A 56950-nucleotide genomic window follows, 5' to 3' on the forward strand; every position below is an offset into this window, starting at 1 on the left:
CTTATACGGAATCATTATGAACAAAACACTTACTCTGCCAGATGTGGTTCTGACAGATACCGCCAGCCATCCTGCAGCCATTGAATGGGTGGGAATGTCCGGCATTGCGGTGCCTTTCTATCTACCAATAAGCTCAGTAGACTCGACGTTAGTCACCGCTAAGGCAGATCTTTATGTGAGTCTAGATAAAGCAGAAGCGAAAGGCATTCATATGTCGCGACTTTATCTAGGTTTATACAACCAGTTAGCTCAGGCGCATCTCTCTTCCAGCTTAATCAGTCAGTTTCTCTCTGAGATGGTGGAATCGCAAAATGATATCAGTCAAAACGCCACTCTTACGCTCAGTTTCGAGCTGCCATTGCATAAGAAGGCACTACTTAGCCATCGCTCTGGTTATCAGTCGTACCAAATCCATTTGACCTTTACGAAATTGGGCGATCGCACCTTTTCTGAAGTCCATATTTCGATCCCCTATTCCAGTACCTGTCCATGTTCGGCATCCTTGTCTCGCCAATTATTGGCAAAGGCGATTGACCGTCAGTTTGACGCTGCAAGCATAGATAAAGAGCAGTTGCTTGAATGGATTGAGTCTGCTCAAGGCAGCATTGCCACACCGCATAGCCAACGCTCGTTTGCGGATATCAAAATGAAGTGGGCAGGCTGTCACTACTCAGATATTGCAGCACTAATTCAACACTTTGAAGCAGTGCTTGCGACGCCAGTACAAACCTCAGTGAAGCGTGAGGATGAACAGGAATTTGCACGCTTAAACGCGGAAAACCTGATGTTTTGTGAAGATGCCGCCAGAAAGCTTAAGCAGGCATTACACAGCATGAGCGACCTCGAAGATTACTGGTTTAAAGTCGATCATCAAGAGAGCTTACACGCCCATAATGCGGTAGCGATTGACCACAAATACCCAGCTCAACACTACCACCGTTAATGAAGGCACTCTCCATGATAAGAAAAAATCCATCCGGCGATTTACCGGTTATCTCACCCGACGCTTTTGTCGACCCGACGGCAATCATTTGTGGCAAAGTGATTATCGAACAAAACGTTTTTGTTGGCCCTTATGTCGTCATTCGCGCGGATGAAGTGGACAGCAATGGTGAGATGCAACCTATCGTGATTGGTCATGATTCCAATTTGCAAGATGGGGTTGTTATTCACTCGAAAGATGGCGCGGCGGTGAATATTGGCGCACGCACCTCCATCGCGCACCGCTCCATCGTCCACGGTCCTTGCTCTGTGGGAGATGATGTATTTATTGGCTTTAACAGTGTGGTGTTTAACACCCATATTGGCGATCGCTGTGTGATTCGCCACAACTGTGTGGTCGATAGTCTCGATTTGCCAGAGCAGTTCCACGTGCCGCCGATGACTAATATCGGCCCTGGCTTTAACCTTAATAGCATTGAGAAAGTCCCACCTAAATATTCCGAGTTTTCTGAATCTGTGGTGACAGCCAATAACATGCTGGTACAAGGTTATAAAAAACGCTCTAACGAGTTTTAAGCGCCTAAACTTTATCTAAAACCGTTTGGCAAAACTCCTCTTTTGAAGTGAACCCAACCCGTGCTAAGCGGGTTGGGTTTCAACATAAAAAGAGATTAAGAGTCACTCACGAGATGAGTTCAACGGTTTTAGTGTTCCCTTTTTTTTGAGCAATGTGTCTTTATGAACCCTATTCCTGTTGTGATCCTGAGCGGTTTTCTTGGCTCGGGTAAAACCACCTTATTGCGTAACCTAGTGATTCAAAGTCATCAGCAAAATAAACCACTTGGTGTCATCATCAATGAACTCAATGCGTTCGATGTTGACGGTGCCTTAGTAGAAAATGTTGATGTGGTCGACAAGAAACACCACAGCCTCATATCAATCGCTGGCGAGAGTCTTAGTACACCTGCGGGAATCGCGAAGTTAGATGGCGCTATCTCAACCTTATTGACGCATCACACGCCGCAACTACTGATTATTGAAACCTCCGGCAGTGCGCATCCACTGCCGTTGATTGATTATTGTCGTCAGCAAAGTCGCATCAAATTAACAGGGGTACTTTCCCTGATGGATAGCGTGATGTTAGCGCAAGATTTTGCTGATGGTCAGAACCTAGTTACCGACCTGCAAGCCAATCTGATGCAAGGGAAACGAGACATCACCAATCTATTGGCCGAGCAAGTGCTCTTTGCCAGCCATGTGATCCTGACTAAAACCGAGCGCTTAAGCCCAGAACAGACTCAGCAGATTGGCCAAGCTTTGCAAAAGATAAACCCGTACGTGCCAATCTTAGCGGTCTCGTGGGGCAAGTTGGCACTTGCTGAATTGATGCAGTTACCTACTTATCGCTTTTCCTTAGTGGAGCAACTGATTGATGAACTCAAAGAAGCCGTTGAACAAGACAGTGCAGAAGCCTCTCTCTATCAAATGGAAACGGTGCTCATTGAAGATGACCGCCCGTTTCATCCGCAGCGGCTTTGGGATACCTATCATCACTATTTAGGTAAACAAATCTATCGCAGTAAAGGCTTTTTCTGGTTAGCCACACGCGCTTCCCATGCTCTGCTTTGGAATCAAAATGCGGGCAGTATTGGACTAGAGCAAATAGGTACGTGGCGCTCTGCAATATTGGAACAAGATGATAATGGGTTAACACCAGAAGAGCGGCGTATCCTGCAAGCCAAGATCGAACAGCACAACGGTCGATTTGGCGATCGCCGTTGCCGCTTAATCGTCATCGGTGATAAAGCTCAGCTCACCACCTTCACTAAAGCACTGCAACGCTGCTTTTTAACTGAAAGTGAAATTCAAGATTGGCAACAAGGCACCACATTTCCCGACCCATGGCCGAAAACCACAGTAATGCAATAACCACAGATTGATGCGTACCAGAAGAGAGCTGGTACGCATGCTTGCACAAAGCTAAAAGACTAATATGCGATAACCGCACCATCAGTACGTGACTCTGTACCACCGACTAAAACGGCGCTACCTGGTTCCCTTAAAATGGCTTGCCCACGACCAAAGCTACTGCAGTCAGGACTTACAGTTATATCATGACCGCGCTCCATCAATGCTTGCACGATATGAGAAGGCATCATAGGTTCAACGGCGACATGGTTACCCTTCATCCATTGCCAGCGCGGTGCATCTAACGCTGCTTGTGGATTAAGTTTGAAGTCGATCAAATTCATCGCCACTTGCAAATGTCCTTGCGGTTGCATAAACCCGCCCATGACCCCAAAAGGACCAATCGCTGCACCTTGATAAGTAATAAAGCCTGGGATAATGGTATGGAAAGTGCGTTTTTTTGGCTGCAAATAGTTTGCATGCTCGGGATCAAACGAGAAGGTGTGACCACGGTTTTGCAACCCAATTCCCGTTCCGGGAACAACAATACCTGAACCAAAACCCATGTAGTTACTTTGGATAAACGACACCATATTTCCTTCATGATCAGCTGTCGCTAAATAGACAGTACCACTTGCTTTAGGGTCTCCATGACAATGTTGCTGCGCTTGATCCGTAATTAATTTAGCTCGTTTAGCGGAGTATTCATCACTGAGTAATTCTGTTGGTTCTACGCTCATCGCATTGATGTCGGTGATGTAGTGAAGACCGTCCGCAAAAGCCAGTTTCATAGCCTCGATCTGTTTGTGCATCTGATCAGCATCGTTATGTTTGGCGGGCTCAAACTGCTTAAGAATATTCAGCCCCATTAGGGCTATCATACCTTGACCATTAGGGGGAATTTCACAAATGTCATAACCACGATAGTTAGAGTGTACCGGCTCAACCCATTCAACTTGATGCTCAACTAGGTCACTTGCCGCCAAATATCCCCCAGCAGCGCGACTTGATTCTGCTATTTTTTCGGCCAATTCCCCTTTATAAAAAGCGTCACCATTGGTCTCACCAATAAGACGTAATGTGTTGGCATGATTTGGGGAGCGCCACATTTCACCTAAGGCAGGGGCACGACCGTTAGGTGCAAAGGTATTGAGCCATTCTTGGTAAACTTCACCACCCTCCTGAGCACGCAATTGTGAAAACTTCACTACCGCCTTAGCCCAATTTTTTGCCAGTGTAGGGCTAACTGGATAACCATTTTGCGCATATTCAATAGCCGGCGTTAGACATTCTAGAAGAGATAAATTACCCCAACGCTTATTCAAAGCAGCCCAAGCCGATGGTGCACCGGGCACTGTCACTGGCGTCCAACCGTAGGTTGGCATTTCTGTCAATCCTTGCTCTTTAAGAACCTCAACATTTAAAGCTGCTGGTGATAATCCACTCGCATTTAAACCAAAGAGAGTCTCTTTCATCCAAACCAAGGCATATGCGTCACCACCAATTCCGTTGGATGTTGGTTCAACTACCGTTAACGCAGCAGCCGTCGCAATGGCTGCATCTACTGCATTACCTCCTTGCTGCAAAATTCGAATGCCCGCTTGTGCTGCTAAGGGTTGAGAGGTAGCAACCATGCCATTCGTACCATACACAGCGTTACGCTGTGATGTGTATGGATATAATGTTGAATGAATTTTCATAAAAATTCCTTTTACTTACTTTGGATCCAGCGCATCACGTAACGCATCACCAAACAAATTGAACGCCAAAACGATGACAAAAATTGCCATTCCTGGCCAAATAGCCATCCATGGGGCTTGAGTTAAAAATCCCTTTGCTGAGTTGAGCATGCTGCCCCAACTTGCGGCTGGTGGTTGTTGCCCTAAACCTAAAAATGACAAGCTAGACTCAGCAATAATGGCGCTTGCCAAAGATAGAGTTACTTGGATAAATAGCGGAGCAAGAATGTTAGGGAAAATGTATTTCCATAGAATACCTAGATGAGAAGTACCCACAGAATAAGCAGCCTCAACATACTCCATGTACTTGACCGTCATTACCTGACCGCGTGTTAATCGAATAAACAACGGAACATTAGCAATACCAATCGCCAACATCGCGTTAGTAAGGCTTGCGCCAAGTGCAGCAGCCAATGCTATGGCCAAAATTAAGGATGGCATCGCCATGATAGCTTCTGTACAACGGGAGATGATGCTGTCGATTTTGCCGCCACAGTACCCAGCTAACATCCCCAAAGGAACCCCGATGATGAAGGCGATAAACACCGAGAAAAAGCCAGCCATTAAAGACGCACGCGCACCGAATAAAAGACGACTATAGATGTCGCGACCAATTTCATCGGTGCCTAACCAGTACATGGTCGATGGAGCTTGCCGTACCGCCATCCAGTTGGTTTTGGTTGGATCGAAATGGGCTAAAAGTGGTGCAAAAATAGCCATTAATGCAAACAAAACAATAATGCAGAGGCCAAACCAACCAATAGGATTAGCCCGAAATTTCATCCAAGCACGATTGTTAGAAAACTTGGTCCAAAGAGAGATATTGGGTTGAGAGTTCATCATTATTACGCCCATTAGTGCACCTCACGAATACGTAATTTGGGATCCAATAAGTAATACGCCACGTCGGCCACAATATTGCTCAAGATGAACATAAGAGCAGAGAACATTACGACTCCCTGTACTACTGGGAAATCTCGGTTATACACAGAGTCGACGATTAACTTACCTATTCCTGGAATGGTGAAAACTTGTTCAGTTAATACAGCACCGCCCAATAACTCTCCAAATTGAATCGTCGCCAAAGTAACAACTGGAATCAGGGCATTACGCAGTGCATGTTTTAAATAGATGGCTTTGCGCTTCACTCCTTTTGCACGAGCGGTGCGAATATAATCAGCGGAAAGAACCTCAAGCATTGCACCGCGAGAGTGCCGAAACAGTGTCGCAGCTAGGCCAGTGCCAAGAACAAATGCTGGCATAATCATGGTTTCTATATTTTGAGCAATGCTTTCCAACGGACTGACATACCCAGAGGCAGGTAACCATCCCCAGCGTACTGAAATGAGCAAAATCATCATGAAACCGAGCCAAAAGTTCGGGATAGATTGCCCCGCCAAAGCGAAGATACTTGCGCTAAAATCCCATTTAGAATTGCGTTTAACTGCCGCAATGACACTCATTGGAATACTAATGATCAAAGCAAAAGCCATGGCCAATAAGCTGAGTTCAATGGTGACCGGCAACTTTGCTAGTAATAGATCAACAACTGGCTGACTGGTTTTCATCGATGTACCGAGGTTTCCAGTCAACGCTTCCGATATCCAATAGAAATACTGATTAATAAACGGTTCGTTAAGATGGTAGGCTTCACGAATATACGCCAGAGCTTCAGGACTTCGGTCTTCCCCGGCTAAAACCAGTGCAGGATCACCAGGGATCAGTTTTTGCAATCCAAAGATAAATAATGAAATCAAAAACAGCGTCGGTATCGCTGTATAAAGACGCTTGAATATAAATGAGAGCATAGACATTCCTTGTCAAAGAGGAGAAGAGTCCCTTCTCCTCTTTCATTTGCACTTTAGCTGGGGGAAACGGTTATTCAACATCTCGTAAGCGCGGCATACCATCGCCAAACGGAGTGAAATGTTTGATGTTAGATGAGATTGCCCATTGCCATTTCGGATGATAGAGATAAATCCAAGGGCGAAGTTGTGTCACACGCGTCATTGCTTGTGCATAGAGCGCTTTACGTTTAGCAACATCTTGTTCGGTACGTGCGGTATCTAGCAGTGACTGAACCTGTTCATCATCAAAACCATTTTCATTGAGCGGCGCGCCTTTACCATAAAACGAATAGATGTTGCCATCAGGATCAACTCGACCACTCCAACCTAGAATATAAGCTTCATATTCGCCTTTGTTTTCAACTTGGAGTGTGGTAGCAAAGTCCATGGTTTTCAGTTTGATGTTAATCCCTGCTTCACCAGCCATCGCTTGAATAACTTGCCCTATTTGTGTTGCTTCAGAGGTATTTGCGATCATTAACTCAATTGATACACCGTTGGTGTAGCCAGCTTGTTTTAACAATGCTTTCGCTTTTTCTACATCACGTTGAGGGACAGGAAGATTTGGCGCGTGATAGTCACTTTCTGTACTCACCCATTGATTGTCAGGAATGTACTGATTAGCAAATACCACTTGGTTAATTACGTTACGATCTATTGCATATTCAAATGCTTCACGTACTAAAGGATTCTTAACCGCCATGTCTTTGTCTTTATTAGCACCATATCCCAAGTTGAAGATAATACCGTTGTAACCAATACTGGTCGCTTCAATCACTTTCAGCTTAGGATTGCTTTTCACTTTTTCGATATCAGTTGGAGCGACACGCTCAGCAATGTCTAGTTGACCTGATTCCAAGTTAGCTAAACGAATCGTGGAATCAGGAAGCGGAAGAAAGGTCACTTTATCAAAGTGGTAATGCTCAGCATCCCAGTAACCTTTAAATTTAGTGAGCACAATTCGGTCTTGTGCGATACGGCTTTCAAATTGATAAGGCCCAGTCCCGACAGGATGCTGAGCAAACTTATCCCCTTCTTTCTTTACTGCTGTTGGTGACACCATCATTCCAGCACGATCGGCAAGAGCTGCGAGCAAAGGGATAAACGGTTTAGTCAGATTGATTTTTACTGTGTTTTTATCAACTACCTCAACGCTTTTCACCACGCTTAATTCGCCTTTACGACGTGAACCTTTAAGATTTATTGAACGTTCAAGGTTAAATTTCACGGCCTCGGCATCAAAATCGGTTCCATCTTGGAATTTAACACCTTGGCGCAACTTCATTACCAAACCTTGGTTGTGATCTACCCAACCCCAGCTTGTTGCCAGCATTGGAATAATATTGAGCTGCTGATCAATGTCGACCAACTTGTCAAACAAAGAGGTATACACTTCACGCCCGACCATAGTGGTGCTGGTATCTGGATCTAACGCATCTGGGTCGGAATTCAACCCAATGGTGATATCCTTAGCTTGGGCGGTCTGAGCCATAACTGCTAAAAGCAGTAAGCTCAACGTTTTCATTTTCATGTTATATCCTTATATCAATGAGTTGAAAGTGGCTCGCTTTATGATTCTGCTGCGAGCCGAGCATCGGAAAAATGGCGATAGATTAGCTGTCGCTTTCTGTAATCTGGTGATTCCAATTCTTCGAGTTTTACTGGGATAAAATCCGGAACAGTCTGGTGTTGAAAACAGGCAACCTTGTGTTCACCGTCCAAAGCGATATCACATCTCGGATGCTCTTGCTCACAACGTAATCCAGCGTATTGGCAACGAGAGCGAAAATAGCAGCCCTCTGGAAGATTCTTCGGATTGGGCAACTCTCCATGTAGCGTTTTGAGTTGTTTAAACCCAGGGACTGGATGCGGAATTGAAGAGAGTAACGCTTGCGTATAGGGGTGCTTAGGGTGATTAAATACCTCTTCCGTCGTTCCTATTTCCACGATTTGCCCTAAATACATCACGATCACGCGATCTGCCATGTGCTCAATAACCGAAAGGTCATGAGAAATTAAAACCAAGGTTAAGCCAAATTTTGCCTTTAATTGGTTTAGAAGATTAATCACTTGAGCTTGCACTGAAACATCCAAAGCTGAAACAGGTTCATCACCTACGACTAACGTTGGCTGACTGGCTAAAGCACGTGCAATCGCAATACGTTGGCGTTGCCCGCCACTGAATTCTTGCGGATAACTGTTAGCGTGAAAAGTAGATAACCCTACCAACTCTAGAAGTTCATACACCGCACTATCTAGCTCGTGACCGCGTAAACCTTGGTGTATTTTTAATGGCTCTGCTAAGGTTTTATACACCGTCATCCTTGGGTTTAATGAGGCAAACGGATCTTGGAAAATCATTTGTAGCTCTTTGCGTAAGCTACGCATTTGCTTGCTATTTAAACCTAGTAGGCTTTGACCTTTGTAGATAACATCACCAGCTGTAGGTTCATGAAGCCTTAGCAACATTCGTCCGAGTGTTGATTTACCACAACCAGACTCGCCTACTATCGCTAAAGTTTCGCCTTCATAGACATCAAAACTCACTCCATTGACAGCATGTACTGTTGTGCCATCAGCGCTAGAGAAATGCTTTTCCAATTTCTTGGCCGTAAGTATGGTTTTACTAAGCATGTATCTTCTCCTTAGCAATACACGTTGGTTCATTTGGTATTGCAAAGTGTTTTTCTAATGGCGTAAACCAGCAATGGCTTGAATGTCCCGCTTGATGGTCTTGTCTAGGTGGCTTTTGCTGACATTGCCCAGTGGCAAAAGGACAACGTGTATTAAAGCGACACCCCTGTGGCATTTTTGTCACTGGGGGAACCATGCCTTTGATCGTTTCTAAACTGCTTTTCTTTTCACCAATTCGGGGAATGGAATTGAGCAAGCCGATTAAATATGGATGTTGCGGGTCACGAAAGACTTGTTCTACAGGACCACTTTCAACAACATGGCCCCCATACATAACTACCACATCATCTGCAATTTCCGCGACGACACCCAAATCATGAGTAATGAACAAAATTGATGCTTGATGTGCATCTTGGAGATCTTTCATCAACGTTAAGATCTGCGCCTGAACAGTCACATCTAAAGCAGTAGTTGGCTCATCAGCGATTAGTAACTGGGGTTCATTGATAAGCGCCATCGCTATCATAATTCGTTGCCGCATTCCTCCTGATAGTTGGAATGGGTATTCGTCGAGTCGTCCTTGACCAGAGATTTGTACCTTTTCTAAAGTAGCGAGTACCTTAGTTTCGATATCAGATTCTGCCAATTCAGGATGGTGCGTTCTTACCGCCTCAGCAAGCTGCTCACCTATGGTCAAGACCGGATTGAGTGATGTCATCGGCTCTTGAAATACCATGGCAATTTGATTACCACGCAAGGACTCCATCTCCTGATCTGTTAAATCAAGAAGATTTTGCTGCTGAAAGAGGATCTCTCCCGTCGCAGTAAGAGCAGTACGTTTTCCTTTTACAATAGGATGTTGTAATCCCATGATGGTCAGCGATGTGACACTTTTACCACATCCACTTTCCCCCACTAGACAGGTCACCTTCCCTTTACGTAGGGAAAAACTAACACCATCGAGAATATGAGCTTGCCCTTGGTGGGTTTGAACACTCAAGTACAAATCTCTCACATCCAGTAGCGGCTCCTGATCCATGTCGCCTCCTGTAACAATTCCATTGTTATGTGTTAACAAACAAAAAATATCGATATTTTTATAAAAGATCAATATTTAATTAAAATATACATAAAATGAGGTTTTTGAGATATTATCCAATGACCGCAAAAGACGTGTTGATACAGGAAGCCAATAATGAGTGAACAAGAAGCGCTAACAACATCAGAGATGATTTACCAAGCTCTTAAGAAAGACATCATTAACGGTGTCTATCCAAGCGGTGAAAAAATCAAATTGGAGTCGGTAAAAGAACGATACAACGTGAGTTATAGTCCCTTGAGAGAGGCACTTTCGCGCCTAGCAGAAAGCCAATTATTAATTAATTCTGGGCAAAGAGGCTTTCGCGTTCCTGTCATGTCACAAAGTGATTTTGAAGACATCACCAACTCCCGTATTAAGCTGGAATGTATGGCACTAGAAATGGCGATCGAGAAAGGTGATTTAAAATGGGAAAGTAATATCGTAGCTGCCTACCACCTTTTGGCCCAACAAGAAAAGCGCGTCCATGAATTGGGCGAAATATCTCAAGAAAGTCGTGATGATTTAGATAAAGCGCATGAAGAGTTTCACCAAGCTTTACTGGCCGGTTCACAATCTAACTGGTTGTTATTTTTTGTGAAAAGCCTTAACTCTCAGTTCGATCGCTATCGCCGGTATAGCACAACGTTTCAGTTTAGTTCCAACCGCAGCGTTGAATATCACCGTCGGCTTAAAGATTTGGTGATTGAGAGAAATAAAGAAGAAGCGCTAAAAGTCCTAGCAGATCATATCCGCTATTCAGCCAAAGCTATTCTGAATTAACTTAGCTATTGAGATAATAAATCTTTGGCCAAAAATCTATTGATGATGCGATAACGAACGGTGTTCTTTGTCGCATTGTTCTTTAGAGTCCAACGTAGCAATGAGCCCATTCACAAAATGGTATTTGTCTTACATTGGACTTAAGGCAGTTTAACCATCAATTAAGCTATTGAACTAAGACAAAGAAAAGTGAAAAAAAGAAATGGTCAGAAACAACAAAGCCCACTAAAAGTGGGCTTTGTTTTAAATTCTGGTGCGTCCAAGTGGACTCGAACCACCGACCCCCGCCATGTCAAGGCGATACTCTAACCAACTGAGCTATGGACGCACATTGTGATGTTCCGAAGATATTTGGTGCGTCCGAGTGGACTCGAACCACCGACCCCCGCCATGTCAAGGCGATACTCTAACCAACTGAGCTACGGACGCACTGCTTGGGAACGAGAAGGATATTAGCGACAGTTTTCGACTCGCGCAAGTGCAAATTCTTACTTTTTGAATCAACTGGCTTTTTCGCGATCAGTTTGGTTATTTTTACACCAAAACACCGTTTTGGTGCAAGATGTACCAAATCGAGTTGTACATCACTTTTTGTGAATCTGATTCAAAAATCCAGTGTACTAACTCCGAGAAATAGGTAATATAGCGCTGAACAAACAATAACCATAAAATCATTCACTTGGCTAGTTCGCATGGACGCAAAACTTTTCGATAACTCTCATACCATCAGAGCATCGTTACTCTCAGGGGTCAGTTTATTTTTAACTGGCATGTCCGCCTTTTTTGCTCTCTTTTACATGATAAAACTCAATTCGTTCACAAGTGGATTTGTTGAGGTGCTTTTCTGTTGTTATTCGGCTCGAATTTACTATTTATCAAAGAAGAATCAGCATCGTGATCGTGATGTACGAAATTTCGTCTATCTGATTGTTTTGCTTATTACTTATGGTAACGCCTCCCTACCTTTGGCCAATTACAATTTGCTTTGGACAACCCTTTGTCCGCTACTGATGTACGCTTTACTCGGACGTAAACACGGTCTGTATGCTTCGATCACCATACTGATACTGCAATTGGGCATCTTGAGTTACCGCTCTTTTAACTCTAATGAAATATCCCTAATCAATCTGCTCATCAATATGATTAGCAGCTATGCCACCGTATGGCTGATTTCTCATATCTACGAGGGCAACCGTCGTGACGTCGAACAAACATTAAGTAGCTTAGCCTCGCGCGATGCATTAACCAGCACTCACAATCGGCTCGCCTTGACCACAGCTTTTGGGCATTTTGAGCGTCATCGCCACGAAGAGCAGTTGAGCTTGTTGATTATCGATTTGGACTTTTTTAAATCGATTAACGACCGTTATGGCCATGATGTGGGTGATAAGGTACTAATAGAAACCAGTCAACTTATCATGCAAGTAGTGGGCGATGACAATCTCTTTCGTATCGGTGGTGAAGAATTTTGTGTCACGTTGTTTAATCACTCCATCGCTCAAGCAGAAAAAGTAGGTGAACGTATCCGCAATTTGGTCGCCACCAATCCTTACGTCTACAACGATAACCACATTCACTTAACGCTTAGTGTGGGTATTTGTGAGTATCAGACCGGCTATCATTTGGGTGATTTACTGCGAATGGCGGATAAAGAGCTTTATCGAGCGAAAGAGAGTGGCCGTAACCAAGTGCGTTTATGCCCAGCAACCCCACAGGATGCCGAGCTAGAAACCGACGTGGTTCAACAAAAAGCGCAGAATTAAGAGTCGATCTCTTCGTCATCAAAAATGACATTGTAGTTTTCAGTATAAGTACAGTGAGGTTGACGGCTGCAGGTAAAAAAACGTCGACCTTTGAACTCCCCTTGTGTTGCCACTTTAATTACCATAGGGCTGCCGCAACGTTTACAAAAACGCACTTCTTTGTCTGATTCAATCAAGTCAATATGCGCCGCCAATAAGCGACGCAGTTTGCCAACTTGGTAACTGTATTTTACGTTAGCGCCAATCAAAGGAATGCCTGCTGATTTACACACCTGCATAATCAGCTTTTGTCGCTCAACTTTACCTTTGTCCAGCTCGCGACCATCATCGAGTTCAATCACAACGCGTGGTTCGAGAGTACGTGCATCGCACACCACATAATCGAAATAACTTTTGGCAATTTGATTATTAGCAATAAACCACTCTTTCTTGTTTTTGGTTTTATGTGGCACCAACACCGAACTCATCGAGACTTTCGCCAAGATAACACCATGCTCACCGACTGCCGCCACTAACGCGTTATAAAAAGCGCCTTCAAACATATTGAGCAACGGCCCTTTTTTGCGATATTGATACTCCGCCGTGTTTTCCTGTTTGAGCAGATACTTTTGCGTGAAATAGAAGAAGACAACCAACACAACAACGACGATGAATATGTTGAACATGGTGATAAGAGCTCCGCTCGCATAGAGTAATTAATTCATAATTAGCGAAATTTTAAGGGAATTGCTAGAGACAATCCAAATATTTGCGCCATTACACTGGTGAAAGCCGTGCCATCACCCTGCTTTTGTTGTTTTTGTTAACCAAAACAAAAACGGAGCCACGTGGGCTCCGCTTTTAAGATAACGAGAACTTAGAAAACAAACTTGTCCATCAAGGTTACCATCTTACCAATTTCAGGTTTGGTGATAGTGTCGTTCGCCCCAAGTGCTAAGGCTTTAGCGCGGTTATCATCACTCATTAATGATGAGAACATCACGATTGGCATCTCTTTGTACGATTCACTTTCACGCAGACGTTTCACCAAGTGCATACCGTCCATACGAGGCATTTCTACGTCTGTCACAACAGCGTTAACAAATTCTGCAGCAGTCACCCCTTCGGATTTGGCATGAGCTGCAATTTCAGTTAATTTTTCAAAGGCTTCTCCACCATCTTTACAAGCAATGATGTTGTAACCTGCAGAACTTAGGGTGTCTTGAATCAAGCTACGAATAAAGGCAGAGTCATCCACCACCATGATGGTTTTACCGTTACGTTTTGCCACCATCTTACGGTTAAGGTCGACAGTACGGTCCACTTTAACGTCGTATTTTTCCATGCTCAGTTCTGGGTTGATATCAGCAATGATCTTTTCAAAGTCCAAGATCATGATGAGCTTATCTTCTTTACGAACCACAGCGACAACACAGTCCTGCTCGCCAGCTTCAAGGAATTGGCTTGGGGATTCAACGTCATTCCAAGAAATACGGTGTATGCGACTAATGCTGTCAATTAAGAAGCCATTGGTCATGCGGTTAAAGTCGGTCACGATAACGTATTTTTTGCTGATATCAGGACTGACTGGCACACCTAGCCATCCAGCCAGATCCACCAGCGGTGTGAGGATTTCCCGGGAAGAGAACACACCAATCATGTGAGGTTGTGCGTTAGGGTAATCGGTCGTGTCTGGGACTCGAATGACTTCTCGCACTTTAGCAACGTTAATGCCGTAGTAACAGGTTTTCGTCTTACCGTTTGGTAACACCTTTTCTAAATGGAACTCAATGATCTCAAGCTCATTGGTGCCGCTTTCTAGTAAGATTGAACTGCTTGCTTTACTCATAATTATCACATCGTCCCGGGATGAATGTATCTTGCTACGCTTTCGACTTCACGCCGATAAATCACAGTCTGTGCTCGTCTTGCACTAGAGCGCTTCCATGTCGAGCAGCCCACTATACCGCAATCTGTTAATATAAGCGTCTTAATTTTATCAATGATTTAGCCGTAAATATTTTAGGCTCATCAAATTTGTCTCTTTCCAGATTGCCAAATGCTAACGTCATTCTGTTACCCACAAATGAATGATCGATGCCACAACCCAGTCGTCCAGCTCTGACACACCCTAGCATGTGGCAGATTCTCTGTATGAAAACGACGCGACGTTGGTGGCTCACTCACTCCAGAACAGTTTAACGTCACCCTAAGGCACTCTTTTTCCATTATTTTATCCCTTACTATGGCGGCCAAACTCGCTAAAACTTTAATAAGACAGATAAATTAATGACTTTTTACCACTCTCGGTTAATCCGTTACCACGACTCTGTGATGCTCCAAGCATGAGATCAACTTTAGATGCTGATTCAATTATCGTCTAGCGATAGCTCTATCAATTGAGTTTCACTTCACTATTTACCCCCATTTCATTAGGTCAACACACACAATGCTCATGGTTGCACTGCCTTTGTGGGCGTAGTTCGGAAGCTGAAAATAGCAAATTTTTCACTCTATTTTGTATGGCAGGGTTCACAAAGATTTTCATTCCAATACTCAGTTAACTTCTATACTTAAAAACAGAACAAGGAAGTATCGACGTTCGCAGTCAAAGAACACACCAACACAAAGGAGGATGGCCATGAGACGTGACGATTTAGGGATCTGTTTAAACCGCAATATGCTGTTTCATCATTTACAGTCTACCTTTACATGTGTGCGCGCTTACGAAGTTGATTCGGAAGCTCACGATAACGTTCATGTCATGCTTTCCTTTCCTCAAATGTCCGGTAAGGACGTGCTGTTTACTATGTTAGGAACCGAGGATTTGGAATGGCGTGCCGAACATTACTGCCCTTCTAACCCTCATGAGTAAACGAACGCTGCGCGGTCATCTCGTATAGGGAAATCACCTTTACGCTGTCATCGTAAAACGAGAGGAAACTCAAAGACATGAAGAGGGAAAATGTAGAGTATTAACTCTAAACGAAATCTGATTGGAATTTCCATGCTCAAAACTGTTCGTGCCTTACTGTGGTGTTCGTTTTGTTCTGTTCTACCGGTTAACGCCGCTCCTATCTCTTTTGTCCAAGCGTGGGACCTGCTCCAACGCGATAATAACTCTTTAGCCGCTGAACGAGCCAATGTGGATCGTTACCGCCATTTAACCGAAGCGACGTCCAGCCTCGATTTACCACAAATTTCGATCGGTGCTAATTACACTCATTTAGATGACGATATCACGCTCTCTGGTAAGCAAATTTTTAGTAATACTAAATCGGATATCTCTGCCTCTCTAGCCGCGATATTGGCGGGACTCAATCTAGATGTCAGTAGCCTTTCGGGTTTTTCCACCACCATCAGTGAGCAAGATGTCATCACCTCTTCGGTGCGCGCCATTTGGCCTATTTTTACCGGTGGTCGAATTACGGCAGCGCAGGAAGGAGCGTTGGGTAAAGAGCAAGAAGCAACGGCGCATTTTAAAATGGAAATGCTCGCCCGCTATGAAGATTTGGCCAAATACTATTTCAGTGTGGTACTGGCTAAAGAAGTGGTTCAAACTCGTCAAGCCGTAGTGAAAGGACTTACAACGCACCGCGATAATGCGGTTAAATTGGAGCAGCAAGGGCAAATTGCCCATGTCGAACGTCTTCAAGCCGATGTGTCATTAGACAAAGCGGTGGTCGATTTAAACAAGGCTCACAAAAATCTTGATATCGCCCAAAACGCTTTAACCAAAATTCTTGGTCAAAACACGCTTGTTGAACCAAGTGGCACCCTATTTATCAACTCAACCCTGCCGCCGATGAGTGCGTTTGATGAGCAGACTCAGCAAACCTATCCAGGGCTGGCTATTTTGGATGCCAAAGAGCAGCAAGCAAAGAGCTTAGCCAAAGCGGAGAAAGGTAAATACTTCCCGCAAGTCTATCTTTACGGCAACTACAAGCTTAACGAAGAAGATACCATCGCCAGTCAATTGCAACCCGATTGGATGGTCGGGATTGGCGTAAGCATTCCGCTGACGGAAAACACCGGCCGAGGTGAACAATTGCAAGCTGCCAGCAGCGCCATGACCCAAGTGCGTTATCTTCGTGCGCAAGCTCGCCAAGACTTATCCGTCTTAGTGCAGAAAACGTATCTTGAGGCTGAGCAAGCTTTAGAAGAAGTCCAAGGTCTGGATTCGAGTTTAGCGTTAGCCAAAGAGAATTTGCGCCTGCGTGAAACTGCCTTTAGCCAAGGTTTATCCACATCGGTTGATGTGGTTGATGCCGAACTTTATCAAGCCAGTATTCGCACTCAGCAGTCAGTGGCGGGGTTTAACTATTTGATTGCCCTAACCCGTTTGTTGGCGTTAAGCAGCGAAATGAATTCGTTTGAACACTATCATCACAATGCCATTTTCCTTAGCGCCTCATCGCCAGCGCTAACTCATCCTTAAGGAGATTGTATGAAATCACTGAAATTGTCGTTGATTGGCCTGATAGCCCTCGGCATCATCGGATGGATAGCGTACAGCTTCTACCTCGCCTATCAACCGCAACCCATTCGTTTACAGGGGCAAATTGAATCGCAGCAATACAGTATCTCCTCCAAAGTCGCGGGGCGAATTGACCAAGTTTTTGTACGTAAAGGCGATCAACTCGAAAAAGGCCAGTTAGTCTTTACAATTCACAGCCCTGAAATCGAAGCCAAATTAGAACAAGCCATCGCCGGGCAAAAAGCCGCTGGTGCGTTGGAAAGTGAAGCCAAAAATGGCGCACGGGAACAACAAGTTCAAGCGGCCAAAGACCAATGGTTAAAAGCCAAAGCGGCTGCAGAGCTTGCAGAAAAAACTTATCTACGCGTTAACAACCTCTATAAAGATGGCGTGGTTTCAGAGCAAAAACGCGATGAAGCCCAAACTCAATGGCAAGCGGCTAAGTACACCGAAAGTGCTGCCGAGCAGATGTTTGAATTAGCCAAAGAAGGCGCGCGTAAAGAGACCATTCAAGCGGCCACTGAGAAAGCCAAAGCGGCCGCAGGAGCCGTGGCTGAAGTGGAAGCTTATGCAGCCGACACCAAGATCAATAGCTGGTTTAACGGTGAAGTCTCACAAGTCTTACTGCACAGTGGTGAGTTAGCTCCGCAAGGATTTCCCGTTGTGACCGTGATTGACACCCAAGACACTTGGGCCGTTTTTAATGTGCGTGAAGACTATCTTCGCCACTTTGCCAAAGGCGCGACTATTAAAGCCTATGTTCCAGCATTACAGAAAAGCCTCGACTTTAAAGTGACACACATCGCCGTGATGGGCGATTTTGCCACATGGCGTTCGACGGATGCGACCCAAGGTTTTGATTTACGAACGTTTGAAGTGGAAGCCCGCCCCGTTGAACCAAGCAGCGCTTTGCGCATGGGGATGAGCATAGCGGTAACATTGACCCCTTAAATCTAAAGAGACACTTTGACTATGTGGCAACAGCAGTGGCGATCTATTCAAGATAACCGATGGCTACAGTGGAGCGTAATTTGGTTACCTCTGCTGCTGGCTGCGTTTTTGTGGTGGATTTTCTCTGCGGCGATAGTGCGAGATTTACCAATAGGTGTGGTCGATCTCTCCCACAGCACGTTATCAAGAAGCTTGATTCGCGATGTCGATGCCACATCGACACTCGCCGTCACGCGCTATTATGCCTCTGTTGATCAAGCCAGTGATGATCTGATCCAGAGTAAAATTTACGCGTACATCGTTATCCCCTATCGCTTTGATCGCGACCTAACTCTGGGTCATCAACCCACGGTGACCACCTTTTATAACAGCCAATACATTTTAACTGGGCGATTAGTGAATTCTGCGGTAGCGACCGTGCAAGCCTCTTTCAATGCCAAGGTCGACTTGGTCAAAACCTTATCTCGTGGTCAGCAAACCACACTTGGAGCCCTTGCTAATGCGGTTCCCATTCAAACGCAAATGACCCCGCTATTTAACTTAAATATGAACTACGCGCAGTTTTTGCTCTCAGGCATTATCCCAGCGCTGTGGCAGATTATTATTGTGGCGAGTGTGATCATGGTGTTGGCGAACAACCACCAGCAGACGCAAGATGAAGTGCAGTGGCAACAGGCACCGCTTACTCAACTGCTAAGAGTCATCACACCTTATCTGCCGTGGTTTGCGCTCCAAGGAATGGGGTATCTCTATTGGTTTTATTGCTTACTTGGATGGCCAAATCATGGACATCTTATCGCGATCCTCGCGGCGCAGTGGCTCACCATCGCAGCCTGTGTCGTAATGGGAATTCTGTTTTATCTCATTACCCTTGATGCAGCGCGAAGCCTAAGTTTTGCAGCAGCCTACACCGCCCCTAGTTTCGCTTTTATGGGGGTGACTTTCCCTGCCACCAATATGGGCACACTCGCTACGCTATGGCGCGATATTTTGCCGATTAGCCACTACATTGAAGTACAAATTCAACAAGTCAACTACGGTCTATCTTCTTGGGAATCTCTGCCCACCATGCTGAATTTGCTGTGGTATACCATTCCATTGGCTGCGGTTCTCTGGCTAGCGCCGAGGCGTTTAACCCCATCGTCTAGGGCTGCGGAGGATCACTCATGTTAAGTGTTTTGATGCAAGAATGGCGAGCCCTCACTCGTAACGCTGTGGTGGTATTAACCGTCTTCGGTGGCGTGTTTTTTTACTCCTATCTTTATCCGCTACCCTACGCGCATCAAATACCGCTGAAGCAGCCGATTGCTGTGGTCAATCTTGATAGGAGCGCCATCAGTTATCAATTAGAACGAATGGTGGACGCCACACCACAACTTGCGGTGATGACGCGCATGGAAACCATCGCTGACGCCAAGCAAGCGTTTCTAGCACAACGCATTACTGGTTTTTTGGTGATCCCCGAACATTTTTACCGTGATTTGATGTTAGGCAGTCGTCCGACCCTCTCCTACGCGGGCGATGCCTCGTATTTTCTTGTCTATGGCACCATAGCGGAAGGGCTTGCTAAAGCCTCTGGCACTTTATCTGCACAGGCTAAAGTCACGCGATTACTGGCCAAAGGGCAGGCTTTAGTGCAAGCACAATCGGGTTACGCGCCAACGTTATCGAATTTAAAACCGACCTTTAACGCGCGCATGGGGTATGTCGATTATGTTGTCCCTGCCGTTTTTGTGCTGATTTTGCAGCAAACCTTAGTGATGGCAGCAGGGCTTATCGGAGGGACACAAAAAACAGATTACCGATCAAACCGTTATTGTTGGTCAGAACCAACGTGGAAGATATTGCTTACGCGGTCTATCGTGTTAGTAGCGGTCTACTATGTGCTCAGCGCTTACTATTTTGGTGGCAGTTTTCATTTTCATGGCGTCAATACCTTAGCCAACCCGGTGCAATTGATGACCTTACTTTTGCCATTTTTACTCTGCTCAGTATTTATCGGCATGGTGCTTGGCGCTGCAACGCCCAAACGAGAGTACGTGACCTTATTGGTATTGGTCAGTTCAATGCCGCTGGTCTTTTCGGCAGGATTTATCTGGCCAGTGGAGAGTTTACCCAAGCCGCTCACGGCCCTGGTGAGCCTGTTTCCCAGCACTCCGGCAATTCAAGGTTTTTTAGCGTTAAATCAAATGGGCGCAAGTTGGCCCCAAGTGGCGACGCAATGGACTCATTTGTGGCTACTCACCGTGGTTTGGGGCGTACTAGCGTGGGTAACGTACCAACGCACTCAACATGCCATTCGGACTCTATTTTAGATTAGAGAGACAACAGAGATAAGAAGGCTAAGTATCTAACAAACGGTAAAACTTGCTCAAGCAAACAAACTATTTGGCCGAATTTACCCTTGGATGTTCTTGCCACTGTTTTTTCATTTTAGCGATGGTTTTATCGTCCACACCATGGACATTGCCATACTGTTCTCGGCACACCATGATGGTTAATTTGGCTTGGTATTTTCTCGCCAACTTGCGATAAAACGCCATTTCCCATTGGCGCACAAAGGTATTTGATACCACGATATTGTGCCCTTCCGATAGCCAGTACTCACTTTGAGCCTGACACCAATCATGCGCTTGACCAATCAGTTCAGGGCGAAAATGATAGTCACCGTGTTGATTAACAAAGAACATGTCCGCTTCCAAATGAACACCGGGTAAAGTTTTGGCGAGGGTCGACTTTCCCGAGCCAGGTAAACCTCGAATCAAGGTAATGTTCAGTGACATACTTATTTAACTCTTTGTTATCAATATTAAAACCTAAGAAACCAACCACTAAGCCGACTCAGCTTAAGGCGAGAAAGAAGTTTACTGTTTTCTCTTTTTTAGCGTAACTTATTTTTAATGCCTACGCATTTTGCTCTCGACATCATTCAGCAGTTAGGTTATAAGTCTAGATGTATAGACGTCCATAAATATCGCTTAGGGAGAAAGCTGTGCCTATTAAGATACCTGATCAATTACCGGCTAGAGATGTGTTACGACATGAGAACATCTTTGTGATGCCTGAGTCTCGTGCTTCCACTCAGGAAATTCGACCACTCAAAGTGTTGATCTTAAATCTTATGCCGAAAAAGATAGAGACAGAGACTCAATTCTTACGTCTTCTGTCCAATTCACCTTTGCAAATCGACATTGAGCTGCTGCGTATTGACGATCGTCCAAGCAAAAATACGCCAGAAGAGCACCTCAACGCCTTCTATCGTCAATTTGAACTGGTGGAAAAACGCAACTTCGATGGCTTGATCATCACTGGTGCGCCTTTGGGTTTGGTTCAGTTTGAAGATGTTGTCTATTGGGATCACCTCAAACGCATTATGGATTGGGCGAAAAGTCATGTGACATCCACTCTTTACGTGTGTTGGGCTGCTCAAGCGGCACTGAAGTTGATCTACAACTTGCCAAAACGCACCCGCGAAGAGAAACTTTCTGGTGTTTATCAGCATGAAATTCGTCAACAGTTCCACCCATTACTGCGTGGTTTTGATGATACTTTCCTTGCGCCGCACTCACGTTACGCCGATTTTGATGTGGAGTATTTAGCCGAGCATACCGATCTCGACATTCTTGCGACCTCTAAAGTTGCAGGTGTGTATCTGGCTTCCACCAAAGATAAACGTAATGTGTTTGTCACAGGTCACCCAGAATACGATGCTTTTACCTTACACAATGAATACATTCGTGATGTAAAAGAGGGGCTAGATCCAGCAATGCCAGTGAACTACTACCCAGATAACAACCCAGAAAACCAGCCTCACGCCAGCTGGCGTAGCCATGGTCATCTGCTGTTTGCTAACTGGCTTAACTACTGCGTTTACCAACAAACACCGTACGATCTGGATAACTTCAGCGAAGACAAATTCACCAAAGACGAAGATTGATTCGCCGCAGCGACAGAGTGACATCAGTGAGTTGAGATTGAAAGACAAAGGCCACCAGAATGTGGCCTTTTTTGTCAGTGCTTCTCAGCCGTTTTTGCCATCTCACTCGCACACTGAATGCAACAGGCTAGATGAGCACCTAAGCGCTTTTTAAGATAGCACTCCTTTGGTTAGGAGCGCCGAAAATGACCAAGCGATATTTTTTCTTATCACTGCTACTGTGCCTTTTGTCTGGCTGTGTTCATCAATCCTCGCAAAAGACCACTCAAGATCCTCAAGCGATCGCGGATGCCCGAATTGCCTTAGGTCTTGCCTATCTCAAACAGCATGATAGCGTCAAAGCCAAACAGAATTTAGATCGCGCGTTAGAAGTGATGCCACATTACCTCTCCGCCCAACTGGCCATGACCTATTACTACGAGCAAGTTGGTGAACTGGGATTAACTCGCAAGGCGTTTACCGATGCCCTCAAGGATCATCGACAAAGTGGCGATTTACTGAATAACTACGGCGCGTTTCTCTGTCGGCAAAAAGAATATGCTCCATCACTGGCCTTTTTTGAACGCGCCGTTGCCTCGCCTAATTACCACGATATTGCAGCAACTTACGAGAACGCCGCCTTATGCGCTTGGCAAGCCAAGCAAGATGACAAAGCGCTACGCTATTTTACCCACGCCCTGCACTACTCTCCCGATAATGAACGGCTGCAACGTTATATGATTCGTTGGGCAAGTGAAACCAAACAATGGGATGTAGTTAAGGAAAGGCTGCAGCATTATGTGAGGCGATTTGGTAACAGTCGTTACACGGCAGAAATTGAGCGCCAGTTAGCCTCAGTGTCTAGAAACTAAAAACCGGATACTAAAACTAGTCAGTAAAACAGCCACTAAAGACCAATCACTAAAGAAAAAAGACCAGTAGTAAATGTTCAACGAACTAAACAGGTTATTTCACGTTGGTAGGACGCCCGTCACGCCCCCCTTTGCGGTCCCGATAATGCACTCGACGTAAACGGCGTGTCTTTCTTGCTCGCTGCATCTTCAAATATTCAAGAAACAACATACGACAAAAGAAGAACAACCCCACCAGCAACAGTAGGGTAAACACCGACATAAAAGGAACGCAAAGCCAATCAGGCTGACAAGGTACAAAAAATTCGAAGTCCATATCAACCTCCTGCGAGCAAGCACTCTTAGTATCGCGTAATTACAATATTAGCGAATTATCTTGCTCAAAAAGTTAACATTTTTCCTTCAGCCACACTTTGCGCTGACTAGCATTTTGAAAACTCCATGCAATAAAACGGCTGATTTTTTGACCTTGCGCCATTTCGACGACTTGCGCCTCGACCGCTCCAACTTGCTCAAGTTGTTTACGCATCCAGCGTACATTCTCTTTTTTCGAGATCAGCGAGCTAAACCAGAGTACCTGGTCTTTAAAGAGCGCACTTTCTCGAGCCATTTTCTGCAAAAATGCTGCCTCACCGCCCGGACACCAAAGCTCGGCTTTTTGTCCACCAAAATTGAGCCCAGAGCTTTTACTCATCACGCTTTTTCCACCCTGACGTTTCTGTGCATTTTTTGCCAAGTTAGCTCGTTTTTGTTCAGTGCCCTTTTGCGCCTCTTCAAGTGAACTATGAAAAGGAGGGTTGCAGGTGGTCAAGACAAAGTGGTCATTCGGCGCAATGATCCCGGTAAAAATAGACTCGCTTTGAGATTGTAACTGGCAAGCAATTTTACCCTTAAGCACCGCATTACTCTGGGCAATCTTATTGGCCTGTTCAACCGAAACCGGATCAATATCGGAGGCTTTCACCTGCCAACCATAATCCACAGCAGCAATAATGGGGTAAATACAGTTAGCCCCAACGCCAATGTCCAACAGGGTGACATCAGACATCGCCAATTGTGGGAACTCTTTTTGCAATAGCTCAGCCGCACGGTGAATATAATCGGCACGTCCAGGAATCGGTGGACACAAGTATCCTTGCGGAATATCCCACTCAGTCACACCATAATGGTGAGCCAATAACGCTTGATTAAGACGTTTTACCGCCACAGGGTCAGCAAAAGGAATGGTGTCAACGCCGAGGGGATTTTTCACCACATACTGCCTAAGTTCTGGCACGGCTTGGCACAGAACCGTGAAATCATACTGACCGTGATGACGATTGCGTGGATGCAAACCGGCTGGGCTAGTAATGACTTTGACCTTAAGCGCCGCTGCCTCAGCTGGAGATTTTTTGGGTTGAGCGCCACTTTTACGCGGCTTAACCGTTTGTGCACTTTCGCCCATCTTCGCTGGCTTCTTACCTTTTGCTGCCGCGCGCTTAGCCCGTTTTTGCGCTTGCTTTTGCTCATCACTTAGTGATTCATCTGCAGACGATTGACGCTTAGTGGACTTTTTCTTAAAAAACTGGTCAGCGGGGATACCGTTGATTAGCGGCGCACGACTCATGCTTCAGCTCCTTTTAACTCTTGTACCATCATAAAAATACGCGCATCCAGCTCGAGCTGATGATAGTGCGGCTCCATATGACAACAGAGTTGATAAAAGGCTTTGTTATGATCTTTCTCTTTTAGGTGTGCCAGCTCATGCACCACCAACATGCGCAATAAAGGTTCGGGAGCCGATTTAAATACCTGCGCAATACGAATCTCATTTTTGGCTTTGAGCTTATTGCCATGCACGCGTGAGACATAGGTGTGCAAACCCAATGCATGGTTGATCAAATGAATTTTGCCATCCCACACCACTTTACTCAGTGGTGCTGTTTTCTTCATAAACTGATTTTTCAGTGCCATCGTATATTGAAACAAGGCTTTTTCGCTTTGAATGTCATGACGCTGCGGATAGCGCTGCTCAAACCAACTGACTAACTGTTGATTGGCAACTAAGCGTTCCACGGATTCGACGATATTCGTTGGATAACCTTGAATGTATTTCAGCACTGGATCTGTCATGGCGATGTTCAATTGACTCAATCTTTAAAAGGGCGCTAAGTGTAGCCCAAAGCTCAGCGTGATTCATCTGTTGTGTCGATAGGTTTGCAAGTCGCTAGCGCCACAGGTAAACTCTGCGCCCCGAGAACAATACGAGTAAGCACCATGAAACGAGTTGTCCTTTACGTTAAAGACAAGTGCCCACACTGCAAAGATGCCCAACGTTATTTAGACAGTAAGCAGATTCCATACCGTCTGTGTAATGCCAAAATGCAACGTGGACGCAAAGAGTTAGACGCGATTGGTGCGCGCAGTGTCCCTGTGTTGAAAATCGGCGACCGTTTGATGATCGGCTGGAATCCTAAAAACTTCGACCGCATGTACAGCAGTAACTAGTCTGTACAGTAGTCAGTCGTTAGTTAGTAAGTTAGTTAGTTAGTAAGTTAGTCAGTTAGTCAGTTAGTCAGTTAGTAACGCGGCAATGCGTATTGCCGCAGAAGTTGATGAGTTAAACGTATTTCTTTACGTACTCAATGAACGTTTTGTCGGCATGGGAAAGATAACCCTCTTTGCGCCATGCCAAAGCCAAATCAAGCCACACTGGCGGATCAAATGGCACGGCAACAACATCCGGCTCTTGGTCCGTGACCAATTCCAGTAACGCCGTAATCGCATATTCATGTTTTACTATGCTTAAAATCATCGGCAATAGATTGGTTTCAAAAGAGAATTTTGCTTCAAGCTTATGCTCTTTACACACCTTATCTACAAACTCACGATGGAAATAACCGGTTTTAAACATCACCAATTCATGTTCAAAAAAGGTTTCAAAATCAATTGATTTCGCAGTCGCCAACTCATGATGACGGCCAACGGTAGCCACCATTTGTGAAGATAAAATCGGATCAACGTCCAGCTCAGGTGGCACATCGTGATTGAGGATCACACCAATATCCAATTCACCCGCCAATAACATGCGTCGAATCGACTGCGTACCCGCTTCTAACACCGTCATTTTCAAATTGGGGAATTGGCTTTTAAACGCCATAATGATTTCGGGTAAAAAGTAAGAGCCCATCATGCTTGGCGTGCCTAATCGTACTTCGCCTTTCACCACCCCTTTTAATTCATCCATTGCCAATTGAGCATCATCAAGCTGCCGCAAAATCCTAAGCGCGTGCTCTAGTAACACTTCGCCTTCATGGGTCAACGACACTTTGCGCTCATCGCGCTTAAGTAAGGTAACACCAAGTTGCTGCTCAAATTTCTTGATTGAGATACTTAACGCTGGCTGAGCGATATGCAGTAGCTGCGCTGCTTGAGTAAAACTGCCCTGCTGGGCAACCGCCACAAAATGGCGTAAATGACGAGTTTCCATGGTCGATAAATTTTAGATATAGTGGTGATACAGGCAATATATTTTATTAATTGACCTAACACTGCTAATTTGATCACGTTGTTAATGATCGAGTTGTCATCATGATTGAACTGCATACACCACAATACCGTAAAGTCACTTTTGCTCTGGCCTTTGGCTCATTTTTGGTCTTCTCTAATCTCTACTTATTTCAACCAATGCTGCCTTATATGGCTCAGCATTTCTCGATTTCAGAAACCCGAACTAACTGGATTTTCGCCGCTTCAACGCTGGCACTTTCAGTAACACTGGTCCCTTGGGCAATCGGTTCAGAATCGGTCGGACGTAGAAAAGTGATGTTGATTGGCTTATTTGCTATGCCAATCATTAGCTTATTTATGTTGTTAACCACCCAATTTTGGCTATTGGTAATGGCAAGAGCAGCGATGGGCGTGGCGTTAGCGGCCTTTGCGTCAGTTGCGGTTGCTTATATGGTGGAAGAGCTCTCGGCTACCGCTTTTAGTAAAGCGATTGGCAGTTACATTGCCGCCAACTCCCTTGGGGGCATTTCAGGACGTATCACCGGCGGTGTATTAACCGATGCTTTGGGCTGGCAGCAAGCGGTGGTTGTTATGGCGACCTTTACTTTAATTGGCACCTTGTGGGTGGCGTATGCGCTACCGGTGCAGCAACACTTTGTGCCCCAGAAAGGCCGTTTTCGCGAACACAATCGTTCGATGTTACATCATTTAAGTAACCCGCTTTTGTGGCTCGCGATGCTCGTTGGCGCGGCCAACTTTGCACTGTTTGTGAACCTTTATTCCGTTGCAGGATTTCGCCTGGTTGCCGCCCCCTATTCACTCCCTGTTGGTTTAGCATCATTAATTTTCCTGTGCTATCTCGGTGGTACAGTAAGCTCGCGCTTAACATCGCTGTGGGTAAAACGTCACTCCTCAGTAAGCGGTATGGTACTGGGCACCATCATTAGTATGAGCGGCATGTGGTTAGCGCGCATTGAACAGTTGCCCGCTATTTTACTGGGGTTAATGTGCATCAGCTTTGGCGCATTTTTCACCCACACCCTCGCCTACTCATGGGTAAGTCGTAAAGCGACTGAAGCCAAAGCGACAGCGACGGCACTCTACTTAGTGCACTACTATATTGGTGGTAGCTTAGGCGGTTTTTACCTGCTTTACTGCTGGCAACATGGTGGATGGGATGGTGTGATTGAAGGCGGAATGGTGCTCTATTTGGTGATCTTTGCTCTGTGTTGGATGCTGCACAAACGCAGCCAATTGTCCCAAACTGAGCCAAACCATGGATTTGTTAAAACGTCTCGCTAGCAGTTTGTGCTATGCTTGCCGCAAATCCACAATAACAACGATAAGCATTATGAGCTCAACCACAGATACTCAAGCCATTGCAGCCACGGTTAACCAATGGCTTGATGACGTTGTCATCGGTCTTAACCTATGTCCTTTTGCTGCCAAACCCCAGCGCAATCAACAAATTAAGATCTTTGTCAGCCAAGCTGATAAAGAAGAATCGCTTCTTGAAGACATTCTGGCGCAGTTCACTACTCTGGAGGAGACTCCCGTTAGTGAGCTAGAAACCACTTTGGTTGTGGTGCCAAACATGTTGCAAGACTTCTGGGATTACAACCAATTTATTGATTGGGTTGAAGCCCTAATTAGTCAACAAGGTTGGGAAGGCACTTATCAAGTTGCGACGTTCCATCCTGATTACTGCTTTGCAGGCACTGAGCCTGATGATGCAGAAAACCTGACCAATCGTGCACCTTATCCAATTTTCCATCTCATTCGTGAAGAGAGTATGGAAAAAGTGCTGCGCCACTATCCCAATCCTGAAGCAATTCCAGACACCAACATTGCGCGCGTCTCGGCTTTGACCGAAGAAGAACGTCGCCAATTGTTCCCGTATTTGTTTCGCCAATAGTCTCTTGCATACATAAACTAAAGAGCGTTATTGGGCAAAAACCATCGTTATTTGATCTCGTACATAACGACAGCAACTAACTCGGTAAATAGAAATTCTTAATGGGCTTTACCCCTTGAAAGTGCTACCCTAGCGGCAGCATTTTCTATGAGAGAATAACATGAGCAAATTAACTGCAGACATCCAAGCAAACCTTGATCTTTTCGTTGCTGAGACAAAAGAATCTCATTTGGTTTGGGGCCTTCGCAATGAAGAAGGTTGGTTGTCTTGTGAATCAACTGAATTTGAAGAAAGCGAAGTAATGCCTTTCTGGTCAAGCAAAGCTGACGCAGAAATCCACAACGTTGAAGAGTGGGCAGATTTCGAAGTGGTAGAAATCCCACTAGACGTATTTGTGGAAGACTGGTTACTAACTCTTGCCGAAGATGGCGTACTGGTTGGCACCAACTGGAACGCACAGCTTGAAGGTAAAGAACTAGAACCTTCTGATTTAGCAAAACTTTACGTTTAAGTTATCGCTAAACGCAATTGAACAAGACGCAGCGATGCGTCTTGTTTGTTTTTAATCTATAAGCCCCAACCGGACCGAATCCATGCAATTAAGTAAGCTAACGCAAGAAATTTTTGATCACCTGTATCGCGACATTACTGAATTCCGTTCAACTTTCGATCTTCCTGTTGCTCAACCTGACACGTTAAATGCACAACAAGATAGCCTGCACACTTCACTGATCGTTGAAGAGATGACAGAACTTGCTGAAGCGCCAAACAAAACTGAGCAAGCCGATGCGATTGTCGACAGCGTGTACGTTTTGATGGGTCGCTTAGTGCATCTTGGCAACGAGAAAGTGTCGGATAACCTAGCTATTAGCTACCTTATCGACATTCTGCTGAACGTTGCAGTCAACCGTGGTATCGACTTTATCCCTTGCTGGGATGAAGTACACAGCTCAAACATGAGCAAAGTGTGCCGTAACGAACAAGAATACGCAGAGACAGAAGCATTTTACGCCAAGCAAGGCGTGAAGCTGATGGGCGTAGCAAAAGGCGGTTACATCATCGCTAAATGCGCCGAAGATTTTGTTTCTGAGAGCAAAACCATTAAAAAAGGTAAAGTGCTGAAATCGGTTTACTACCGTCCAGCTGACCTAGCACCATTAACCAAATAATGGCGTGCGCCAAAGCCTAGCCACCGCTGGGCTTTGGTTATTTATTAAAAAAGAAACAGACTCTAATTCACTCTCGTTTAAATTCACCACTCAAAAGTGACGCGGCGTTACCATGTAGAATCGCTGCCAATTGTTAGGCTTAATAGTAACCGATGATACTGAGAATACCTGCTGCAGCCCTCGCAGGTTGTAAGCGTTTTTCTAACTCTTCAAACCACTTTGCTGGAGTTGAATAATCGCCTTCATTTTCGAGAGGAGGAATCCACTCTTTATGTCTGAAAAACAGGTCTGGAACGGATCGTTCAAGTGCTCCAAGCTCTTTTTGAGTAAAACCTTCGATAAGCAATCTCTTAGCCTCGTCCAGAGCGTCCTCATAAGAATGTACATTATCTAAGAAAAGCTCATTATCCTTTAAGTATGTAATAAGATTTTCTAGAGCTGGAATAAGAGCGTTTAGCTGGCCTATCCGATCTTCTTTTGTGTATCTATACTCGCTCATCATTAGTGCCAAATGTCCTTCCTACTTGTGGAGTCTATCTGATATTAATCAGCTCGCGATGCGTCAGAGACCGCCACACTATTTTCCATCATCAAAAATGAGTGGATAAGGCCATCTACAATATCTAGCGTAATGACAAAGGGCGTTACCATCGATTTCTCCGTAACTAAATCTATAGCGGCTAATTCACCATATATCATTGCTCTACGCTCATTCGCCAATATGTCATGCACCTCAAAATGTGTTCTCTGAAGTCGCTTCCCCGTCTCAGTGATAAAGCGAGTCACTGCCTCTCGACCACGTTGCTTACCAATCCAAGGATACGCAGCTTCGTTGCCAGGAATATGCCACAGAACATCTTTTGCAAACAATTCACCAACGGAAGATGATGATTGCGCCTCTGCGAGCCTTTGTAATAAGGTGCGTGCGATGGTCAGATTGTCTTGGTCTGTCATTAAATTACTCCGCTTTTAAGTGCTGTTTTCTTAAATTGATGTCATCCAACATGTCTTGAATACTGATTTGAACCAGTTTTTGTTCTACTTCGTTTTGAAGATCGCTGCGAATATCTGTTAACACTTGCTGAATATTTGAACTAATAGAACATGAAGCCACCTTTTCGTATTGATGAATCGCAAATAAGGTAGGCGCATTGACGGCTCGATAGACATCAAGCAACGAAATGTCCTTTGCCTCACGTACCAGACAGTTACCGCCATTACGTCCACGTGATGAAATCAGCAATCCATTTTTAGCCAGTTTTCCAACAATCCTCTTAATAAAGATCGGATTGGTATTCACGCTTTGTGCCAATTGGACTGTATTGACATACTTGTATTTGGCGATTCCCACCAAAACATGTACTGCAATCGAAAACTGGGTGTTGTCAGCTGCCACAGTGACTCCTTTAAAGCTTGTTTTTTCTTACCATAACATCAAAAAACCAATAAGGATACTTTATTGGTATCCTTATTGGTTTTTTTGTTTCGAGTGATGCGACTTATCACTACTTCAGAGCAGTGTTCGACATTAGGAAACATAAGCCCTAGCAAAGACGATTTGTGCATTCAATTGGGAGATGAGAACAAAGGAATAGCCAAACGATAGATAAAAAAACGCCACCCTGATAGACAAGGTGGCTAAGGAGACTATAAAAAGCCTAACAAGAACGAGAATGTATCGATCTTATTAATGCCAATTGCGTGCCAACTTTTAAAAATAACCTAAGTTATTGATTTATATAGACGTGGTTAAAATGGCATTTTGGTCGGTTTCAGTTGATGATCCACATTTGTGCTTTCTGCACCAAAACTACTCGAAGAGCAGTATAGATTTTCCATCAAAATCAACGCTCTTGACCGCAGTGTTAAATACGCGCGCAAGCGTCTCTTCGGTCAAAACCTCGGTTGGTAAACCAATGCACTCCACCACACCTTGTCGCAGCAATACGACTCGGTCGGCGTGGCGTAGTGATCGGTTTAAATCGTGGTTGGCCATCACCACGGTGATTCCCTGCTGTTTTACATAGGCAATCAGTTTATAAAGCAAAGCCTCTTGAGCGATATCGAGAGGCGCAGCTGGTTCATCCAAAATCAACATCTTTGCATAGGGATTGAGTGTCGGCCAAATCTGTAAGCAGCACCCAACCAGTCGAACGCGCTGCCATTCACCGCCAGAGAGCTGATGAATGGAGCGATGCAATTTGTCGCTGATATTTAAAAGTTCACTCAGTTCATTGACCACGGGCAACACTTTATCATCATGAACATCGATACAGGCCGGCAACGACAAAGCCAGATATTGAAAGACATCCAGATTAAATGCGGGACGCTGCGCTTGAGGTAAAAATGCCCTTTTGAGCGCCAGTTCGGGCAGTGATAGTTCGCTACTGCGCAGATCATCAAACCAAACTTCACCTTGGCACTCTGTCATACCCGCGAGTGCTCCGAGCAACGTACTTTTTCCGCAACCATTAGGTCCGAGAATGTGCAGTACTTCTCCTGCTTCACACTCAAAGGATAGTGGCAATAAACGATGGCCCACTTGTAAGTCTTTAATGCGAATCATGATTTTTCACCAGCATCCAGATAAATACCGGAGCCCCTAACGTTGTGGTCACCACACCCAGTGGCAGCTCCGCTGAATTCAGCGCTAATCTGGCCACTAAGTCAGCTCCTGCCAGCAGCAACGCGCCACCTAATGCTGATAATGGCAGTAGCATTTTATTTTCTGATCCTAAGGTTAAGCGCAGTAGATGTGGGACAACTAAGCCAACAAAACCAATCACGCCTCCCAGAGCGACCGCTCCGCCAACCAATATCGATACCGCCAAGATGAGTTTCCAGCGCAGTTTGTGGATATCCACACCTAACTGGCGAGCGACCTCTTCACCGAGCATCAGCTTATCGAGCTTCTTACCTTGCAGCACCAACCATCCAATCACCGGAATGGTCACCACACTGAGCCAATGTTGTTCCCAGGTCACGCCGCCAACGCTGCCCATCAACCAATACATTAACTGGCGCAGGCTCATATCATCACTGAAATAGAACGCCCACGTCACCACTGCGCCCGATAAAATCCCCAGTGCGACGCCGACTAGCAACAATCTTGTCGTCGTAAGCCGCAACGTTTTCGCCATAGTGACCAATATGGCAGTAAACACTAAAGCACCAGCCATTGCCGATAGCATAAACACTTGAGGCGTAGCTGCAAAAGGAAAGAAAAACAGCACAAGCACCATAGCGACACTGGCTCCGCCAGAAATGCCAACCACACCCGGCTCAGCAAGTACGTTACCCAGTAACACTTGTAATGTTGCACCAGCGACTCCTAGCGATGCGCCAATCACCAATGCGGCCAATAGCCGTGGTATACGCAAATCAAAGAGCAACCGGGACTTTAGTGGCGTTAGTGGCTCAAACGGCGAGATATAAAGTCCGCCAAGCACCAAATAAATCGCAGCTAACAGCACTAACGCGAGTGCTAAGATCCACGCAGCTCGTGCCCAACGCCGCTGTTTACGTAAAATGAGCTGATTAAAATCCATAGAAAAAGAGAGATAAAAAAGAATGGCCTAACCATAACGTTAAGCCATTTAAATAGAAAGAGAGATTTGAGGTTAATCAGTCGTAAACGACTTGATCATTCTCATATCGAATAGAAACGCCGCACACCATGAGTGCTGCGCGCTGACCGATCGCCACTTTGCGATTTGGGAAGACAATCGCCTCCCCTTCGTTCTGTGCCATCAGCGGTTTGTCGCCATCATGACCAAACACTTCGCCATGCATAAACGAGGTGAAGTTTTCCACGGAGTCATCAAATAGAAACGCAAAGTCGTCATGTAAACGCACTATGGTGCGGCTTACGCGATATGGAATTAACTCACGAGTCGGTTCAGGTAGCGTATCACCCGCAATTTTCGCTTTAAGGGCTTCGCTAAACCCTTTAAAAGACTCGAGATCATTTTCACCAAGACGAGCTACTTTACCCAGCTCTACTGTCACAGCTTGTGCGCCATGTTGCTCTGCACTGTACCAACTAAAGGTACTGGATGGGGCATTGGCAAGCATCAAGGCTTCAACTTGCGCCGCATGAAGAAATTCCACCAAAGCTCGACTGCGCGTCGCATGACGTGAACGAGGGCTAACGGCGAATGAACGATGCTTTGAACCACGAATCGCACAGTGCAAATCGAAATGCCAGCGAGATTCTGCCTTAGTGCCAGAGAAAAAGTCGCTCACTAAGATTTTTAGGTTATCAGCGATACCTAACTCTAATGAAGGCTCTTGCGGTTTTTCCTCGAAAAGACGATTGAGGTTAACATCGATAAAACGCACATGGGCGTTAGTCGCTTTGGGATGAGCCAAAATAAACAGACAACGCTCTTTAACCGCCTGTTTTCCAGCAAGAATGGCACTGACCCATTGATCGACCAGTTCAAGCGGTGCGGTTTCATCACCATGAATACCAGCAGAGATAACCAAATGTTGAGTATTGGGAGTCTGCTGCGCAGGAATCACCTCTAACACGCCACGTTGATGCAATTTTAACGTGACACCGTTTGCATTTTTAACGGCATTCGGAACGATTTGAGAATACGTATCCAATGTGTCAGTCAAAAATGACTGATGAAACAGTGACGTCATGCATTACTCCTTTATTGCACAGTAATAATACCAATCACAGTGATTATCTAACCCAATAGTGACTGTGATTGATATAAGTAAGCTTGCCACACCGATATTACTCGTCATTTTACCCATGACAATGATTCGGCTAATACAAGATTCTTACCTTCATACAAGGTAATTCTGAACCATCCGATTTTAACACTATCAAAGGAAAACTCTCTATATTCAATTAGTTCTTTAACGTACTCAACAAGCTAATTCTGACCTGCATCACGTAAATCTCCCGAATGTGAATCACATGTCTCATTCTAAGAGAAGCTCTGCCCTAAGGCAGAGCTCATTCTTATTACACGGTGACGCCAGCTTCAGCGAAACTTGCCATGGTGTTATAGAACTCAGCAGCCGCTTTAACCATAGGTACCGCAAGCGCAGCACCTGTGCCTTCACCAAGGCGCAAACCCAGTTCCAACAACGGTTTTGCGTGCAGTTTGTCCAGCACAACTTTATGACCCGCTTCATGTGATTGGTGAGCAAAGATCATCACTTCACGACTGTCTGGTTCAATAAGCGTGGCAATGTATGCCGCCGTGCTCACGATGAAACCGTCAACCAAGACTGGGGTATTTTTTTCGTACGCGCCAAGGAATGCGCCAACCATCTGGACGATTTCAAAACCACCGACTTCGGCCAATACGGTCAACGGATCTTGACCATGGCAGCGAGCGACACCTTGAGCCACCAGCGTCACTTTTTTCTCATATTGCGCAGGAGAGATACCTGTTCCCATACCAACGCAAGTTTGTGCGCATTCGCCACTTAATGCGGCCAGTAGTGCCGCTGCGCTACTGGTATTGGCAATGCCCATTTCACCAAACATCACCAAGTTTGAGCCTTGGTCAATGATGTTTTGCACAAAGGATTTGCCTAACTCAAGACCGCGAGTCACCTGCTGCGCCGTCATCGCAGCCGATTCAGCAAAGTTAGCCGTGCGATCGCCAAGACGTTGAACAAAGAAATCTGGATGATCCGATTCAACTGGGAACAAGATACCCGCATCGACCACTTTGATATCAATTTGGTTAGCACGGCAAAAACAGTTAATTGCAGCACCACCATTTAAAAAGTTAAGCACCATCTGTTGTGTTACTGCGCTTGGCGCGATACTCACACCTGCATCAGCAATACCATGGTCGCCAGCAAATACAATGGCGGTGGGTTTTTGAATATCAATGTGCGTTACTGCTGCAGCTTTACCTTGGCTTTGAATCAACGCCAATTGAAATGCCACTTCCTCAATTTGGCCCAGAGAACCCACCGGCTTGGTTTTTTGGTCAATCCGAGTTTGAATAGACTCAGCGTATTGACGATCTAACATGCTCATTATCCTTACTATCATCGACTACCTATCGAGTAGAATCCCCTCTATTTTAACGCACTAACTGATTAATGCTTTCTCAAACAACGGCTTGAGGGTCTAACCACGACATCATTTTCTATCGGGTTTAACCCAAAACAGTCATCGCGTTAGAGGTAGCAAAATCACTGCGATAGGTAGCTGAATCATCTCAAAAAATTACTCTGAGTGTACTCGCAATCATAACGATACTCCAAGCATAAACCCTGAGTTCATCGCGTAACTACGACCGAGTAAAAAGTCGATAACGAACGCGATTTTGTTTGTTTACAAAAAAACAACGGATTGATAAGCACTATGTTGCAATTCACTAAAGTAGGCAATATAGTCAAAAGCGAATCTCTAGGTTTTCGAAGCATCTCAGTGATATTCCTCGCGAAACCGTAGGTTACTCTCTTTTATCAAATCTGGATTTTATATACGCTACGCACTTCTGCGTTAGGTCGAAACATAATGATTAATAAAGATTTTCCCTTAGCAAGCGACAGCGACTTTTACGTGATGATCGCAGGAGCATCCGGTCTGGTTGGCTCACAAGTGCTCAAACATCTGCTTAATCAATGTCATCTTGGCGGTGTATATACCATGGTCAGGCAGCCGCTTAGCCAGCAACATCCTAAGCTAGTTCAGATTCTTGACGGTCAACTCTCTGTTTTTCCTGAAAATGCCAAAGGTAAGGTACGCTACGGTGTGATCGCGTTAGGAACGACGCTAAAACAAGCGGGCTCCAAAGAGGCGCTGAAGAAAGTTGACCTAGATTTGGTTGTCGAGATAGCAACACGGATGAAAGCTTATGGCATTACCCATGTGGCCGTTGTCTCAAGCTTTGGTGCCAATCCTAAATCTCATTCGCACTATTTATGCTGTAAAGGTGTGATGGAACACAAGCTCATGCGCTTGGGGTTTGAACACCTCTTGATCCTGCGTCCTGGGCCTTTGGTTGGTGAGCGTCAAGAAGTCCGTCCCAGCGAGATCTGGTTACAACGATTGATGAAAGTGGGTCAATATGTCCTATTTGGTCAATTACGTAATTTCATTCCAATTGCAGCACAAGATGTTGCCAAAGCGCTGCTGAAAACACTATTCGAAGCAAGCGAGCAAAAAGTCACCATACTTAATTCAGTCGATATGCTGCAAAAGCTCAATAAGCCCCTCAATAATAAATAGTCTTTCTTCTATGAGCCTACCCTTGCCTTTTGCTACAGCCCAAACAAAGGCACAGGTTTGCTCATAAGATGAGATAGACTCATTACGCGAACTTGGTCTTTTTTCTTTAACTTCCTTTTTTTGCCAACGAACCGAGTAGCGACTAAATCGTTTTCATGCTCTTTTTGTATGCAAACCCGCTCATAATTTTCTTTATCATATTAAAACAGAAACCTCACCTTACTCTGACATTAATTCGATTCATAACTGCTTAAATTGTTAAGCTTTTGATCCAAAAGCGCCCTCTCTTTGCTAGGCGAGTTATCTCACCTTCCACTATAAAACTAGTCCTGTATTCGTCATTTTTCGTTAGCTTATAAGCTAACTATTTTCAAGTGCCTGCAAGATATTATTATTAAATAACATGTTTATTTAGCACAAAGTTTGGATTTATCTTCCAAAACAGTGTTTATTGATAATTTCGTAGTGAAAAGTATTGTGAAGGGTGTTCCATTTTTGTCCGCACCCCATAGGCGTGAACATTCGGATAGATATAATGGGCCCCGCAAACGTCACACAAGTGAAACGTAAGCGTCACGTGAAGACGGCGTTATCGTCACAAACTAGTAACTAGGTAATTAGGAAATAAAAATGATTAACAAACTAAAACTTTCTGCAGCAGCAGTGGCTCTAACTCTTCTAGCTGGTTGTTCATCTTACAATGCAAGCCAACCAACTTCTGGTCTTGTAGCTAACGTTGAATCATCAGTAAAAGCTGACATCAAAGTTGGTGAAAAAATCTCTGGTGAAGCAACAGCAAACGTTCTTATGGGCGTAATCAACTGGGGCGCAGGCGATCACTTCGTTGATGGCGTAGACTACGGTACAGGCGGCGCACTATCTTTCGCAGACGCTTCAGCTTCTGCTAAATCTGCAGCAGCATACAACGCTGTTAAAGCTTCAGGTGCAGACCTAATCGTTGCTCCTCGCTACGAAATCACTACTGAAGACTACGTAGTGTTCAAGAAAATCCACGTGAAAGTAACTGGTTACAAAGGTACTATCACTAGCGTGAAATAATTCACGGTGAATTCCTTATAGAAAGGCTCCTTCGGGAGCCTTTCTTTTTCTATGCCATTCTCATTTGCAGCCCTAACCTCTTTTGCTCACTCTCAAACTCCCTAGCCCTACTTTGGCTCATCCGCTTTCTGTGTCCCTCTATTTGGAATTGATTCAATCTCATCGCCCACTAATTCAGCACCTTGCATCATTTATTCTCTGTTTGGCTACTTTTCATTCATCATTCAAACTCTATGGAATAAGACATAACTAAACGGCATGGTTTTGAGAATAATTGTTATCATCCTGACCAGTCAGTCAGCATAAAATAGGCTCAAACACTTATGTCACTTCTTCATTTAAGGAATCAATCATGTCAGTAGCAGTTATCGCCGCTCTCGCGATATTTATTGGCATTCTGGCGGTTTTATTTAACCAACAGAAAAAGTCACGCACACTTTCACGTTTAGTATTAATGGGGCTTGTCCTTGGTAGCCTATTTGGTTTAGGCCTACAATTTATGGTCGGCGAAGGTCAACCTGCGACGAAACAAATCCTCGACTGGATCGCCATCGTAGGTAACGGCTATGTCGGCTTACTCAAAATGGTGGTGATGCCACTGGTCTTAGTATCGATGATCTCAGCGGTTGTTCGTCTCGATAGAAATGGCTCTTTAGGTAAAATCTCGACCCTAACGATTGGTATTCTGCTGATCACCACCGCGATTGCGGCTTTGATCGGTATCTTTATGGCGCAAGCTTTTGGCTTAACTGCCGAAGGTTTAACCGAGGGTGCTCGCGAAATGGCGCGCATGGATACCTTAGCGAGCAAAGCATCGACCGTTGCTGGACTGACGATTCCACAAATGCTGCTCAGCTTTATTCCAACTAACCCATTTGCTGATCTGACTGGCGCTCGCTCTACTTCTATTATCGCGATCGTGATCTTTGGCGTATTGGTTGGCGTGGCTAGCCGTAAAGTCATGATGGAAAAAGAGCAGCTTGAAGCACCGATTCGTACGTTTGTTGAAGCGATTCAATCGATTGTGATGCGTCTGGTTAAAATGATCATGGCGTTAACACCTTACGGTATCGCCGCTCTTATGGCTAAAGTAGTGGCAACCTCAAGCGCAGCTGACATTTTGAAACTGCTCGGCTTCATCGTTGCTTCTTACCTTGCGATTGCGGTGATGTTTTTGGTGCACGCAGTGCTGGTTTCTTTTGTTGGCGTCAGTCCAAAAGCGTATTTCCAAAAGATCTGGCCGGTGCTGACTTTTGCCTTCAGTTCACGTAGCTCTGCAGCGACTATTCCATTGAACGTGGAAGCGCAAATCAACAAACTGAACGTTCCACCAGCGATTGCTAACCTTGCGGCTTCATTTGGTGCCACCATTGGACAAAATGGCTGTGCGGGTATCTACCCAGCGATGTTGGCAGTCATGGTTGCACCAACGGTTGGCATTAACCCAATGGACGCACACTTTATTCTTTCATTGGTTGCGATCGTAACGATCAGTTCCTTTGGTATTGCAGGTGTCGGCGGCGGCGCAACCTTTGCTGCGTTAATCGTTTTGCCAGCCATGGGGCTACCCGTCACCATCGCTGCTTTGCTAATTTCAATTGAACCGCTGATCGATATGGCGCGTACTGCGCTTAACGTATCTGGAGCGATGACCGCAGGCACATTAACCAGCCGTTTGCTCAATCAAGTACACCAACCTGAACAGCAAGAAGCTTAATTTAGCCGCGTCACCCTAGATACACTGATATAAAAAAAGCCAAGCATCTATTTTTGCTTGGCTTTTTTATTGTCAGTATTTATTTTCAGAAGTACATCGAGTGCAGTACAAATAACCTTAACACTGCTTCAAAACTCGCGCGTGCAGTTGGTTACCTAAGATGCCGCCAAGGATTAGCACCACGAGGAATGCCCAGCCAGACAGCGAAAAGTTAGCAATAGGTGTAAATAAAGCGCCCACGTTACAACCATTAGCAAAACGAGTGCCTAACCCCATCAATAACCCACCAAAAGCAAACAGCGCATAATGGCGAGCTGTGTAACCAGGTTTAAGGTTGAACGAACCTTTACCAAGCAGTAATACCGCAATCAATGTACCCAACATAATCGCGAAGTTTTGTACGGTGACAGCATTTTCCAATAGGGGTAATGTGTAGGCCGCTTCAGGCTTATGGGAAAACGCCGCTACATCTTGCACGTTCATGCCTAAGCTAACCAGTAGCTTACCGAACCATAGACCAAAAGGTGTTGAAGCCCCCCAACCCGCTCCCGTTGAAGCCATCATAATGCCAAAGATAATCGCAATCACTAACGCCGTACTGCGCATTTGCCATACGTTGCCGAACCATTGTTGATACGTCTCTTTACTCCAGAAAGGATAATCAACCGTTGGAGTTGCTGCCGCTTGCTTATGACGCAGAACTTCACCATCCACACCATAGAACGTGCCCGAGTTTTGACGTGCAGCTTGGTAGCGTTTAGCACACCAGCTCACCAACAATGCAAGACCTGCCGTGACGATCACCGACCAGAAGTAGCCATGCAGTGGGCCACCAAGCAGATCCGGTAAGAAAACGCCTTTACCACTGTAGCTGGCGGTAGAAAACCACGTTTCACGAATCCAACTTTGCGTTGCTTGTAGAGGAAAACCGACAAACACACCAAAGCCAAAAAACAGTAAGGTGATCAATGAACGAGGAATGTCACCTACCATTTCCACCATCACGCCAGTCGCACAGCAGCTTGATAAGCTCATGCCTGCGCCAAACATCAATCCGCCGAGTAGTAAGCCCGTATTAATGGGGTTAACCCAAAGGTTGTAATCACCAGGTTTGGCGTTAAACAGAAGGCCAGCACTGATAACAGAGGTCACGACAAACATAAACATTAAGGTTTGCAATAACTGGGTTGAGCCGCGACGATAAGCGCGGTTAACACTGCCAGCAAAGCCGATGGAGCCTTTTGTCAAAGCAAAACCCAATGCTAGACCCAGCAAAAGACGCAGATAGAGTGCATCACTTTTTAAATAAAACGCGCCAAACACTAAGGTAACCAATGTAATCCCTAATGCCCACCAAGCCTGTTTTTTATTCATTTACCTACACCATTATTCGCACACGAACTCAAAGCGCAGCAGGTTAACATGATTAATAATAGTTATTGAGTAGATCGTTTATAACATTTCGTTCTAGCTTAAATATTACCGTTTACTTATATGAGTTTAATTGAATAAATAATTCTATCTATATATTGCTAAATATAGACTCACTGATATTATGAGCGCGTTTATAACACACAATAAAATGATCCAAACGTTAGTCTATTCGGAGTTATTATGTCTGATTTATTCAATCAATATGGCGAGTTATCACAAAGAGAGACTCAAGCTAAAACCCATGCTTTGATCAGCTATGGCCTGATGGCAATCGGTGTATTTACTGGGATTTTTTGGCTGGTTGGTGCTATTTGGGCAATGGTGAAAAAATCCGATGCCGTCGGTACTCGATATGAAGATCACTATGAAAATATGACGAAAACCTTTTGGGGTGTGTTAATTTTTTCCATTATTGGTTTTCTCACCTCATTAATCTTTATCGGCTATTTCATCTTATTTGCAACGTGGATTTGGTCTATTTATCGTTTGGTAAAAGGAATAGCACGTATTCTCTCTGACCAACCATATAATTAATCCCCCGTCACTGTGTTATTGATCTTAACCTTGTTATTACGTAACAAGGTTATTAATTCGACAAAATTAATTAAGCAAACAAAGTTCATAAGACAAGCAGTGTTCATAAAAAAGCAACGTTCATAAAACAAGCAAATCAGCCTATGCCTTTTGCTTGTTGCCCTTTATTTCCTCATTATTGCATCCTTATCTTTGTAAAACCTGTTGCTTAGCAACTTTTCAAACTTTGCCACAGCGGGTATCCTTGCCTCGCCCCAATTTGCAGCTAGCATTGATAGAGAAAGCCAAGCTTTTATTTATCGGGTTAACGCAACATGGTCACTATTTGGCGAGCCATATCAGTTAGATAATTGACCGACACACAATTCAGAGGACGTATCCTGAACTATGCCTAGGTTTCCGACATCACTCAATCTGACACAGATGCAGCAGCTACGTAACGCACTGGTTGTGCTCGGATTTGTTTTCGCCGTACTCATTGCTTATTCAAAAAGTCAGGCGCTAACTTATGGTGCCATTCGGTTTGATTTTGATACCACATCAGCTTTCGTCACTCAGATCGACGTCAACCATCGTCACGATGACATCATCTTTGTTCATTACCAATTCTCCTCAGAAAAAACCGAATCCTATGAGGGAAGCTATGAGGTTCACAGCTTAAAAGAGGATTACCCTTACCAAGTGGGTAGCCAGTTGCCGGTGGTGTATGCCAAGCATTTCCCTGAATTCAATACGTTAGAAGAGATGCATCCGCAGATGCGCTCTGCGTTTTACCTGTTTATCACCTGTTTTATCTTGATGCCCATCGATGTGATGGTTGCGCTTTGGTATTCGGTGAAAATTCAACAGCTGCGCGACAATGAAATGAATCTGCCCTTCTAGATAATCGCAACAGTGAACAAGCGTTATCACCTCGGTCCACTCTCCTTGTGGCTAGGCTTTTGCTGATATCTCGGTATACTCTCGTCGTTTTTGGTGCGCCGCACTTTTTTGGCCACCCCACTTTTGCTTCAGGCCCAACCACCGACAGGACAATAAAACCAGATGCACAATCGACAATTTACCGCTCAAGAGCAGCAAACTTTGCGCGAACTGATCATGTTGAGACGCGATATCCGCGGCAATAATTTCTTAAGCGACCCTGTCACCGATGAGCAGATTCACGAATTATTAACTGCAGCAGCACTCGGACCATCGGTTGGATTCTCTCAGCCTTGGGAATTTGTCGTCATTCGCGACAACGCTACCAAACAGCGCGTTCATCAGGATTATCAAATTGAAACCCAGCGCGCAGCCGATCTGTTCTCCACTGAAAAACAGGCGCTTTATCACCAATTAAAACTCGAAGGCATTTTGGAAGCACCAGTCAATATTGCCGTGTTTTACAAACCCACGACAGGTCCTGTCCTTGGGCAAAACTCGATGGCAGAAGCGGGTCAATACAGTGTCGTGTGCGCTATTCAAAACATGTGGTTAATGGCCCGCTCGATGAACTTAGGTATCGGTTGGGTCAGCATCATTAACCCTGAGACCATTGCTGAGATCCTCAACGCACCTAAAGATCGCAAGCTGGTTGCCTATCTGTGCGTTGGTCATGTCAAAGAGTTCTACTCCGTACCCGAGCTTGAAACATTAAAATGGGAACCACGTAAACCTATCGATAGTTTTGCCTTCCAAGAAGGTTTTCCTGAATCCATTTAACCCTGTGTGACGATTCTATTTAGGTAAGCCCAGCTTGCCTATTTGTGCAACGTTACTTTTCTGTGAATTCTCATAAAACTTATTTCATATCTCATCTTGTTCTTATCAAAACGGTTAGATTGTAAGCAAACTGACTAATCGGAGTACAACATGGATAAGATGATCATTACGCCTTGCAAATACATTCAAGGCCCTGATTCAATTAAATCTCTAGGTCAATACGTTCTGCCCATGGGAAACAAGGCACTGGTATTGGCAGATAGTTTTGTGACCGAATTACTCGGCAGTCAACTGACTGCCAGCTTTAAACAGGCAGAAGTGAGCGCTGAACTTACCCTATTTAACGGTGAATGCAGCCGCCAAGAAATCGACCGCCTCGTACACATCGCTCAAGAGAAAAAGGCGAATGTCATTGTCGGCGTCGGTGGTGGTAAAACCCTCGATACCGCCAAAGCCGTCGCGTTTTACACCAACAACCCTGTCACCATCATGCCAACATTGGCGTCTACTGATGCACCAACCAGCGCGCTTTCTGTGCTCTACACACCGCAAGGTGAATTTGAAGAGTATCTCTTCTATCCGAAGAACCCAGATATGGTGGTTATGGATACGCAAATTGTGGCAAACGCTCCAACTCGCCTCTTGGTTTCAGGTATGGGCGATGCGTTATCCACTTACTTTGAAGCGCGTGCTAATACTCGCTCAGGGAAACAAACCATGGCCGGCGGCGCGCAAACTCTTGCCGCGCAAGCATTGGCAAAATTGTGCTACGAAACTTTATTGGCAGATGGCGTGAAAGCCAAAATCGCGTGTGACAATAATCTCTCCAGTAAAGCGCTGGAAAATATTATTGAAGCCAACACTCTGCTTTCTGGGGTCGGTTTTGAAAGCTCTGGTATTGCCGCTGCGCACGCTATCCATAATGGGCTCACCAAATTGGAAGAGTGCCACCATAAATACCACGGTGAAAAAGTGGCGTTTGGCACTCTAGCCCAACTGATTTTGGAAAACGCGCCAATGGAAGAGTACACCACGGTACTGCAATTTTGCCGTTCTGTCGGTTTGCCAACCAACCTGTTTGATTTAGGCGTGAGCAAAATTGATATCGACCAACTCAAATTGGTGGCAGAGGCAGCCTGTGCCAAAGAAGATACCATTCACAACATGCCGTTTACTGTCACACCTGAATTGGTATTGTCCGCCATTTTGACCGCGCATCAGCTAGGACTACCTGCCTAACTGCCTAAGTGACAGATTAACCGATGGTACAAATGAACTAAAAAGAGGTGGGTTGCTTGGCAACTCACCTCTTTTTATTTATCGCTATTTTTGTTTACGGCTTGTGACTAGCGAAAACAGATTTGCGCCCAACGCGCTAGCCCCGCCGTAACCGAACCAAAGTCGTTACCGCTCACCACTTCCACACCCGGAAGTACTTGTGCTACCGCCGCTTTCAAGATAGGTGATTTGGCTGAGCCACCGGTCATGTAAATCACATCCGGTTTCGTACCACCTTGCTCTAACGCATCACTCACCAAGCGCATCATCTTCGTTTTAGGCACTTCAATGGCATTCATCATGTCATTTTGTTGAATATCAAGCTCAACCACATCACGAAGGAAATCCAGTGTCGCGCGATAAGTAGCTGCGCTGGAAAGCCCAATTTTTGCCTCTTCGGCGCGACGCACCACTCCATGACCTAAGATCTCTTGGTAGACCTCAATCAAACGGGCCAGTTTTTCTGGCTGCTGCGCTTCTTTATGCAGCATTTTTAGTGCCGCCATATTCTCTTTAGCGTAGAAATCGGTTTGCGCTGGCAAGTCGTTAATGGCAACCGGGTTCCAAAACTGGGTAATGGGCATTTCAATGCCTGACAGCATCTTTGAGCCAAAACCAAGCGCAGGCATCAACTGGCGAAAGGCGATGTGAATATCCAAATCGTTGCCCCCAACTCGCTCACCAGTGTGGGCCAGTAGCGAAGCAGAACGGTCACTTTTGTCTTTCCAAGAAGGTCCCATTTGCAGCAATGAACAGTCGGTTGTACCACCGCCGATATCCACCACCAGTACATTTTTGTCTTCGGTTAGAGACGCTTCATACTCAAGACCCGCCGCAACAGGTTCAAATTGAAACTCAATATGACGGAAACCCGCTCGGCTTGCTGCTTGGCGCAAAATGGCTTCCGCTTGGCGATCCGATTCCACACCGCCACGACCTTGAAAGTGAATAGGACGACCAATCACTGCATCGTCTATGGTTTGCCCCAAACGCGCTTCACCTTGGCGCTTAATGTTGGCCATCATGGCGCACACCAAATCCTCAAAGAAGCGAATCTGAATGTCGCGCAATCCCATACTGCCGAGGAAAGATTTCGGCGATTTCACATAGTAGGTAAATTGCGGATCTTGCAGATAATGATTAAGCGCTGCTTGACCAAAATTCACATCACGCGCTTCCAGCTCAATGCCTTCATCGTGGTTAAACGCTAGCGCACGACGCAGCAAGTCTTCACCGATTTTATCGCTCGGTTTTATCTGACAAAAACGAAACAGATACTCTGTTACGGATTCTCTCGTGGGTGCAGATAAGGTGGAAGGAATATAGATATTGTCGCCTTCCACTGCCACTGGAGTAGGAACGCCATCCAACATATGCGCGATGGAACAGTTAGAGGTGCCGTAGTCAAACCCGATATACATAGCTCGTTTTCGCCTTGGTAAAAAAAGGTTGCATAACATACAGCAACTGCTGCAACAACTCCAGCACTTCTTCGCCAGCTCACTCACAAAACTGCCTCTCACTCCGCACTGAGATGATTGATTTAGCGAGGAACTCTCTTCGCAAATTCGCCACGTATACCCTGCACGATCGCCACTTTAGGTGGAGCCCCATGTGAGCAACAACGATCATGACAACCCATTATAAGGATAGAAAACATGCTGCAAGCCAGTTTAAACATCAGTGCATCCCAATCTGACCTATTTGGCTCAGATGGGCAAAATAGTGCGCGCTCCTCGCAAGGCCAAGGAAGCGGTAATAACAGCTCCATCGATCAACTCGCTCAGCTGTTTGTAGGTCTCCTCATGGCAGCGGCTGCCTTATCCGGCCAAGGTCAAAATGGCGATTCCACCAGCGGTAATTCTAACGGTGGCTCAAGCTTGGGAGGGACGCAAGGACAAGGCGACAGCAGCCTAAATGAGATGATGAAAACGCTGCTAAGTGCACTCACTCAAGGTGATTCAGGAAGTAACCAATCCGCTGTCGGTTCCAATCAAGCCAGCAGCACAGGAACCACCGGACAACTGGCAGCGCAAAGTGACCAACTGCTCAAAGACGCGGGCACAGGTTCCATGCAAACTGCGTTGACGCCAACAGCAGACGGTGGTGCACAGCTAAACAGCAGTGCTCAATCGGTCTCACAAAGTGTGTCAGGATTGATGGATCAGCACCCAGAGAGCTTTGGTACGCCAAGTAACCCAGGGGCTTTAGATTCTCAAACCCAAGCCTCACCATCGGTAGTAACACAAACCGGCGCAGCACAACCTGCGGTCAGTGATCAGACAGAAATCAGCGCAGCGGACACCAATACGGCATCTAGCTCACATGTGATGCCACAAGGAATGCGCAGCGTACCATCGGATACCTCGGAACCGATTATCGATGCTGAATCTGGCGCACGTGTTCGCGAGGCGACCACCAGCAAAACCACAGGGGCAACCGTCAAACCGCTTGAACCATCAGACAATCCTAACGTGGTCAATGACACGATTGTGGTGAAAGCCGGTGAAACCTTCGACGGTAAAGGACAAACCTTCACCGCAGGCTCAGCCTTGGGCGATGGTGGTCAATCGGAAAGCCAAAAACCGATTTTCCAATTGGAAGATGGCGCCTCGCTGAAAAACGTGGTGATTGGTGAAAACGGCGCAGATGGTGTGCATGTTTATGGCGATGCAAAAATTGATAACGTGCACTGGTCAAACGTTGGTGAAGATGCCCTAACCATCAAGCCAAGTGAAACCGGCAAAACGCACAATGTCGAAATCACCAACAGTAGCGCTAAACACGCCCACGACAAAATCTTCCAGATGAACGATAACGCCAATATCAAGATCGATAACTTTGCCGCAGATGACTTCGGTAACTTCTTGATCAGTAACAACCATCAGCAAGGTCAATGGAACATCGATATGAGTAATATTTCGTTGAAAAACGGCAATTACTCGGTGGTGAACAGCTTCAATAAAGAGGGCACCACAGTCAACCTTGATAATATTTCGATGGAAAACGTGAAACGCACGTACGTCCTGACCGATGGAGCAAAAATGAACGTGGCTTAAACGAGCCTTGGTGATGATAATGGACAGCCACTGCTGTCCATTATCCATTGATATTTGGGGCAAATAGGTCGCTTATGAGCGTGGTACAACGCCTTGCGGAATTGGACACAGGTACGGAGCGCGTTGTAACTCTTGCTCCAGCTCAGCTTTGGCTTGCTTAATATGAGTCGGTTCGAGCAGCAAATCGAGCGCCGTAGCTGCCATGACTTTCGCCGCATGTGCCATCCCTTTGTAACCGACCGACGTATTACCTTGTGATACTGCTTGCCACGTATGCAATGGCGTACCAAAAGCATAACAAGGTGCGTAACATTGCACTGTCGGCACCACCCAACTCACATCCCCCACATCTGTTGAGCCGTAAAGCGGTTCAAAACACGCTTTGTACGGCATAGGTCGATGCATCACCGCTTCATAATACAAATATCCCATCGATGACGGTGACACGTCCCGATTCATCGCACACAAATGATCGACGCTAGCCTTAATATCTTCTTTGGTTAACGTGCCACGCATTTCCTCTAAATAGGCTTGCTCTGCGTCGGTGTAGGTCGGCATGCCAAGCGTTTCGATATGCTGAGCCATCAATGATTCCAAGTAACGATTTGGCTGATAGCTTGAGCACGCTTTGATGAACTCAACATCCACGCTTGTCCCCGCCATCAGTGCTGCGCCCTGAGCGATCGCTTGAATGCGAGTATAAATATCTTGCACATCGGCAACGCGCGGTGAACGCATCAAATAGAGTACGGACGCTTGCGCTTGCACCACGTTCGGCGCTAAGCCACCCGATTGAGTAATCGCATAGTGCAGACGAGAATCTTGCGGAATATGTTCACGCAAGTAGTTCGCGCCAACGTTCATCAGCTCGACTGAATCAAGTGCACTGCGGCCAATATGAGGTGCGGCTGCTGCGTGAGATGCCTTACCGTGGAAATGAAATTCCGCCTGAATATTGGCTAGCGTCGGAGTATTAAACACCCCAGAAAAGGAGTGAGGATGCCAAGTAATCGCCGCATCAAGATCGTTAAATACGCCATCACGAACCATAAACGTTTTACCTGAACCGCCCTCTTCCGCCGGACAACCATAAAAGGTGACTGTGCCTGAAAGTTGATGGGTTTCAAGATAGTGTTTAATCGCCAAAGCCGCTCCGACTGAGGCCACACCCAGTAGATGGTGACCACAGCCATGCCCGTTGCCACCTTCCACCACACAATGAGGCGTCGCTTCCCCAGCATGCTGACTCAAACCAGACAATGCATCGTACTCACCTAAAAAGCCAATGTGCGGTTCACCGTGGCCAAAGGTAGCGGTAAACGCGGTTTCAATCCCAGCAACCCCTGTGGTTACGGCAAAATCATTGCGTTGGAGAAAGGACTGAATCGCCTGAGCGGATTGAAATTCTTCAAAGCGAGTTTCGGCAAATCCCCAGATCTGCTCGCTTAGCTCAGTTAATGGTGTTTGATGTTGGTCGATGCTGTGCCAAAGCAGCTCATGCTCTGACATGGATTGATGGTTATTTGGGCACTCCATTGCGCTTCCCTTGAAAATGGGTTGATGATGCCCAATCTATTAAGCAAGGCAGGGTTAGACAAGATAACCAATTGTTTAGGGTAATGACTTTTAGTTATCGTCTCACCTGTTATCAAAGTCTGTTAGTAACATCGGTACGTAAACTTGTTTGTAAAACCAAGGTGGCACAAAGACTCTGCTTCTCACTCATTTTGAACCTTGTGACATTTTTGCAGACTAACTAACAAAAGCTATCCACCCGCATTTACAGAGGTGAAGACATGGATACCAACACAAAACAGATCATTGATGGCCTATTTGAGCGTCTTGCTCAGGCGGAAAAACAGAACAGCAATCGCGATAGAGAAGCCGAATCGCTCATCGAAAAACACGTGGTTGCACACCCAGCAGCCCCTTACTACATGGCACAAACCATGGTGATGCAAGAGGCCACCATCAAGCAGCTTCACGCGCAAGTTGAACAACTTAAAACCGAGTTAACCCAAGCTCAAGCGCAGGCTCAACAAAAAAGCTCCGGTGGTTTCCTTTCTGGGCTATTTGGCGGCCATAAAAACCAGAACAACCAGCAATGGCAAAACAACCCTCAAGGCAACCGTTTTAGCGGTAGTAATGGCTTTGGCCCCAACAATGGGGGCAATAATTATGGTCCCAATAATGGCTATGGCAATCCCGGTTCCGGTAACAATGGTTTTGGTAATAGCGGTTATGCGCAAAATGGCTACGGCAACGGCGGTTACGGGCGTGGTAACAGCTTCTTAGGTGGCGCACTGCAAACAGCAGCAGGTGTCGCAGGCGGTGTCGTATTAGGTAATATGATGATGAATATGTTTAGTCATCACCAGCCAGAAGAGATCGTCAACATCATTAACGAAGATCCAATGCAACAAAATATGGATGGCATGGGCAGTTCATTTATGGACAGCTCGTACATGGATAACCAATTCTCCGATGCCAGCGGCTTTACCGACGGTCAAAGCGATGCCGATTTTACCAACGGAGGTTTTGATACCGCCGCAACGGATGGCAACGGTTTTACCGAAGGTTTTGGTACGGGAGGTTTTGACACCAGCACCTTTGATAATGGCGGTTTTGCCAATACGGATACTGGTACCGACCCATTTAGCAATGGCTTTGGTAGCGACAGTTACGACGACCCGTTCTCAGGTGGTTTTGGTGGCGGGTTCGACGACAGCGGCTTTGATGACTTTAACGATCTGAGCTAAATCGTTCTTCCATGACTTACCGCAAAGGCAGGCACTCCCTGCCTTTGTCTGTTTTTACACCACATTAACCTTCTGATAAGCAACGTGATTCTTCGTCAAGCTTGTCTATTGATTCATTCATATTGATGATTCAAATAAATTTTATAAATCTCCATTTTTTTTGATCAAACACCTTGAGTCTGTTTGCTAAAGGCGTATTTTGGGAGTTCCCCACTCTTTAAAATGACTTTTGTTATGAAAAAAACTTGGCTTACGCTCTCTTCAACCCTGCTTATGATGGCCACCAGCTCTGCTTGGGCAGACCGCACCATCGTCGACCAAATTGGCCGTGAAGTTACGATTCCAGATCAAGTCAATCGCGTTGTGGTACTGCAGCATCAAACCTTAGACCTACTAATGCAGTTGGACGCAAAAGACAAAATTGTCGGCGTGCTGTCGAGCTGGAAGAAACATCTCGGAGCAGAAGTAATTCGCTTAGACCCAGCGCTGCCTTCTCTCCCAATGCCTGGCGACCTGACTCAAGTCAACGTTGAAAGTCTGCTCAAACTCAATCCGCAAGTGGTGTTTGTTACTAACTATGCACCGCAAGCGATGATTGACCAAATCAGTAACGTCGGTATTCCTGTAGTCGCTATTTCCCTACGTGCTGATAAAGCAGGTCAAGCAAACAAAATGAATGCCGACATAGCCAATGAAGACCAAGTGTATAACCAAGGTTTAGCCCAAGGTATCCGTCTGATTGGTGATGTGGTTAATCGTCAAAAGCAAGCTGAGCAGTTGATCAAAACCACCTTCGCTGACCGCGCCGAAGTCGCCAAACGACTCGATGAAATAAAACCAGCAGAGCGTGTGCGTGTTTACATGGCTAACCCAAATCTCACCACTTACGGTTCAGGTAAATACACTGGCTTAATGATGCAACATGCAGGTGCAGTGAACGTGGCAGCCGCAAGCATTAAAGGTTATCAACAAGTCTCGATTGAAAATGTCATGCAATGGAACCCACAGGTGATTTTCGTTCAAAGCCGTTATCCCAATGTCGTGAAAGAGATCAACACCGATCCACGTTGGCAGTCGATTGATGCCGTTGTACATCATCGCGTTTACCTAATGCCGGAATACGCCAAAGCATGGGGCTATGCAACCCCTGAAGCACTGGCTATTGGCGAAATGTGGATGGCGAAAAAGCTCTATCCTGCCAATTTTAAGGATGTGGACATGACCCAATTGGCGAACCGCTACTATGAGCAGTTCTACCATGTTCCTTATACTCAGGCAGTGACCCAATAATGCAGCGTCACTCGTTGCCAATTCAAAGCGCGCTGGTTCTCGGCGCGCTGTTTATCGCGGTTATGTCATTGGGCATAGGCACTTTTTCGCTCTCTTTAACTCACATTACCAAAGCACTTGCGGCGCCACTGTTCTCTTTTATCGAACCTGTCTCTCCCATAGAACATCAAGTGATTTGGAATGTGCGCTTACCGCGCATTTTAATGGCCCTGCTGGCTGGTAGCGGCTTAGCCTTATGCGGCGCGACCTTACAAGGTCTGTTTCGTAATCCGCTGGTGAGTCCACACATTATTGGTGTGTCGTCCGGTGCCGCCTTTGGTGGTTCGCTGGCGATTTTACTTGGCTGGAGCCAACTCGGATTGCTCGCCTCGACCTTTAGTTTTGGGATGATAGCGTTACTGCTGGTGTTTGTGATTGCCCACTATTTTGGTCACCATAACCATCTCGTGCTGATTCTCGCTGGCGTCATTTTAAGTGGTCTGTTTGGTGCACTGGTCAGTTTGATGCAGTTTCTAGCGGATAACGAAGAGGTGTTACCCAACATCGTTTTTTGGCTACTGGGTAGCGTTGCAACCGCGAATTGGGCGCATCTGCTCACCATGGCGGTGCCTTTGTTACTGGCGTCAATCTTGCTGCTGGCGTTACGTTGGCGCATCAATATTCTCTCTATGGGCGAACAAGATGCCGAACTTCTGGATCAAAATGCTCACCGCGTACGTTGGTTAATCTTGATCTTGTGTGCTGTGATTATTGCTAGCCAAGTCGCTGTGAGTGGCAATATTGGTTGGGTAGGTTTAGTGGTACCACACATGGCAAGAATGGTGGTGGGCAGCGATCATCGCGCCTTGCTTCCAGCGTCAATGGCGATAGGCGGTGCTTTTATGGTGTTGGTCGATGATTTAGCACGCACACTCACCGCTGGAGAAATTCCGCTTGGCATTCTCACCGCCCTACTCGGCACAGTGTTGATCGTCTGCCTACTTTATTGTCGACGTAAAGAGGTATTGGTATGAGTCAACCAACACTCCTCACGCATGGTTTGGTGTGCGGCTATCGTGGACAAGCACCACTGTTTCATCCACTCGACCTCACACTTGCTGCGGGCAAGATTACCGCTTTGTTAGGCGGTAACGGTCAGGGGAAAACCACCTTAATGCGCACGCTATTAGGCCAACTTAAGCCGCTTGCAGGTCAAGTCACTCGTGGCGGACAAGTAAACTTTGTCCCACAGCGATTTTCTGCCGCATTCTCTTACTCGGTGTTGGACATGGTTCTAATCGGACGTGCCAATAAAATTGGCCTATTTGCTACGCCCTCTCGCCAAGATAAACACGCGGCGATGGTTGCGCTAACTCAGTTAGGCATCGAACATTTAGCGAAGCAAGCTTTCAATACCCTTTCCGGGGGCCAGCAACAGTTGGTGTTGATCGCGCGAGCCTTAGCAACTGAGTGCGAACTGTTAATCCTCGATGAACCGACCGCTGCGCTCGATCTCTCCTATCAAGCCAGTGTTATCCAGTTACTGCATCGACTTGCCGCTGAACATAACATTGCGATTTTGTTCTCAACCCACGATCCCGCTCAAGCGGAATTGATCGCCGATGAGGTGCTGATGTTGATGGGAAACCAGCAATACCTCTACGGCAGTAAATCCGATGTACTCACCGCAGCCAACCTAACGGCGCTATACGAATTGCCAGTGCAACGTTGTCAGGTAAAGAGCGATTCACTCCAGTTTTCTACTTTTGTTCCCTATTTCGGATCAATGAATTATGAATAATCGACCACTTATTATCTTTGCCGCAGGTAGCCTCAAAACGGCGTTTCGTGACCTGATCCTTCAGTTTGAAGAACAACACGATGTTTCCGTACGCAGCCATTTTGGTCCTGCCGGTTTACTGGCGAAGAAGATTCAACAAGGTGCTTACGTCGATCTGTTTGCTTCGGCCAACGAAGCACATCCAGACAGCCTAGTGGAATATTGCACTATGGCGCCGGGCAAAGTATTTGCCACCAATCAACTGTGTGTGTTTACTCGCCCTGAGTTGAACGTGAACCAAGATAATCTCATTGCACGCTTGGCGGATCCCAACATCGTGGTTTCCACATCCACTCCGATAAGCGATCCCGGTGGTGACTACGCGCTGCAAGTGTTTGAAAAAATTGAAACGTTGCACCCTGGTGTAGGCATCGCGATTAAAAACAAGGCGCAGCACTTGCTCGGAGGCAACATTCCCGCCTTTTCGACCACCAATCCAGCGCACATGCCTGCCGCGGCGAAACTGATCATGGATCGTCGCAGTGATATTCACGTGGGCTACGCCAGTCATACGCAAACCATGAATAATTTATCGGGCATTTCGATTGTGCCACTCCCAAGCGCGTATCAAATTACCGCTCGTTATAAATATGCATTAAACAAAAACATCACCCCAGCGGCTGTCGCGTTTGCCGACTTTTTATTATCGCCAGCAGGCCAAGCACATTTGGTCAAAAATGGCTTTGGCTATGCCAGTACGAGTGAAGCAGCGCTGTTAACGCCATAGGGTTTTTAGAGGTCAATTGACTCACATTACAACGGTGATCATTTACTCAAAAGGTAAAAACAAAGTGAATACGCAACCGATACCGCAAGTAAATTGACAACAAAAGGGTCTAAATAGCCATAAAGTGTTACAAATTAGAATAGAAATCATGCAATTATATCGAGTGGACTCACAATTTACATCCACAACAAATGCGCCTGACATAAGTATGGTTATAATGCTGCTGGTGTAAATTTACAGCGAGTGAGTCATGTATCACTATTTATATGCGCTACGACAGTTTCGCAATTTTCACGGTCGTGCGCGACGTAAAGAGTTTTGGCACTTCTATCTAATCAACATAGTGATTGGCTTGATTCTGTCACTGCTGGATGGTCTGTTTGGTACGATTAACCCAGTTAACGGTGCAGGTATGATCAGTGCCATTTATGCATTAATCATCATTGTTCCTTCTATCGCACTATTTGTGCGACGCATTCATGATACCGGACGTTCAGGTTGGTGGTTGCTACTGCTCTTTATTCCCGTCATTGGCTTCTTCACTTCGCTCTATTTTGCGCTCAAAGACAGCCAACCGTACGAAAACGAGTACGGCCCAAACCGTAAACATCTTAGTTGGTGATCGTCACTACCATTATTTGCTAATGGTATAAACCGAATGAAAAAAGAGCGCGATTGCGCTCTTTTGTTTATTGGCTTGGATAAGAGGCTTCGGTTGGTTCGAAATTAACTAACGCTACCGCAATTTATTGGTTAAACAGCCGCTTTGAAAATGGTCACTTGGCACAACAAGAAGGGGTAAAAAGAGGTTAACCAAGTAACAACTCACACTCGATAGGAAGATAGCGAGTGGCCGAATTCATCAAAGAGAATGCAGTAAGAGAAGGCACACCATACACTTCCGTCGCGCAGCCATAATCTTGATAGATTTTATCGAGTAACAAACTGAAATCACCATCACCAGAGACCAACACCACGGTATCAGCCTGTTTGGCGTATTCCATTCCATCTAAGGTAATACCCACATCCCAATCGCCTTTGGCAGTACCATCGGAGCGCTGGATAAACGGCTTGGTTTTTACTTCAAAACCAATAGCCCGCAAAATATTTTGAAACTGACGTTGCTTCTCATCGCCTTTATCAATGGCATAAGCGATCGCTTTAACCACTTCACGATTTTGCGTCACTTGACGCCAAAAGACGTTGTAATCGAAATTGCGCTGATAAGCTTGTCGCGTAGTGTAATAGACGTTCTGGACATCCACTAGGATGACAACTTTTTCCATAACGATTCCATGTAGCTATAAAAACCGCATCCTATCATAAAGTGATGCATAAAGGGACTGTTGGTCATTACCTAACCTAACCGATTCTTTTTAAAGATCTTTGGTTAACCACCGACGACGCTACGCACAAAACGCAATAAGGTTGAGCCGTTATTCTGATAACGCAGAGTTTGCGCACAGCTATACACCAGGGAGTCTCCTGCCGATAATTGATGCGTTCCATCACTCAGCTCCAAGGTCAACTCGCCATCAATCACATGCAGCAGCTCGTGCCAACCGTCTGGATCGGGTTCCGCCAGATAACCATCATTGGGGGCAAGGGTCCACATCCATAATTCCACTTGTTGAGTCGCGGTAAGTGAGCAGCACAGCACCGCTTTACTCTCCGGATGGGTACCACGCCAAGTTAAGATATTACGATTATGCGACTCGGTTTCGCTTGGGCTGACGATCTGCGCAAAACTGACGCCCAGTACCGCAGCTAACTGAGCTAACTTGGCTAAGCTAATGTTGGTGCTGCCATTTTCTAGTCCCGCCACCATTCGGCGACTGATGCCGGACTTATCCGCCAAAGCCTGCTGACTTAAATCCTGTTGTGCTCTTAATCGCTTTATATTCGCCGCAACGTATTCAAGTACACCTTCTGTTTCTTGCGTCATGAAAAACCTTTTGTGCAGTATATTGCACCATCATAATAAACGTGGTAGTTTGTGCACTATATTGCACAAAGCTAGGGAAATGACAACCAAAATGAACCAGATCTGGGCACAAAAAATCATGCCAAGAGCACCGCATCTCGCGATGATATTCGTCACTATGTTGTGGGGAACGACCTATCTCTTAGTCAAAGTCGGCTTGACATCGAGCTCACCGATGTTTTTCGTTGGCTGTCGCTTTGCCGCCGCGTTTGCTGCTATCGGTTTGTTCTCATTTAAGCATTTGATTCGCTGTACTAAATACGACCTATTTGCTGCTGCCGCGATCGGTTTTTCCATTACGATTGGTTATGGTTCACAAACCATTGGCCTACAGTACATTACGGGGTCGGAATCTGCGTTCTTCACTGCCCTTTTTGTTCCGTTCGTGCCCTTTATCATGTGGCTCGCGTTTCGCAAAATCCCCAGCAAAATGAGCTTACTTGGTATCGTGCTGGCGTTTATCGGCTTAGTATTTCTTTCCGGAAATAGTTTTATCGCGATTTCACTCAACTTTGGTCAATGGATTACGGTGTTGAGCGCCTTTGCGGTTGCCACCGAGATCATTCTGATCAGCTATTTTTCACCCAAAGTGAATTTGAAAAGCGTGACGGCTCTGCAATTGATGTTTGCCTCGCTGTTTGCGTTTTTGTCGATGCCTTTGGTCGGTGAGACCACCATTCCCCCATTTTCGATCACGTTAGTGACGCTAACTGTGGGCTTGGGGATCGCAAGTGCGTTTATTCAATTGGTGATGAACTGGGCACAACGTGTGGTTGCGCCATCAACGGCAGCGGTTATCTATGCAGGAGAACCCGTTTGGGCAGGCATTTACGGCCGTATGTTCGGCGAAATCCTCTCACCTTCCGCTCTTTTGGGTGGCACTTTAGTGGTCATCAGCGTGTTAGTCAGTG

Annotated in this window: 57 protein-coding genes and 2 tRNA genes (1 of these 59 running past the window's edge); 32 read left to right on the top strand and 27 right to left on the bottom strand. The window is 45.7% G+C overall.

Annotated features, from left to right (window positions below):
• Positions 1-16 precede the first annotated feature (16 nt).
• The 3 genes from folE2 to OCV11_RS09340 all read left to right on the top strand — a co-directional run bounded on the left by folE2 (position 17) and on the right by OCV11_RS09340 (position 2871).
• Entirely contained in the window at positions 17-943 is a 927-nt protein-coding gene (gene folE2 / locus OCV11_RS09330) for a GTP cyclohydrolase FolE2 (RefSeq protein ID WP_261892499.1), read from the top strand.
• Between the two features lie 14 nt (positions 944-957).
• Positions 958-1518 (top strand): DapH/DapD/GlmU-related protein, encoded by a 561-nt coding sequence (locus OCV11_RS09335; RefSeq protein WP_261892501.1) that lies wholly within the window; start codon positions 958-960, stop codon positions 1516-1518.
• A 162-nt stretch (positions 1519-1680) separates the two neighbouring features.
• Positions 1681-2871 (top strand): CobW family GTP-binding protein, encoded by a 1191-nt coding sequence (locus OCV11_RS09340; protein ID WP_261892503.1) that lies wholly within the window; start codon positions 1681-1683, stop codon positions 2869-2871.
• 59 nt (positions 2872-2930) lie between these two features.
• Here the strand turns inward: OCV11_RS09340 and OCV11_RS09345 are convergent, their stop codons facing one another.
• From OCV11_RS09345 to OCV11_RS09370, 6 genes are all read right to left on the bottom strand, one after another.
• Positions 2931-4550: a gamma-glutamyltransferase family protein gene (locus tag OCV11_RS09345; RefSeq protein ID WP_261892505.1), complete on the bottom strand. Its 1620-nt coding sequence runs from the start codon at positions 4548-4550 to the stop codon at positions 2931-2933.
• Between the two features lie 15 nt (positions 4551-4565).
• Positions 4566-5432: an ABC transporter permease gene (locus tag OCV11_RS09350; RefSeq protein ID WP_261892507.1), complete on the bottom strand. Its 867-nt coding sequence runs from the start codon at positions 5430-5432 to the stop codon at positions 4566-4568.
• A gap of 11 nt (positions 5433-5443) precedes the next feature.
• Positions 5444-6397 (bottom strand): ABC transporter permease, encoded by a 954-nt coding sequence (locus OCV11_RS09355; RefSeq protein WP_261892509.1) that lies wholly within the window; start codon positions 6395-6397, stop codon positions 5444-5446.
• A gap of 70 nt (positions 6398-6467) precedes the next feature.
• A complete protein-coding gene (locus OCV11_RS09360; protein WP_261892511.1) occupies positions 6468-7967 on the bottom strand; it encodes an ABC transporter substrate-binding protein in 1500 nt (499 codons plus the stop codon).
• A gap of 38 nt (positions 7968-8005) precedes the next feature.
• Positions 8006-9070, bottom strand: coding sequence for an ABC transporter ATP-binding protein (locus OCV11_RS09365; RefSeq protein ID WP_261892513.1), 1065 nt, complete (start codon positions 9068-9070; stop codon positions 8006-8008).
• Positions 9063-10109 (bottom strand): ABC transporter ATP-binding protein, encoded by a 1047-nt coding sequence (locus OCV11_RS09370; RefSeq protein ID WP_261892515.1) that lies wholly within the window; start codon positions 10107-10109, stop codon positions 9063-9065. The genes OCV11_RS09365 and OCV11_RS09370 overlap by 8 nt, the downstream gene beginning before the upstream one ends.
• 156 nt (positions 10110-10265) lie before the next feature.
• On the opposite strand from OCV11_RS09370, the gene OCV11_RS09375 reads away from it, so the two are divergent.
• Positions 10266-10931 carry a GntR family transcriptional regulator gene (locus OCV11_RS09375; protein WP_261892517.1) on the top strand — a complete coding sequence of 222 codons (666 nt, stop codon included), beginning with the start codon at positions 10266-10268 and terminating at the stop codon, positions 10929-10931.
• 251 nt (positions 10932-11182) lie between these two features.
• On the opposite strand, the gene OCV11_RS09380 is transcribed toward OCV11_RS09375, so the two are convergent.
• Positions 11183-11259: transfer RNA gene (locus tag OCV11_RS09380), tRNA-Val, on the bottom strand.
• A 24-nt stretch (positions 11260-11283) separates the two neighbouring features.
• Positions 11284-11360: transfer RNA gene (locus OCV11_RS09385), tRNA-Val, on the bottom strand.
• Between the two features lie 263 nt (positions 11361-11623).
• On the opposite strand from OCV11_RS09385, the gene OCV11_RS09390 reads away from it, so the two are divergent.
• Positions 11624-12694 carry a GGDEF domain-containing protein gene (locus OCV11_RS09390; RefSeq protein WP_261892519.1) on the top strand — a complete coding sequence of 357 codons (1071 nt, stop codon included), beginning with the start codon at positions 11624-11626 and terminating at the stop codon, positions 12692-12694.
• Here the strand turns inward: OCV11_RS09390 and OCV11_RS09395 are convergent.
• Positions 12691-13359, bottom strand: a complete 669-nt coding sequence (locus tag OCV11_RS09395; protein WP_261892521.1) for a DUF2726 domain-containing protein — start codon at positions 13357-13359, stop codon at positions 12691-12693. The two genes, OCV11_RS09390 and OCV11_RS09395, sit on opposite strands and share 4 nt — an antisense overlap.
• A 191-nt stretch (positions 13360-13550) precedes the next feature.
• A complete protein-coding gene (locus OCV11_RS09400) occupies positions 13551-14522 on the bottom strand; it encodes a chemotaxis protein CheV (protein WP_261892523.1) in 972 nt (323 codons plus the stop codon).
• Positions 14523-15314: 792 nt separating this feature from the next.
• Between OCV11_RS09400 and OCV11_RS09405 the strand changes: the two genes are divergently transcribed.
• From OCV11_RS09405 to OCV11_RS09425, 5 genes are all read left to right on the top strand, one after another.
• Positions 15315-15548 carry a hypothetical protein gene (locus tag OCV11_RS09405; protein WP_261892525.1) on the top strand — a complete coding sequence of 78 codons (234 nt, stop codon included), beginning with the start codon at positions 15315-15317 and terminating at the stop codon, positions 15546-15548.
• A gap of 132 nt (positions 15549-15680) precedes the next feature.
• A complete protein-coding gene (locus tag OCV11_RS09410; RefSeq protein ID WP_261892527.1) occupies positions 15681-17111 on the top strand; it encodes a TolC family protein in 1431 nt (476 codons plus the stop codon).
• A 9-nt stretch (positions 17112-17120) separates the two neighbouring features.
• Complete coding sequence (locus tag OCV11_RS09415; protein ID WP_261892528.1) at positions 17121-18101, top strand: HlyD family secretion protein; 981 nt, start codon at positions 17121-17123, stop codon at positions 18099-18101.
• A 21-nt stretch (positions 18102-18122) separates the two neighbouring features.
• Entirely contained in the window at positions 18123-19274 is a 1152-nt protein-coding gene (locus OCV11_RS09420; protein ID WP_261896267.1) for an ABC transporter permease, read from the top strand.
• A complete protein-coding gene (locus OCV11_RS09425; protein ID WP_261892531.1) occupies positions 19268-20416 on the top strand; it encodes an ABC transporter permease in 1149 nt (382 codons plus the stop codon). Before OCV11_RS09420 ends, OCV11_RS09425 begins: the two co-directional genes overlap by 7 nt.
• A gap of 69 nt (positions 20417-20485) precedes the next feature.
• Here the strand turns inward: OCV11_RS09425 and OCV11_RS09430 are convergent, their stop codons facing one another.
• Complete coding sequence (locus tag OCV11_RS09430; RefSeq protein ID WP_261892533.1) at positions 20486-20884, bottom strand: ATP-binding protein; 399 nt, start codon at positions 20882-20884, stop codon at positions 20486-20488.
• A gap of 209 nt (positions 20885-21093) precedes the next feature.
• On the opposite strand from OCV11_RS09430, the gene metA reads away from it, so the two are divergent.
• Together metA and pilW are read left to right on the top strand one after the other, a co-directional pair.
• Entirely contained in the window at positions 21094-22038 is a 945-nt protein-coding gene (gene metA, locus OCV11_RS09435; RefSeq protein ID WP_261892538.1) for a homoserine O-acetyltransferase MetA, read from the top strand.
• Between the two features lie 185 nt (positions 22039-22223).
• Positions 22224-22889, top strand: coding sequence for a type IV pilus biogenesis/stability protein PilW (gene pilW / locus OCV11_RS09440; RefSeq protein ID WP_261892540.1), 666 nt, complete (start codon positions 22224-22226; stop codon positions 22887-22889).
• 94 nt (positions 22890-22983) lie between these two features.
• On the opposite strand, the gene OCV11_RS09445 is transcribed toward pilW, so the two are convergent.
• From OCV11_RS09445 to OCV11_RS09455, 3 genes are all read right to left on the bottom strand, one after another.
• Complete coding sequence (locus tag OCV11_RS09445) at positions 22984-23205, bottom strand: hypothetical protein (protein ID WP_261892542.1); 222 nt, start codon at positions 23203-23205, stop codon at positions 22984-22986.
• 72 nt (positions 23206-23277) lie between these two features.
• A complete protein-coding gene (gene rlmF, locus OCV11_RS09450; RefSeq protein WP_373332824.1) occupies positions 23278-24333 on the bottom strand; it encodes a 23S rRNA (adenine(1618)-N(6))-methyltransferase RlmF in 1056 nt (351 codons plus the stop codon).
• Between the two features lie 158 nt (positions 24334-24491).
• Positions 24492-25001, bottom strand: coding sequence for a M48 metallopeptidase family protein (locus OCV11_RS09455; RefSeq protein ID WP_261892546.1), 510 nt, complete (start codon positions 24999-25001; stop codon positions 24492-24494).
• A 144-nt stretch (positions 25002-25145) separates the two neighbouring features.
• Here OCV11_RS09455 and OCV11_RS09460 point away from each other — a divergent pair, with 144 nt between their 5' ends.
• Positions 25146-25376, top strand: coding sequence for a glutaredoxin family protein (locus tag OCV11_RS09460; protein WP_261892548.1), 231 nt, complete (start codon positions 25146-25148; stop codon positions 25374-25376).
• Between the two features lie 112 nt (positions 25377-25488).
• Here the strand turns inward: OCV11_RS09460 and OCV11_RS09465 are convergent, their stop codons facing one another.
• Positions 25489-26358: a LysR family transcriptional regulator gene (locus OCV11_RS09465; RefSeq protein ID WP_261892550.1), complete on the bottom strand. Its 870-nt coding sequence runs from the start codon at positions 26356-26358 to the stop codon at positions 25489-25491.
• A 101-nt stretch (positions 26359-26459) separates the two neighbouring features.
• Here OCV11_RS09465 and OCV11_RS09470 point away from each other — a divergent pair, with 101 nt between their 5' ends.
• From OCV11_RS09470 to OCV11_RS09485, 4 genes are all read left to right on the top strand, one after another.
• On the top strand, positions 26460-27680 hold the full coding sequence (locus OCV11_RS09470; RefSeq protein WP_261892552.1) for an MFS transporter: 1221 nt from the start codon (positions 26460-26462) through the stop codon (positions 27678-27680).
• Between the two features lie 49 nt (positions 27681-27729).
• A complete protein-coding gene (locus tag OCV11_RS09475; protein ID WP_261892554.1) occupies positions 27730-28293 on the top strand; it encodes a DUF1415 domain-containing protein in 564 nt (187 codons plus the stop codon).
• 160 nt (positions 28294-28453) lie between these two features.
• Positions 28454-28804 carry a DUF2750 domain-containing protein gene (locus OCV11_RS09480; RefSeq protein WP_261892556.1) on the top strand — a complete coding sequence of 117 codons (351 nt, stop codon included), beginning with the start codon at positions 28454-28456 and terminating at the stop codon, positions 28802-28804.
• An 82-nt stretch (positions 28805-28886) separates the two neighbouring features.
• Complete coding sequence (locus OCV11_RS09485) at positions 28887-29462, top strand: nucleoside triphosphate pyrophosphohydrolase family protein (RefSeq protein ID WP_261892558.1); 576 nt, start codon at positions 28887-28889, stop codon at positions 29460-29462.
• Between the two features lie 139 nt (positions 29463-29601).
• Here the strand turns inward: OCV11_RS09485 and OCV11_RS09490 are convergent, their stop codons facing one another.
• The 7 genes from OCV11_RS09490 to cobT all read right to left on the bottom strand — a co-directional run bounded on the left by OCV11_RS09490 (position 29602) and on the right by cobT (position 35478).
• The gene (locus OCV11_RS09490) at positions 29602-29964 is read right to left on the bottom strand and encodes a hypothetical protein (RefSeq protein WP_261892560.1); all 363 of its coding nucleotides are present in this window, start codon (positions 29962-29964) and stop codon (positions 29602-29604) included.
• Between the two features lie 41 nt (positions 29965-30005).
• On the bottom strand, positions 30006-30416 hold the full coding sequence (locus OCV11_RS09495; protein ID WP_261892562.1) for a nuclear transport factor 2 family protein: 411 nt from the start codon (positions 30414-30416) through the stop codon (positions 30006-30008).
• Between the two features lie 4 nt (positions 30417-30420).
• Entirely contained in the window at positions 30421-30858 is a 438-nt protein-coding gene (locus OCV11_RS09500; protein WP_261892564.1) for an Rrf2 family transcriptional regulator, read from the bottom strand.
• A gap of 414 nt (positions 30859-31272) precedes the next feature.
• Positions 31273-32028: a vitamin B12 ABC transporter ATP-binding protein BtuD gene (gene btuD / locus OCV11_RS09505; protein ID WP_261892566.1), complete on the bottom strand. Its 756-nt coding sequence runs from the start codon at positions 32026-32028 to the stop codon at positions 31273-31275.
• Entirely contained in the window at positions 32015-33010 is a 996-nt protein-coding gene (gene btuC / locus OCV11_RS09510; RefSeq protein ID WP_261892568.1) for a vitamin B12 ABC transporter permease BtuC, read from the bottom strand. Before btuC ends, btuD begins: the two co-directional genes overlap by 14 nt.
• A 76-nt stretch (positions 33011-33086) precedes the next feature.
• Positions 33087-34112, bottom strand: a complete 1026-nt coding sequence (locus OCV11_RS09515; protein WP_261892571.1) for a succinylglutamate desuccinylase — start codon at positions 34110-34112, stop codon at positions 33087-33089.
• A gap of 331 nt (positions 34113-34443) precedes the next feature.
• Complete coding sequence (cobT, locus tag OCV11_RS09520; RefSeq protein WP_315972730.1) at positions 34444-35478, bottom strand: nicotinate-nucleotide--dimethylbenzimidazole phosphoribosyltransferase; 1035 nt, start codon at positions 35476-35478, stop codon at positions 34444-34446.
• 486 nt (positions 35479-35964) lie between these two features.
• Between cobT and OCV11_RS09525 the strand changes: the two genes are divergently transcribed.
• The 3 genes from OCV11_RS09525 (at position 35965) to OCV11_RS09535 (ending at position 39454) form a co-directional block, all read left to right on the top strand.
• Complete coding sequence (locus tag OCV11_RS09525; protein ID WP_261892575.1) at positions 35965-36678, top strand: NAD(P)H-binding protein; 714 nt, start codon at positions 35965-35967, stop codon at positions 36676-36678.
• A 630-nt stretch (positions 36679-37308) separates the two neighbouring features.
• On the top strand, positions 37309-37737 hold the full coding sequence (locus OCV11_RS09530) for a hypothetical protein (protein WP_261892577.1): 429 nt from the start codon (positions 37309-37311) through the stop codon (positions 37735-37737).
• 352 nt (positions 37738-38089) lie between these two features.
• Positions 38090-39454 (top strand): L-cystine transporter, encoded by a 1365-nt coding sequence (locus OCV11_RS09535; RefSeq protein WP_261892579.1) that lies wholly within the window; start codon positions 38090-38092, stop codon positions 39452-39454.
• Positions 39455-39571: 117 nt separating this feature from the next.
• Here the strand turns inward: OCV11_RS09535 and OCV11_RS09540 are convergent, their stop codons facing one another.
• Positions 39572-40828, bottom strand: a complete 1257-nt coding sequence (locus OCV11_RS09540) for a YeeE/YedE family protein (RefSeq protein ID WP_261892581.1) — start codon at positions 40826-40828, stop codon at positions 39572-39574.
• 237 nt (positions 40829-41065) lie between these two features.
• On the opposite strand from OCV11_RS09540, the gene OCV11_RS09545 reads away from it, so the two are divergent.
• The 4 genes from OCV11_RS09545 to OCV11_RS09560 all read left to right on the top strand — a co-directional run bounded on the left by OCV11_RS09545 (position 41066) and on the right by OCV11_RS09560 (position 44362).
• Positions 41066-41422, top strand: coding sequence for a DUF4870 family protein (locus OCV11_RS09545; protein WP_373332825.1), 357 nt, complete (start codon positions 41066-41068; stop codon positions 41420-41422).
• 387 nt (positions 41423-41809) lie between these two features.
• On the top strand, positions 41810-42304 hold the full coding sequence (locus OCV11_RS09550) for a hypothetical protein (protein ID WP_261892585.1): 495 nt from the start codon (positions 41810-41812) through the stop codon (positions 42302-42304).
• 162 nt (positions 42305-42466) lie between these two features.
• Entirely contained in the window at positions 42467-43123 is a 657-nt protein-coding gene (bluB, locus tag OCV11_RS09555) for a 5,6-dimethylbenzimidazole synthase (protein WP_261892587.1), read from the top strand.
• A 150-nt stretch (positions 43124-43273) separates the two neighbouring features.
• Entirely contained in the window at positions 43274-44362 is a 1089-nt protein-coding gene (locus OCV11_RS09560) for a glycerol dehydrogenase (RefSeq protein WP_261892589.1), read from the top strand.
• Between the two features lie 107 nt (positions 44363-44469).
• Here the strand turns inward: OCV11_RS09560 and yegD are convergent, their stop codons facing one another.
• Complete coding sequence (gene yegD / locus OCV11_RS09565; RefSeq protein ID WP_261892591.1) at positions 44470-45822, bottom strand: molecular chaperone; 1353 nt, start codon at positions 45820-45822, stop codon at positions 44470-44472.
• A gap of 237 nt (positions 45823-46059) precedes the next feature.
• Here yegD and OCV11_RS09570 point away from each other — a divergent pair, with 237 nt between their 5' ends.
• Positions 46060-47460 carry a pectate lyase gene (locus tag OCV11_RS09570; protein ID WP_261892593.1) on the top strand — a complete coding sequence of 467 codons (1401 nt, stop codon included), beginning with the start codon at positions 46060-46062 and terminating at the stop codon, positions 47458-47460.
• 72 nt (positions 47461-47532) lie between these two features.
• Here the strand turns inward: OCV11_RS09570 and OCV11_RS09575 are convergent, their stop codons facing one another.
• Positions 47533-48996: a M20 family metallopeptidase gene (locus OCV11_RS09575; protein ID WP_261892595.1), complete on the bottom strand. Its 1464-nt coding sequence runs from the start codon at positions 48994-48996 to the stop codon at positions 47533-47535.
• 260 nt (positions 48997-49256) lie between these two features.
• On the opposite strand from OCV11_RS09575, the gene OCV11_RS09580 reads away from it, so the two are divergent.
• The 6 genes from OCV11_RS09580 to OCV11_RS09605 all read left to right on the top strand — a co-directional run bounded on the left by OCV11_RS09580 (position 49257) and on the right by OCV11_RS09605 (position 54677).
• A complete protein-coding gene (locus OCV11_RS09580) occupies positions 49257-50219 on the top strand; it encodes a DUF2076 domain-containing protein (protein ID WP_261892597.1) in 963 nt (320 codons plus the stop codon).
• Between the two features lie 234 nt (positions 50220-50453).
• Entirely contained in the window at positions 50454-51509 is a 1056-nt protein-coding gene (locus OCV11_RS09585; RefSeq protein ID WP_261892600.1) for an ABC transporter substrate-binding protein, read from the top strand.
• Positions 51509-52522: a FecCD family ABC transporter permease gene (locus OCV11_RS09590; RefSeq protein ID WP_261892602.1), complete on the top strand. Its 1014-nt coding sequence runs from the start codon at positions 51509-51511 to the stop codon at positions 52520-52522. Before OCV11_RS09585 ends, OCV11_RS09590 begins: the two co-directional genes overlap by 1 nt.
• Positions 52519-53289 (top strand): ABC transporter ATP-binding protein, encoded by a 771-nt coding sequence (locus OCV11_RS09595; RefSeq protein WP_261892604.1) that lies wholly within the window; start codon positions 52519-52521, stop codon positions 53287-53289. The genes OCV11_RS09590 and OCV11_RS09595 overlap by 4 nt, the downstream gene beginning before the upstream one ends.
• Complete coding sequence (modA, locus tag OCV11_RS09600) at positions 53282-54055, top strand: molybdate ABC transporter substrate-binding protein (protein ID WP_261892606.1); 774 nt, start codon at positions 53282-53284, stop codon at positions 54053-54055. Before OCV11_RS09595 ends, modA begins: the two co-directional genes overlap by 8 nt.
• Positions 54056-54305: 250 nt before the next feature.
• Positions 54306-54677 (top strand): DUF805 domain-containing protein, encoded by a 372-nt coding sequence (locus OCV11_RS09605; RefSeq protein ID WP_261892608.1) that lies wholly within the window; start codon positions 54306-54308, stop codon positions 54675-54677.
• Between the two features lie 187 nt (positions 54678-54864).
• Here OCV11_RS09605 and OCV11_RS09610 read toward each other — a convergent pair whose 3' ends face one another.
• Together OCV11_RS09610 and OCV11_RS09615 are read right to left on the bottom strand one after the other, a co-directional pair.
• Positions 54865-55341, bottom strand: coding sequence for a LabA-like NYN domain-containing protein (locus OCV11_RS09610; RefSeq protein ID WP_261892610.1), 477 nt, complete (start codon positions 55339-55341; stop codon positions 54865-54867).
• Between the two features lie 104 nt (positions 55342-55445).
• Complete coding sequence (locus tag OCV11_RS09615; protein ID WP_261892612.1) at positions 55446-56000, bottom strand: helix-turn-helix domain-containing protein; 555 nt, start codon at positions 55998-56000, stop codon at positions 55446-55448.
• A 79-nt stretch (positions 56001-56079) separates the two neighbouring features.
• On the opposite strand from OCV11_RS09615, the gene OCV11_RS09620 reads away from it, so the two are divergent.
• Positions 56080-56950, top strand: partial view of a DMT family transporter gene (locus OCV11_RS09620; protein WP_261892614.1) — the 5' portion only. It continues 50 nt past the right edge of the window; 871 of the gene's 921 nt are visible here — the first part of the coding sequence; the start codon lies at positions 56080-56082; the stop codon falls past the right edge of the window.

It is taken from the genome of Vibrio porteresiae DSM 19223 (assembly GCF_024347055.1).
Classification (GTDB): domain Bacteria; phylum Pseudomonadota; class Gammaproteobacteria; order Enterobacterales; family Vibrionaceae; genus Vibrio; species Vibrio porteresiae.

Bases quoted from the DNA above. Each gene is read 5' to 3' on its own strand.
- folE2 (WP_261892499.1), top strand. From the start codon at position 17: ATGAACAAAACACTTACTCTGCCAGATGTGGTTCTGACAGATACCGCC.
- OCV11_RS09335 (WP_261892501.1), top strand. From the start codon at position 958: ATGATAAGAAAAAATCCATCCGGCGATTTACCGGTTATCTCACCCGAC.
- OCV11_RS09340 (WP_261892503.1), top strand. From the start codon at position 1,681: ATGAACCCTATTCCTGTTGTGATCCTGAGCGGTTTTCTTGGCTCGGGT.
- OCV11_RS09345 (WP_261892505.1), bottom strand. From the start codon at position 4,550: ATGAAAATTCATTCAACATTATATCCATACACATCACAGCGTAACGCT.
- OCV11_RS09350 (WP_261892507.1), bottom strand. From the start codon at position 5,432: ATGATGAACTCTCAACCCAATATCTCTCTTTGGACCAAGTTTTCTAAC.
- OCV11_RS09355 (WP_261892509.1), bottom strand. From the start codon at position 6,397: ATGCTCTCATTTATATTCAAGCGTCTTTATACAGCGATACCGACGCTG.
- OCV11_RS09360 (WP_261892511.1), bottom strand. From the start codon at position 7,967: ATGAAAATGAAAACGTTGAGCTTACTGCTTTTAGCAGTTATGGCTCAG.
- OCV11_RS09365 (WP_261892513.1), bottom strand. From the start codon at position 9,070: ATGCTTAGTAAAACCATACTTACGGCCAAGAAATTGGAAAAGCATTTC.
- OCV11_RS09370 (WP_261892515.1), bottom strand. From the start codon at position 10,109: ATGGATCAGGAGCCGCTACTGGATGTGAGAGATTTGTACTTGAGTGTT.
- OCV11_RS09375 (WP_261892517.1), top strand. From the start codon at position 10,266: ATGAGTGAACAAGAAGCGCTAACAACATCAGAGATGATTTACCAAGCT.
- OCV11_RS09390 (WP_261892519.1), top strand. From the start codon at position 11,624: ATGGACGCAAAACTTTTCGATAACTCTCATACCATCAGAGCATCGTTA.
- OCV11_RS09395 (WP_261892521.1), bottom strand. From the start codon at position 13,359: ATGTTCAACATATTCATCGTCGTTGTTGTGTTGGTTGTCTTCTTCTAT.
- OCV11_RS09400 (WP_261892523.1), bottom strand. From the start codon at position 14,522: ATGAGTAAAGCAAGCAGTTCAATCTTACTAGAAAGCGGCACCAATGAG.
- OCV11_RS09405 (WP_261892525.1), top strand. From the start codon at position 15,315: ATGAGACGTGACGATTTAGGGATCTGTTTAAACCGCAATATGCTGTTT.
- OCV11_RS09410 (WP_261892527.1), top strand. From the start codon at position 15,681: ATGCTCAAAACTGTTCGTGCCTTACTGTGGTGTTCGTTTTGTTCTGTT.
- OCV11_RS09415 (WP_261892528.1), top strand. From the start codon at position 17,121: ATGAAATCACTGAAATTGTCGTTGATTGGCCTGATAGCCCTCGGCATC.
- OCV11_RS09420 (WP_261896267.1), top strand. From the start codon at position 18,123: ATGTGGCAACAGCAGTGGCGATCTATTCAAGATAACCGATGGCTACAG.
- OCV11_RS09425 (WP_261892531.1), top strand. From the start codon at position 19,268: ATGTTAAGTGTTTTGATGCAAGAATGGCGAGCCCTCACTCGTAACGCT.
- OCV11_RS09430 (WP_261892533.1), bottom strand. From the start codon at position 20,884: ATGTCACTGAACATTACCTTGATTCGAGGTTTACCTGGCTCGGGAAAG.
- pilW (WP_261892540.1), top strand. From the start codon at position 22,224: ATGACCAAGCGATATTTTTTCTTATCACTGCTACTGTGCCTTTTGTCT.
- OCV11_RS09445 (WP_261892542.1), bottom strand. From the start codon at position 23,205: ATGGACTTCGAATTTTTTGTACCTTGTCAGCCTGATTGGCTTTGCGTT.
- rlmF (WP_373332824.1), bottom strand. From the start codon at position 24,333: ATGGGCGAAAGTGCACAAACGGTTAAGCCGCGTAAAAGTGGCGCTCAA.
- OCV11_RS09455 (WP_261892546.1), bottom strand. From the start codon at position 25,001: ATGACAGATCCAGTGCTGAAATACATTCAAGGTTATCCAACGAATATC.
- OCV11_RS09460 (WP_261892548.1), top strand. From the start codon at position 25,146: ATGAAACGAGTTGTCCTTTACGTTAAAGACAAGTGCCCACACTGCAAA.
- OCV11_RS09465 (WP_261892550.1), bottom strand. From the start codon at position 26,358: ATGGAAACTCGTCATTTACGCCATTTTGTGGCGGTTGCCCAGCAGGGC.
- OCV11_RS09470 (WP_261892552.1), top strand. From the start codon at position 26,460: ATGATTGAACTGCATACACCACAATACCGTAAAGTCACTTTTGCTCTG.
- OCV11_RS09475 (WP_261892554.1), top strand. From the start codon at position 27,730: ATGAGCTCAACCACAGATACTCAAGCCATTGCAGCCACGGTTAACCAA.
- OCV11_RS09480 (WP_261892556.1), top strand. From the start codon at position 28,454: ATGAGCAAATTAACTGCAGACATCCAAGCAAACCTTGATCTTTTCGTT.
- OCV11_RS09485 (WP_261892558.1), top strand. From the start codon at position 28,887: ATGCAATTAAGTAAGCTAACGCAAGAAATTTTTGATCACCTGTATCGC.
- OCV11_RS09490 (WP_261892560.1), bottom strand. From the start codon at position 29,964: ATGATGAGCGAGTATAGATACACAAAAGAAGATCGGATAGGCCAGCTA.
- OCV11_RS09495 (WP_261892562.1), bottom strand. From the start codon at position 30,416: ATGACAGACCAAGACAATCTGACCATCGCACGCACCTTATTACAAAGG.
- btuD (WP_261892566.1), bottom strand. From the start codon at position 32,028: ATGATTCGCATTAAAGACTTACAAGTGGGCCATCGTTTATTGCCACTA.
- btuC (WP_261892568.1), bottom strand. From the start codon at position 33,010: ATGGATTTTAATCAGCTCATTTTACGTAAACAGCGGCGTTGGGCACGA.
- OCV11_RS09515 (WP_261892571.1), bottom strand. From the start codon at position 34,112: ATGACGTCACTGTTTCATCAGTCATTTTTGACTGACACATTGGATACG.
- cobT (WP_315972730.1), bottom strand. From the start codon at position 35,478: ATGAGCATGTTAGATCGTCAATACGCTGAGTCTATTCAAACTCGGATT.
- OCV11_RS09525 (WP_261892575.1), top strand. From the start codon at position 35,965: ATGATTAATAAAGATTTTCCCTTAGCAAGCGACAGCGACTTTTACGTG.
- OCV11_RS09530 (WP_261892577.1), top strand. From the start codon at position 37,309: ATGATTAACAAACTAAAACTTTCTGCAGCAGCAGTGGCTCTAACTCTT.
- OCV11_RS09535 (WP_261892579.1), top strand. From the start codon at position 38,090: ATGTCAGTAGCAGTTATCGCCGCTCTCGCGATATTTATTGGCATTCTG.
- OCV11_RS09540 (WP_261892581.1), bottom strand. From the start codon at position 40,828: ATGAATAAAAAACAGGCTTGGTGGGCATTAGGGATTACATTGGTTACC.
- OCV11_RS09550 (WP_261892585.1), top strand. From the start codon at position 41,810: ATGCCTAGGTTTCCGACATCACTCAATCTGACACAGATGCAGCAGCTA.
- bluB (WP_261892587.1), top strand. From the start codon at position 42,467: ATGCACAATCGACAATTTACCGCTCAAGAGCAGCAAACTTTGCGCGAA.
- OCV11_RS09560 (WP_261892589.1), top strand. From the start codon at position 43,274: ATGGATAAGATGATCATTACGCCTTGCAAATACATTCAAGGCCCTGAT.
- yegD (WP_261892591.1), bottom strand. From the start codon at position 45,822: ATGTATATCGGGTTTGACTACGGCACCTCTAACTGTTCCATCGCGCAT.
- OCV11_RS09570 (WP_261892593.1), top strand. From the start codon at position 46,060: ATGCTGCAAGCCAGTTTAAACATCAGTGCATCCCAATCTGACCTATTT.
- OCV11_RS09575 (WP_261892595.1), bottom strand. From the start codon at position 48,996: ATGGAGTGCCCAAATAACCATCAATCCATGTCAGAGCATGAGCTGCTT.
- OCV11_RS09580 (WP_261892597.1), top strand. From the start codon at position 49,257: ATGGATACCAACACAAAACAGATCATTGATGGCCTATTTGAGCGTCTT.
- OCV11_RS09585 (WP_261892600.1), top strand. From the start codon at position 50,454: ATGAAAAAAACTTGGCTTACGCTCTCTTCAACCCTGCTTATGATGGCC.
- OCV11_RS09590 (WP_261892602.1), top strand. From the start codon at position 51,509: ATGCAGCGTCACTCGTTGCCAATTCAAAGCGCGCTGGTTCTCGGCGCG.
- OCV11_RS09595 (WP_261892604.1), top strand. From the start codon at position 52,519: ATGAGTCAACCAACACTCCTCACGCATGGTTTGGTGTGCGGCTATCGT.
- modA (WP_261892606.1), top strand. From the start codon at position 53,282: ATGAATAATCGACCACTTATTATCTTTGCCGCAGGTAGCCTCAAAACG.
- OCV11_RS09605 (WP_261892608.1), top strand. From the start codon at position 54,306: ATGTATCACTATTTATATGCGCTACGACAGTTTCGCAATTTTCACGGT.
- OCV11_RS09610 (WP_261892610.1), bottom strand. From the start codon at position 55,341: ATGGAAAAAGTTGTCATCCTAGTGGATGTCCAGAACGTCTATTACACT.
- OCV11_RS09615 (WP_261892612.1), bottom strand. From the start codon at position 56,000: ATGACGCAAGAAACAGAAGGTGTACTTGAATACGTTGCGGCGAATATA.